General features: G+C 61.8%; 42 protein-coding genes (1 of these 42 cut by a window edge). 19 read left to right on the top strand and 23 right to left on the bottom strand.

The features are described 5' to 3' along the window. The first annotated feature begins 161 nt into the window (after nucleotides 1–161). The 5 genes from ACODSZ_RS08660 (at nucleotide 162) to ACODSZ_RS08640 (ending at nucleotide 6,462) form a co-directional block, all read left to right on the top strand. Nucleotides 162–872 (top strand): response regulator, encoded by a 711-nt coding sequence (locus tag ACODSZ_RS08660; protein ID WP_008325548.1) that lies wholly within the window; start codon nucleotides 162–164, stop codon nucleotides 870–872. Between the two features lie 49 nt (nucleotides 873–921). Beyond that, nucleotides 922–2,508, top strand: a complete 1,587-nt coding sequence (locus ACODSZ_RS08655; protein ID WP_488927406.1) for a sensor histidine kinase — start codon at nucleotides 922–924, stop codon at nucleotides 2,506–2,508. Nucleotide 2,509: 1 nt separating this feature from the next. After that, nucleotides 2,510–2,794, top strand: coding sequence for a DUF4212 domain-containing protein (locus tag ACODSZ_RS08650; RefSeq protein ID WP_034349659.1), 285 nt, complete (start codon nucleotides 2,510–2,512; stop codon nucleotides 2,792–2,794). Beyond that, nucleotides 2,784–4,835 carry a sodium:solute symporter family protein gene (locus tag ACODSZ_RS08645; RefSeq protein WP_175342631.1) on the top strand — a complete coding sequence of 684 codons (2,052 nt, stop codon included), beginning with the start codon at nucleotides 2,784–2,786 and terminating at the stop codon, nucleotides 4,833–4,835. Before ACODSZ_RS08650 ends, ACODSZ_RS08645 begins: the two co-directional genes overlap by 11 nt. Nucleotides 4,836–5,082: 247 nt before the next feature. Further along, complete coding sequence (locus ACODSZ_RS08640; RefSeq protein ID WP_175342630.1) at nucleotides 5,083–6,462, top strand: MFS transporter; 1,380 nt, start codon at nucleotides 5,083–5,085, stop codon at nucleotides 6,460–6,462. Nucleotides 6,463–6,662: 200 nt separating this feature from the next. Here ACODSZ_RS08640 and ACODSZ_RS08635 read toward each other — a convergent pair whose 3' ends face one another. From ACODSZ_RS08635 to ACODSZ_RS08605, 7 genes are all read right to left on the bottom strand, one after another. Beyond that, nucleotides 6,663–8,543, bottom strand: a complete 1,881-nt coding sequence (locus ACODSZ_RS08635; protein ID WP_488927405.1) for a hypothetical protein — start codon at nucleotides 8,541–8,543, stop codon at nucleotides 6,663–6,665. Between the two features lie 295 nt (nucleotides 8,544–8,838). Further along, nucleotides 8,839–9,201 carry a hypothetical protein gene (locus ACODSZ_RS08630; RefSeq protein WP_488927404.1) on the bottom strand — a complete coding sequence of 121 codons (363 nt, stop codon included), beginning with the start codon at nucleotides 9,199–9,201 and terminating at the stop codon, nucleotides 8,839–8,841. After that, nucleotides 9,194–9,994, bottom strand: a complete 801-nt coding sequence (locus ACODSZ_RS08625; RefSeq protein WP_488927462.1) for a DUF3304 domain-containing protein — start codon at nucleotides 9,992–9,994, stop codon at nucleotides 9,194–9,196. Before ACODSZ_RS08625 ends, ACODSZ_RS08630 begins: the two co-directional genes overlap by 8 nt. A 350-nt stretch (nucleotides 9,995–10,344) precedes the next feature. Further along, nucleotides 10,345–11,289: a transglutaminase family protein gene (locus ACODSZ_RS08620; protein ID WP_175342629.1), complete on the bottom strand. Its 945-nt coding sequence runs from the start codon at nucleotides 11,287–11,289 to the stop codon at nucleotides 10,345–10,347. Nucleotide 11,290: 1 nt separating this feature from the next. Next, complete coding sequence (locus ACODSZ_RS08615) at nucleotides 11,291–13,792, bottom strand: circularly permuted type 2 ATP-grasp protein (RefSeq protein WP_488927403.1); 2,502 nt, start codon at nucleotides 13,790–13,792, stop codon at nucleotides 11,291–11,293. A gap of 55 nt (nucleotides 13,793–13,847) precedes the next feature. Next, complete coding sequence (locus ACODSZ_RS08610) at nucleotides 13,848–17,222, bottom strand: transglutaminase family protein (RefSeq protein WP_175342627.1); 3,375 nt, start codon at nucleotides 17,220–17,222, stop codon at nucleotides 13,848–13,850. Between the two features lie 236 nt (nucleotides 17,223–17,458). Next, nucleotides 17,459–18,685, bottom strand: a complete 1,227-nt coding sequence (locus ACODSZ_RS08605; protein ID WP_008325526.1) for a polyhydroxyalkanoate depolymerase — start codon at nucleotides 18,683–18,685, stop codon at nucleotides 17,459–17,461. A gap of 333 nt (nucleotides 18,686–19,018) precedes the next feature. Here ACODSZ_RS08605 and ACODSZ_RS08600 point away from each other — a divergent pair, with 333 nt between their 5' ends. From ACODSZ_RS08600 to ACODSZ_RS08580, 5 genes are all read left to right on the top strand, one after another. After that, nucleotides 19,019–19,675 carry a glutathione S-transferase family protein gene (locus tag ACODSZ_RS08600; RefSeq protein WP_008325524.1) on the top strand — a complete coding sequence of 219 codons (657 nt, stop codon included), beginning with the start codon at nucleotides 19,019–19,021 and terminating at the stop codon, nucleotides 19,673–19,675. A 97-nt stretch (nucleotides 19,676–19,772) separates the two neighbouring features. Then, nucleotides 19,773–20,216, top strand: a complete 444-nt coding sequence (locus tag ACODSZ_RS08595) for a cupin domain-containing protein (protein ID WP_008325522.1) — start codon at nucleotides 19,773–19,775, stop codon at nucleotides 20,214–20,216. A 258-nt stretch (nucleotides 20,217–20,474) separates the two neighbouring features. Further along, nucleotides 20,475–21,902 carry a circularly permuted type 2 ATP-grasp protein gene (locus tag ACODSZ_RS08590; protein WP_008325520.1) on the top strand — a complete coding sequence of 476 codons (1,428 nt, stop codon included), beginning with the start codon at nucleotides 20,475–20,477 and terminating at the stop codon, nucleotides 21,900–21,902. Between the two features lies 1 nt (nucleotide 21,903). Continuing rightward, nucleotides 21,904–22,896: an alpha-E domain-containing protein gene (locus tag ACODSZ_RS08585; RefSeq protein ID WP_008325514.1), complete on the top strand. Its 993-nt coding sequence runs from the start codon at nucleotides 21,904–21,906 to the stop codon at nucleotides 22,894–22,896. Between the two features lie 171 nt (nucleotides 22,897–23,067). After that, complete coding sequence (locus ACODSZ_RS08580) at nucleotides 23,068–23,946, top strand: proteasome-type protease (protein ID WP_034349656.1); 879 nt, start codon at nucleotides 23,068–23,070, stop codon at nucleotides 23,944–23,946. A 187-nt stretch (nucleotides 23,947–24,133) separates the two neighbouring features. Here the strand turns inward: ACODSZ_RS08580 and purM are convergent, their stop codons facing one another. Further along, entirely contained in the window at nucleotides 24,134–25,177 is a 1,044-nt protein-coding gene (gene purM, locus ACODSZ_RS08575) for a phosphoribosylformylglycinamidine cyclo-ligase (protein ID WP_008325512.1), read from the bottom strand. 104 nt (nucleotides 25,178–25,281) lie between these two features. On the opposite strand from purM, the gene ACODSZ_RS08570 reads away from it, so the two are divergent. From ACODSZ_RS08570 to ACODSZ_RS08540, 7 genes are all read left to right on the top strand, one after another. Further along, nucleotides 25,282–26,364, top strand: a complete 1,083-nt coding sequence (locus ACODSZ_RS08570) for an AI-2E family transporter (protein WP_175342626.1) — start codon at nucleotides 25,282–25,284, stop codon at nucleotides 26,362–26,364. Nucleotides 26,365–26,488: 124 nt separating this feature from the next. Further along, nucleotides 26,489–27,205, top strand: a complete 717-nt coding sequence (hda, locus tag ACODSZ_RS08565) for a DnaA regulatory inactivator Hda (protein ID WP_008325510.1) — start codon at nucleotides 26,489–26,491, stop codon at nucleotides 27,203–27,205. Continuing rightward, nucleotides 27,202–27,885: a histidinol-phosphatase gene (locus ACODSZ_RS08560; protein WP_008325509.1), complete on the top strand. Its 684-nt coding sequence runs from the start codon at nucleotides 27,202–27,204 to the stop codon at nucleotides 27,883–27,885. Before hda ends, ACODSZ_RS08560 begins: the two co-directional genes overlap by 4 nt. After that, a complete protein-coding gene (pcnB, locus tag ACODSZ_RS08555) occupies nucleotides 27,882–29,495 on the top strand; it encodes a polynucleotide adenylyltransferase PcnB (protein WP_488927402.1) in 1,614 nt (537 codons plus the stop codon). Before ACODSZ_RS08560 ends, pcnB begins: the two co-directional genes overlap by 4 nt. A 5-nt stretch (nucleotides 29,496–29,500) precedes the next feature. Further along, the gene (gene folK, locus ACODSZ_RS08550) at nucleotides 29,501–29,986 is read left to right on the top strand and encodes a 2-amino-4-hydroxy-6-hydroxymethyldihydropteridine diphosphokinase (RefSeq protein ID WP_488927401.1); all 486 of its coding nucleotides are present in this window, start codon (nucleotides 29,501–29,503) and stop codon (nucleotides 29,984–29,986) included. Nucleotides 29,987–30,295: 309 nt separating this feature from the next. After that, a complete protein-coding gene (locus tag ACODSZ_RS08545) occupies nucleotides 30,296–36,769 on the top strand; it encodes a two-partner secretion domain-containing protein (RefSeq protein ID WP_488927400.1) in 6,474 nt (2,157 codons plus the stop codon). A gap of 6 nt (nucleotides 36,770–36,775) precedes the next feature. After that, nucleotides 36,776–37,195 (top strand): SMI1/KNR4 family protein, encoded by a 420-nt coding sequence (locus ACODSZ_RS08540; RefSeq protein WP_081486008.1) that lies wholly within the window; start codon nucleotides 36,776–36,778, stop codon nucleotides 37,193–37,195. A 205-nt stretch (nucleotides 37,196–37,400) separates the two neighbouring features. Here the strand turns inward: ACODSZ_RS08540 and ACODSZ_RS08535 are convergent, their stop codons facing one another. The 9 genes from ACODSZ_RS08535 to ACODSZ_RS08495 all read right to left on the bottom strand — a co-directional run bounded on the left by ACODSZ_RS08535 (nucleotide 37,401) and on the right by ACODSZ_RS08495 (nucleotide 47,317). Beyond that, entirely contained in the window at nucleotides 37,401–38,663 is a 1,263-nt protein-coding gene (locus tag ACODSZ_RS08535) for an EAL domain-containing response regulator (RefSeq protein ID WP_008325503.1), read from the bottom strand. After that, a complete protein-coding gene (locus tag ACODSZ_RS08530; protein WP_488927399.1) occupies nucleotides 38,641–39,840 on the bottom strand; it encodes a protein-glutamate methylesterase/protein-glutamine glutaminase in 1,200 nt (399 codons plus the stop codon). Before ACODSZ_RS08530 ends, ACODSZ_RS08535 begins: the two co-directional genes overlap by 23 nt. Continuing rightward, entirely contained in the window at nucleotides 39,837–40,730 is an 894-nt protein-coding gene (locus tag ACODSZ_RS08525) for a CheR family methyltransferase (RefSeq protein ID WP_488927398.1), read from the bottom strand. The genes ACODSZ_RS08530 and ACODSZ_RS08525 overlap by 4 nt, the downstream gene beginning before the upstream one ends. 4 nt (nucleotides 40,731–40,734) lie before the next feature. Continuing rightward, a complete protein-coding gene (locus ACODSZ_RS08520) occupies nucleotides 40,735–41,310 on the bottom strand; it encodes a chemotaxis protein CheW (RefSeq protein WP_008325495.1) in 576 nt (191 codons plus the stop codon). Between the two features lie 106 nt (nucleotides 41,311–41,416). Further along, nucleotides 41,417–43,237, bottom strand: coding sequence for a methyl-accepting chemotaxis protein (locus ACODSZ_RS08515; RefSeq protein WP_175344228.1), 1,821 nt, complete (start codon nucleotides 43,235–43,237; stop codon nucleotides 41,417–41,419). Between the two features lie 41 nt (nucleotides 43,238–43,278). Then, entirely contained in the window at nucleotides 43,279–45,483 is a 2,205-nt protein-coding gene (locus tag ACODSZ_RS08510) for a chemotaxis protein CheA (RefSeq protein ID WP_488927397.1), read from the bottom strand. Then, nucleotides 45,480–45,794 (bottom strand): STAS domain-containing protein, encoded by a 315-nt coding sequence (locus ACODSZ_RS08505; RefSeq protein ID WP_175344230.1) that lies wholly within the window; start codon nucleotides 45,792–45,794, stop codon nucleotides 45,480–45,482. The genes ACODSZ_RS08510 and ACODSZ_RS08505 overlap by 4 nt, the downstream gene beginning before the upstream one ends. A 42-nt stretch (nucleotides 45,795–45,836) precedes the next feature. After that, nucleotides 45,837–46,205 (bottom strand): response regulator, encoded by a 369-nt coding sequence (locus tag ACODSZ_RS08500; protein ID WP_008325491.1) that lies wholly within the window; start codon nucleotides 46,203–46,205, stop codon nucleotides 45,837–45,839. 17 nt (nucleotides 46,206–46,222) lie between these two features. Continuing rightward, nucleotides 46,223–47,317, bottom strand: coding sequence for a chemotaxis protein (locus ACODSZ_RS08495; protein WP_488927396.1), 1,095 nt, complete (start codon nucleotides 47,315–47,317; stop codon nucleotides 46,223–46,225). Nucleotides 47,318–48,031: 714 nt separating this feature from the next. Between ACODSZ_RS08495 and panB the strand changes: the two genes are divergently transcribed. Continuing rightward, nucleotides 48,032–48,859: a 3-methyl-2-oxobutanoate hydroxymethyltransferase gene (panB, locus tag ACODSZ_RS08490; RefSeq protein ID WP_008325489.1), complete on the top strand. Its 828-nt coding sequence runs from the start codon at nucleotides 48,032–48,034 to the stop codon at nucleotides 48,857–48,859. Nucleotides 48,860–48,945: 86 nt separating this feature from the next. Here panB and dnaJ read toward each other — a convergent pair whose 3' ends face one another. From dnaJ to ACODSZ_RS08460, 6 genes are all read right to left on the bottom strand, one after another. Further along, a complete protein-coding gene (gene dnaJ, locus ACODSZ_RS08485) occupies nucleotides 48,946–50,082 on the bottom strand; it encodes a molecular chaperone DnaJ (RefSeq protein WP_488927395.1) in 1,137 nt (378 codons plus the stop codon). A gap of 257 nt (nucleotides 50,083–50,339) precedes the next feature. Beyond that, entirely contained in the window at nucleotides 50,340–52,283 is a 1,944-nt protein-coding gene (dnaK, locus tag ACODSZ_RS08480; protein WP_175344233.1) for a molecular chaperone DnaK, read from the bottom strand. A 155-nt stretch (nucleotides 52,284–52,438) separates the two neighbouring features. Beyond that, a complete protein-coding gene (gene grpE / locus ACODSZ_RS08475; protein WP_488927394.1) occupies nucleotides 52,439–53,002 on the bottom strand; it encodes a nucleotide exchange factor GrpE in 564 nt (187 codons plus the stop codon). A gap of 588 nt (nucleotides 53,003–53,590) precedes the next feature. Next, the gene (gene hemH / locus ACODSZ_RS08470) at nucleotides 53,591–54,700 is read right to left on the bottom strand and encodes a ferrochelatase (protein WP_488927393.1); all 1,110 of its coding nucleotides are present in this window, start codon (nucleotides 54,698–54,700) and stop codon (nucleotides 53,591–53,593) included. A 47-nt stretch (nucleotides 54,701–54,747) separates the two neighbouring features. Then, nucleotides 54,748–56,394 (bottom strand): DNA repair protein RecN, encoded by a 1,647-nt coding sequence (gene recN, locus ACODSZ_RS08465; RefSeq protein WP_241822427.1) that lies wholly within the window; start codon nucleotides 56,392–56,394, stop codon nucleotides 54,748–54,750. Nucleotides 56,395–56,473: 79 nt separating this feature from the next. Continuing rightward, nucleotides 56,474–57,391 carry an NAD kinase gene (locus tag ACODSZ_RS08460; protein ID WP_008325482.1) on the bottom strand — a complete coding sequence of 306 codons (918 nt, stop codon included), beginning with the start codon at nucleotides 57,389–57,391 and terminating at the stop codon, nucleotides 56,474–56,476. A gap of 36 nt (nucleotides 57,392–57,427) precedes the next feature. Here ACODSZ_RS08460 and ACODSZ_RS08455 point away from each other — a divergent pair, with 36 nt between their 5' ends. After that, on the top strand, nucleotides 57,428–57,671 hold the beginning of the coding sequence (locus ACODSZ_RS08455; RefSeq protein ID WP_488927392.1) for an HAD family hydrolase. The gene runs 485 nt beyond the window's last position; 244 of the gene's 729 nt are visible here — the first part of the coding sequence; it begins with the start codon at nucleotides 57,428–57,430; its stop codon lies beyond the right edge, outside the window.

The following is a 57,671-nucleotide window of genomic DNA, read 5'->3' as shown; positions in this document are numbered from 1 at the left end:
TACACTTAAAGGCAACAAGATGACCTCCGTCAAGGACAGGCTGCCTCAGGATATCCCTGATTTGCATTGAGATTGCAATTAGTGGAATATGAATGAAAAGCCAGCACAATAATTCAACCATCCGAGACATTTCAGCCGGGCCGCCCCGCTGACCGATTCCTATGCGCATCCTCCTTGCTGAAGACGACAGCGTACTGGCCGACGGCCTGACCCGTTCCCTGCGCCATTCCGGCTATGCAGCCGACTGTGTCAAGAACGGGGTGGAAGCTGATTCGGCCCTGTCCACCCAGGATTTCGACCTGCTGATCCTGGACCTGGGCCTGCCCAAGATGTCCGGTCTGGAAGTACTGCGCCGCCTGCGCGCGCGCAATTCGCGCCTGCCGGTGCTGATCCTGACGGCGGCGGACTCGGTGGAACAGCGCGTCCAGGGACTCGATCTCGGTGCCGATGATTACATGGCCAAGCCCTTCGCCCTCTCCGAACTGGAAGCGCGGGTGCGCGCCCTGACCCGGCGCGGTGCCGGTGGTGGTCCGACCGTCATCCGGCATGGACCGCTGTCCTTCGACCAGGTCGGCCGCATCGCCTACATCGGCGAGCAGATGCTGGAGCTGTCGGCACGGGAACTGGGCCTGCTGGAAGTATTATTGCAACGTACGGGTCGCCTGGTCTCCAAGGAACAGCTGGTGGACCACCTGTGCGAATGGGGAGAGGAAGTCAGCAACAATGCCATCGAGGTCTATGTCCATCGTCTGCGCAAGAAAATCGAGGTCGGCGGCGTACGCATCGCCACCGTGCGCGGACTCGGCTATTGCCTGGAAAAGCTGCCCGAGACCGGTGCCGCACCGCTGGCAGTCTCCAGCGGCGCGGCTTGACGGCGCGCCCTCCGCGGCACTGGCCCCGACAGCCGCGCGCTGAGAACCGATGACCGCGCGCGATCCCTCCCCTGCTGCTGCCTCATCTGCCGAGCCGGCACAGGAGGCGCCTGCCGCCCCAGCCCCCCGCAAGAAACGCCGCGCCGCCCTGGCCACGCAGCCGGTCGAACGCATCCAGCGTTCGCTCTTCGGCGAGATCCTTGACTGGATGCTGGCGCCGCTGCTGCTGCTGTGGCCGATGAGCATCGCCATCACCTATCTGATTGCACAGTCGATCGCCAACCAGCCCTTCGACCGCGCCCTGGAAGACAGCGTGACCGTGCTCGCGCAGCAGGTCTCGGAAGTCAATGGCAAGGTGGTGGCGAGATTGCCGGTGTCGGCGCGCGACCTGCTGCGCGCCGATGACATCGACAACATCTACTACAAGGTCACCGGCCCCAACGGCGAATATGTGGAGGGCGACGTCGACATGCCCCAGCCGCCTGGAGAAGATGAACGCGCCACACTGGGCACGGTGCAGTTCCGCAATGACATCCTGCACGGCAGCGACGTGCGCATCGCCACCCTGCAAGTAGACCTGCGCCGCAGCCCGGCCCAGCGCGCCGCCCAGCACGAGCCGCGCCTGGCCACGGTGCAGGTCGGCGAGACGCTGGAAAAGCGCGCCCAGCTCGCCAATGAAATCATCAAGGGCGTGATCCTGCCGCAGTTCGTGATCCTGCCGGTGGCGCTGGCGCTGGTGTGGTTCGCGCTCTCGCGCGGGCTGTCTCCGCTGTCGGAATTGCAGCAACGCATCCGCGCACGCCGCCCCGATGATCTCTCGCCCATCGATTCCGGCCAGGTCCCCGAAGAAATCTCGCCCCTGGTGCGCTCGCTCAACGACATGCTGGCGCGGCTGTCGCAGACCATCGCCATCCAGAAGCGCTTCATCGCCGATGCTGCGCACCAGATGAAAACCCCGCTGGCCGGTATGCGCATGCAGTCCGAACTGGCGCTGCGCCAGGAGGACCAGGACGACGTGCGCCGCTCGCTGGAGCAACTGGCCAAGAGTTCGGAAACCGCCACCCGCCTGGTCAATCAGCTGCTCTCCCTGGCACGTGCCGAAAACCAGCAATCACAATCCGGTGGCATGTTGCCGCTGGAACTCAACGAACTGGCGCGCAGCGTGGTGCAGGACTGGGTGCCGATGTCCTTCACCCAGCGCATCGATCTGGGTTTCGAGCAGCCCGATCACCCCATCCTCATCACCGGCAATGCGGTGATGCTGCGCGAACTATTGTCCAACCTGCTGGACAATGCCCTGCATTACACACCGCACGATGGCAATGGCCGGGTCACGGTGCGCGCCCGTACCGACGAGGGCGGTGGCCTGGCCATCCTCGAAGTGGAAGACAACGGTCCCGGCATCCCGGCCGCCGAACGCACCAACGTCTTCGAGCGCTTCTATCGCATCCTCGGCACGCCCAGCACCGGCAGCGGCCTGGGCCTGGCCATCGTGCGCGAGATTGCGCAGCAGCACGAGGCCGCAGTCGAGCTCACGCACAATCCGCGCAGTACCGATCCCCGCTACCCGGGCAGCCTGTTTCGCGTGTGCTTTCGCATGATGCCGCACACGCCCTTCTTCGACGACATCACCTGACATGGACCACGGCGCCCCTCCCAACGACCCCGGCAACCAATGGCACCGCACTCGCCGCATGACGGCCTGGCTGCTGGCACTGTGGTTCCTGGCCACGTTCTTCTTCATCTATTTCGCGCGCGAGCTGGATCAGGTACACCTGTTCGGCTGGCCGATCTCCTTCTACATGGCCGCGCAGGGCATGATGCTGGTCTACCTGGCCATCGTGGTGATCTACCTGCGCCGCATGCGCCGCATCGAACAACTGGTCAGACGTGAACAAGGTGAGCCCTGGCATGGAGAGTAACAAGGATTTCTTCCGGCGCCTGTGCCGTTACTACGGCCTCTACACGCTGGGCTTCATCATCTTCCTGTGCGTACTGGCCATCCTGGAGCACGAAGGCATGCCGCGCTCATGGATCGGCTATCTGTTCCTGTTCGTCACCATCGGCCTGTATGCCGGCATCGGTGTGGTCTGCCGCACCTCCGACGTGCCCGAATACTATGTCGCCGGACGACGCGTGCCGCCGCTGTTCAACGGCATGGCCACCGCCGCCGACTGGATCTCGGCGGCGACCTTCATCAGCCTGGCCGGCGGCCTCTACCTGCAGGGCTTCGACGGCCTGGCCTACATCATCGGCTGGACCGGCGGCTACTGCCTGGTGGCCTTGCTGATCGCACCCTACCTGCGCAAGTTCGGGCAATACACCATCGCCGATTTCCTCGCCGCGCGCTATCCAGGCAAACCCGGCAGCCACGGTGTGAACGTGATCCGCATCCTGGCGGTGGCAGCAACCATCCTGATCTCCTTCACCTATGTGGTCGCGCAGATCTATGGCGTGGGCCTGATCACCTCGCGCTTTACCGGCATCGACTTTTCCATCGGCATCTTCCTCGGACTGGCCAGCATCCTGGTGTGCTCCTTCCTCGGTGGCATGCGCGCCATCACCTGGACCCAGGTGGCGCAATACATCATCATCCTGTTGGCCTACCTGATCCCGGTGATCTGGCTGTCGGCCAAGCATGCCACCGTACCGGTACCGCCGGTGGCCTATGGCGCGGTGCTGCCCAAGCTCTCGGCGCTGGAACACCGGCTGGAGAGTGATCCCAAGGAACAGGAAGTGCGTCAGATCTTCCAGGCGCAGGCCGATGACTACGACCGCCGCCTGAAGCACCTGCCGCAATCCTGGCTTGACGGCCGCGTGGAAGCGCAGAACCACGCCGCTCAGGTGCGCCGCAATACGCACGCCTCGCTGGCCGACATCAAGGCCGCCAGCCGGGCGCTGTCGGCCTATCCCAAGTCGCCCGAGGAAGCCGAACGCAAATGGACCGAGGCGCGTGCGGCCAATCTGGCGCGAGCGCAACCACCGGTGTCGCAGACCGAACCCTTCCCCGGGCGCGACCAGCAAAGCTCGGACATCAAGCGCAACAACTTCCTGGCGCTGGTGTTCTGCCTGATGCTGGGCACCGCCGCCTTGCCGCACATCCTCATGCGCTACTACACCACGCCCACCGTGGCGGGGGCGCGCAGTTCGGTATTCTGGACGCTGTTCTTCATCATGCTGATCTACCTCACCGTGCCGGCGCTGACGGTACTGGTGAAATACGACATCTACACCTCGCTGGTGGGCAGCAGCTACAGCCATTTGCCGGACTGGGTGTATTACTGGGCCAACATGGACAAGCTCAATCCGCTGGTCTCCATCCATGATCTCAACCACGACGGACTGGTGCAGCTGGGCGAGATTTCCATGGATGGCGACATCATCGTGCTGGCCATGCCGGAGATCGCCGGGCTGCCGTATTTCGTTTCCGGACTGGTGGCCGCAGGTGGCCTGGCCGCGGCGCTGTCGACGGCGGACGGACTGCTGCTGACCATCTCCAATGCCCTCTCGCACGACGTCTATTACAAGGTGGTCGACCCCAGCGCCTCCACACAGAAGCGCGTGACCATCTCCAAGCTGCTCTTGCTGGTGGTGGCCTTGCTGGCGGCCTATGCGGCCTCGCTCAAACCGGGCGACATCCTCTCCATGGTCGGCGCAGCCTTTTCGCTGGCAGCCTCCACGCTGTTCCCGGCACTGGTGCTGGGGGTCTTCTGGAAACGCGCCAACCAGCCCGGAGCGATTGCCGGCATCGTCTGCGGCTTCCTCATGTGCGTGTATTACATGCTGCATACCAATCCCTCCTTCGGCGGCAGCGTGGCCGGGCAGTGGTTCCATATCGCACCGATCTCGGCAGGCATCTTCGGCGTGCCGGTCGGCATCGCCGCCATGGTCATCGTCAGCCTGCTCACGCCGCCGCCGGATGAAGCCACCATCGCGCTGATCGATCATATCCGCACGCCCTGAGCAGAACCGGCTGAGGCCGGCGCGCATGCTGCGCTCCGGTTTTGGACAATTTCCTTCATCCAAGCTTCTCCCCCTGCCTGCCGCGGTCCGGCCGGCGGGGGCCTTTGTGCTTTCCTTCACAAAACACGATTTTGTTCGCCTACCGCACAGATGCGCAATGACCGAACACATTCGTTCGGCATTGTTTTATACTTTTCGCACAAAAAAACAAAACAGCCGTACCCCCCAACAATCAGAAGAGAGAGACATGAGACCGCAAACCCCTGCCCTGGACGTCCAGGCTTTCATCAACCGCGAGCCCTTCTCGCGTTATCAATGGCTGATCTTTGCGCTGTGCTTCTTCGTCGTCCTGCTGGACGGCTTCGACACGGCTGCCATCGGCTTCATCGCCCCGTCGCTGCTCAAGGACTGGGGCATCGCCAAGCCGGACCTGGCGCCGGTACTCAGTGCCGCCCTGTTCGGCCTGGCCGCCGGTGCGCTGACCTCGGGTCCCTTGGCCGACCGCTATGGCCGTCGCAAGATCTTGCTGCTGTCGGTACTGGTGATGGGCACCGCCTGCATGGGCTCGGCCTTCGCCGGCAACCTGCAGGAGCTGACCATCCTGCGCTTCCTGACCGGCCTCGGCCTGGGCGCGGCCATGCCCAATGCCGTCACGCTCACCAGTGAGTACAGCCCGGCGGCCCGCCGCGCCATGCTGACCAATGCCATGTTCTGCGGCTTCCCGCTGGGAGCGGCGCTGGGCGGCTTCCTGGCCGCGTGGATGATCCCGCTGTGGGGCTGGCGCAGCGTGTTGATGCTGGGTGGTGCCGCTCCCCTGCTGCTGTTGCTGGTGATGCTGCCCAGCCTGCCGGAGTCGGTGCGCCACATGGTGGCCAAGGGTTACCCGGCCGGGCGCATCGCTGCGGTCCTGCGTCGCATCTCCTCCTCTGCGGCCAATGTCAGTCGTTTCACCCTGACCGAGACCGGCCCGCAGGGCGACGTCGCCAATGGCAAGAGCGGCATCGCCATGCTGTTCGAACCGCGTTACCTGATCGGCACCTGCATGCTGTGGCTGGCCTACTTCATGGGGCTGGTGATCTTCTATGCGCTGGTGAACTGGATGCCGGTGCTGTTCAAGGATGCCGGCCTGGCCCCCAGGACGGCCACGCTCATTGCTGCACTGTTCCCGCTGGGCGGCGTGGGGGCCATCCTGGCCGGCTGGCTGATGGACCGCTACAACGCCAACCGGGTCATCGCCATCGGCTTTGCCGCCACCGCCGTGGCCGTGTTTGCCATCGGCCAGGCGGCGGGCAATGTGGGTGTACTGACGGTGGTAGTCTTCGTCGCCGGCAGTCTGATGAATACCGCGCAATCGTCCCTGCCGGCGCTGGCCGCCGCTTACTACCCGACCCGTGGTCGTGCCACCGGCGTGGCGTGGATGCTGGGCGTGGGCCGCTTTGGCGGCATCGCCGGTTCCTTCCTGGTAGCCGAACTGACGCGCCGTCAACTGGGCTTTGGCGAAGTGTTCGCGGTGGTGGCCACGGCTGCATTGGTCTCGACCGTGGCGCTGCTGGTCAAGCAGGCTTCGGACCGCAACCGTCCTGACGGCGGCAAGCCGCTGATGGTCGCCGATGCCGGAGCGCACTGACCTGCCAGCCTGAAATGAAATGGCCACTGATCTCGCGATCAGTGGCCATTCTTTTTGCGTACTCATGTGACACCATAACCGTTCTACCGTGGGCTGGCACCAAAAGGAGGAAGTCATCCTGGCGGTGAATATTGCGATGATGTCAGGCTGGAAGAAGAGCGTTTCTGCGTGCCGAGCATAGCCCACACGTAACTTGCCTGCTATTGACTTGCCTGGCTCATGCGCGGCATTTGCATCGTATCCTGCATCTGTTTGATGCGGGCGGCATTGGCATCGTCTTGCTTGCGGGTTTCATCTTCTTCCTTGGCATCGGTCACGCCGAAGGCATCGGTCGCACGCGTCTGGAAATAAAGCGTCGAAGACAGCAAGTGATCGTGCCAACTGGTCAACATCGTGTCGTGCACCAGCAGATCGAACAGCGCCATGACATCGTCCGGCAGTGTTGTCTTGCCGCTGGAGGCTGCGATCCAGGCGTCACCCAACAGGAACTCTTCGGGGCTCATCAGGGGGCGGGCGGGGCGGTAAGTCGGCGGCATTCCAGGCGGACTCATTCCCTTTGCCCGCCAGGGGGCTTCACGTTCATCCATCAATTTTTGCCATTGGCTCTTGCGGCGTGGCTCATCATCGATCCGCTTTTGCTCTTGTGCGCGCATCTCGACGATTTTTTTGGACTCGGAATCAAGCCGTTCCCACACGCTGACGAAAGGACGATGCGCTTCATAAATCGTCTTTTGCATCGTACTCTGATCGTCCTGTTGCGCCTTGAATAAGGCACCTGTGGCTCGCCCGTAGCGCTCCTGATCGAATGGCTTTGCGGCTCGTGCTGCCTCGAACTCCGCCTGCGCGATCTCGACGCGTTTCTGTTTGGCGCGTTGCGCCGCCTTCACTTCATCGGCGTGACTGGTCACCGACGCGCGAAACTCCGGCGATTGATATCGCACCGCCAGCCATTGAATAAACACCTTCATGTGCGCGGCAAAATCAAGACCTTGCGTACGCGGAACGATCTTCCGGTACGCAGCTATCAGGTCCATCATCTGGTAATTGGATTTGCCGTCGTTGATGGGGGCTGCCAACGAGAATTTCCTGAAACTTTCTGGTTTGAATCTGGCAAGATCTTCCATCCTGTCGAGCATCACGCCCGCCATCAGTGCTTCGTTGAGCATATCGCGCAAAGCTACCCGCTGCAGTTCTGCGCGAAATCCCATCGAGCCATCAGGCGCACCACACGTGATGTCTTCGCTGGTACCCGGATAGAGAAACTGCTCGCCACGGGTTTTCTCGAGACTATCGAGCCGCTGGTAAAAACGCAGTTCATGGGCGGCGGCAAAATGCACGCATTTCTTGACGGCTGGCGGCACACCTAGCGGACGGTCGCCGAAGTTTTGCTTGACCATGCCCACCAAGGGCAGAAAACCGATCAGCTTGTTTTCTTCGATCAGTGACGATACAGCATCGAACATGCCGAGAAACTTGATGTCGATGGCGTCGCCCTCGATGGCCAGATCTTCTGCATTGGCGCGCTTGTATTTGCGCGCCAGTTCATTGACGAACGCACGTGCGATGACTGCGCCGCGATCCGCCCCAAATACGGAAACTTGAATCCGTTGCACCTTTGGGATCTGCGCCTTGGCATCCTTCCAGGCAGCCTCGAACTGATCAAGTGCGGCAGTCAGCCTGGCATCCACCCCTGTTCCAAACACGGTTGAGGCGGCTCTGCTGTCTCTCACCAAGGGAATGGAGTCCACGATCAGATCGGAAAAGACCGTTTTTGCCACAGCCCAGCCAGCCTTCAACGGATTTTTCCTGGCGTCATACAGCAGGCCGCGCACCGATGCCTTGCCACGCATGACCCACTCGTTTCCCTCGGCCAGGCGCAAGACATTACGAATGTTTTCGGGTGCCTCCTTGATATCCTTGATGATGTCCTTGTAGGCTTTTACCACTGGTCTGAACGACATTTCCGACAATGAATCCTTCAGCGCCTTGGTTCCGATCTTGGTCGGAGAAGCCAGCTTTGCGACACCATCCAGCTTGTCTACGCCTGTGGCCTCCTTGGCGGTGGACTTTGCTTTGTCCATCACCGCCTTGCCGGCGTTTGCCGCGACCTTCAATGCGCCGGAGACAATGGCGTTACTTGCTGCATCATCATTCAGGGGCGTACCTAGGGCCTGTTCACATTCAATCTGTGAGATGCGTTGCCCCCAGAAGGCGTGGTGGCAAGGCGCGCGTCAGGGCTGGTGGTGGTGCCACCAGCCCTGACGTGCAACGCGGCCAGCGCGCCTTCTGGGGGCAACCCTCCGGGAGAGGCCGCCAAGCGTCGCCTGCCGTTGTTGCAGCTCCTTGCCGTGGCACCACCACGGCGCGTCGCTGCGCCTAGGCAGCCAACGCTTGGCGACCTCTCGCACTCACAGATTGAATGTGAACAGGCCCTAGTCCGGAATAGTAAAAGGGGTACCAGAATTCATTCGGCGTATTTTTTCTTCGCCTATCATTGTTATCACGATAAGCCTCCCATAAGCGGGAAATGTTCGAGTAGCGGGAACTGGTTGGATCATCCAAATCTTTGGAACGTCCGAAACCATCAAAAAAGAATCCCATGTGAATATCGCACTGACAAGTGAGCTTTTCAGCCTTTCGCGTTGCTGCAATATGTGCCGCCATTCCAAGAACGACCTTGGGCGGAGTCTTATCCGCGGGACTGATAGCGCCATCATCCGAGGTCTGGACTTCAGCCATTGCTTTCCCCGGTTTTGGCATGTTTAAATTTATTAGCTTTTATTTCACGTCGCGTTTCCGCTGAAAGCGTCTCTAACTCACGTCCGAATTCGCCGGGCTTTCCTTTTGTAGACTTAATGATTTGCTGCACCACCGGATGCTGATCAAAATCCTTGTTAACAAAGAGGGAGTAATAAACATACTGCTCCAAATCGCCATTATCAGTCAGACGATACTTTTTCCATCCTTCGGCGGCGACGCGAGCCGTGCGGCGAAAGACAGCGAACTCATCAAGTTTCCCCTGAGGATTCATGAGATCTTTATGTTTCTGCATGAGGCGATAATCGACCTCTGCGAAATCAATACGCGAACCTCTCAAATCCGTTCGGAACTCAAATTCGATGTGATCATCCGGATAAAAATGCAGCCCTAATATTCTGGTGCCGGCTCCTCCTTCGACTTTGGTGGGAGGTAGATGCACCTCCGTTTTTTTCTCTATGTATTTAATCGGAGCGTATAAGTCCTTAATTGCTTCATCAGCGTCATACACCCGCCAGTCAACGGTAAATTCTGTTCCTTTCAACGAGTAACAACAACTAAGACGGCCCTCTCCGGAACCGGGCGGCAAATCTCCACCGCCGCTGGCCCTGTTGCCGTATTTGTCCGTGATGACAAAACGGCTCAAGTTATATGGCGTGTAATTAAACCCCTCAACACTCAAGCCCTTATAGGTCGGTTCCGATGAAAAGGCATCACAGCCGGCCAATGAGACAAGCAGCGCGAGACACAGCGAGACGAGACCTGCTTTTTTCATGCTTTTTCCTTGAAACCAAGTTGGTGTGCCGTTCAGCTCGTGCCGCCGACGGCGATCCCTGGAGGACGTATATTTTTTCTGATGTTGCCCGAGATTGAACATGTCGATGCGCCTTGACGGGCGTTTTGACGATGCGTGATGCGGATTGTTCCCACAGTGCAGGAATTCATGGTGCGCGGCATGAAGGCTGCGCGAGGCGCGCAAGGCTGGCTGGAGCGCGGGAACGCGAGAGAATCTAGAACCCATTTCATAAATAGGCGTGAGATGCGTTCTGCCCAGAAGAGCAGAGAGGCATTCCACGGAAATCCGTGACGGGCCATTTTTCTTGGGTTCGAAAAGAACGACGCGGCTCAGATCGACAGCTGCAAACCCTGCGCTTCCTCCCCTGGCAACACCGTCACGGCCACCTGCATGCTCTGCTGCCCCCCACCGATGAGCACGCCGCGCAAGGGCGAGATGTCGAGGAAATCGCGTCCCCAGCCCAGCGTGATGTGACTGGTATCGGGGAAGACGCCATTGGTCGGGTCGGCATCGATCCACGTCCCTTCGCCACCGTCCGCACCGGGGCAATACACCGAGACCCACGCATGCGAGGCATCGGCACCGATCAGGCGCGGCTGCCCGGGCGGCGGTTCGGTCAGCAGATAACCGCTGACGTAGCGCGCGGCCAGTCCCATGGAACGCAGGCAGGACAGCATCAGATGCGCAAAATCCTGGCACACGCCACGGCGATTGACGAAGACTTCGGTCACCGGTGTGGAGACGGTGGTCGCTGCCGGATCGAAAGCGAATTCCTCATGGATGCGCATCATCAATGCGCGCACCCCCTCCACCACCGACAGGCCGGGACTGAAGCACTCGGCCGCATAGCGGATGAACTCGCGCTTGATGCGCACGTGCGAGGATTCGAACAGGAAATTGGACGCCTCCAGCATGCCCGGCGCCATCAGGCGCCCGCCGTGATAGGCCATCACCGTGACGGCTTCTTCCCACGGCATGCCCGGCTGCGGCTGGGCACGCGGCGTGAGCGCAACCCAGGAATCGGCCTGCACATCCAGGCTGGTGTGATCGGTATCGAGCGAGAAAGCCTTGATGACATTGCCGAAATTGTCCTCGTAGCTGCGCACCAGTTGCGGCCCCGGCAGGATGTTGACGGTGTGCGAGAGACACTGCTGCCACGGCAGTTCGCGCGGCGTCAGGTGCAGTACCTGATGCGACAGCCGCACCGGCAGCGAATACTGGTAAGTGGTCTGGTGATGGATGCGGTAGACGTAGCGTTGGTGCCGGGCAGTCATCTCATACCCCCTGGCTGACCGGTGCGGTCAGCGGCGTGAAGTAATGGCGCGAGAGATCGTCGGAGAGCATGTAGCCACCGCTGACGGCATCGCGCATCAATTGCGTCAGGCGTGCATTGGCCTGCGCGACATGGGGATGATCGTGCGCAAACTCGTTGAGGTTCATCGCTTCGAGCTGGGTGGACAGATGCGAGGGAATGGTCATGCTCAGCAAACCCAGCTGCTGCGCAATCTCGCGCATGTATTGCTGCAGCATGCGGAACTGGTAGGCCATGCCATGCGGATTGCTCACGTCGAACACCAGCAGGTGCAGCACCGGCAGCCACTCCGGCGTGCGCCGATAACGCACGCGATAGGTGACGATGCTGCTGGCCGCCTCCAGCAACCACGAGAGCGCGGCGGTCTGGCGCTGCGGCGGCAGGCGCAGGAAGTTGTCCAACAGCGCAGCCATGTTGGCCATGCGTTCGATGTGACGGCCCACCATCAGGAACTGCCAGCCGGCATCGCGCGTCATGTCGTCCAGCGCATGACCGGCCAGGCCCGAGCAGGCATCGATCACGTTGCCCAGCACGTGCTGCGCGGCGGCGGGCGTATTGATGCGTTCCTGCACCATGGCCGGCATTTTGGTCAGCGCGTGCCAGTTGTCCAGAGAAAGATGTTCGCGCACCTGATAGGCGGCATTGGCGAGCTGGCGCAATTGCGTGGCCACGCTCACCGGTGCGGACGGATCGACCACCGCAGCCTGCAGACTCTGCTGCAGGCCGGTGATGGTCGGGCGCGGTTCGGATTTGGGCATCTGCACACCCAACTGACTGCAGATCCACGACACGCTGCCCAGCATGCCGCGACTCTCGGTCTGGCCATCCATCGTGTATTGCAGCGTGGTGCGCAAGAGGCGCGAGAGATTCTTCACGCGCTCCGAATAGCGCCCCATCCAGAACAGGTTCTCGCCCGAGTGCGAGGAGACGTCGACCGTGCCCCTGATGACCGTGACGTTTTCTGCACCATGACGCTCATCGGCCATGGAGGCGTCGGGCCGCTCCTCTTCGCGCAGTACCCACACATCCTTGCTGGTGCCGCCCTGCTGCATCGAGACCACATCGCGCCGCTGGCGCGGCGCCACGCGCGTGAGACCGCCCGGCATGACCTGATACCCCCCCTGACCATCGGCTACCGCAAAGACGCGCAGACTGATGGTGCGGTTCATCAGGCGATAGTCACCACTGCGCGACATCACCGGTGCCTGCGACAGCCGTACCCATTCCTGGGCGGCATAGGCATGCGGCTGCAATTGCAGGCTTTCGATCAGACGACGACGCGCCGCCCCCGTGACGGTATGCCCGAAGACCGGCTGCATGCGCATCGAAGAAAATGCCGGCACGATCACTAGCTCATCGAGATGCGCCAGTGTGTAATCGAGCGCCGGTTTCTCGCCACACCACCACGACGCCACCGAGGGCAGCAGCAGCGATTCGCCATACAGGCGTTCGTTGATGGCCGGCAGGAAACCGTGCAGCGCCGTCGACTCCAGCACGCCACTGCCCAGCGAATTGGCGATGACCACATTGCCCAGCCGTGCGGCCTGCGTCAGGCCCGGCACACCGAGAGCGGAATCGGCGCGCAGTTCCAGCGGATCACAATAGTCATCGTCCATGCGGCGCAGGATGGCGTGCACGCGGCGCAAACCGTTGAGCGTCTTCAGGAACACCTGGTCGCTGCGCACCGTCAGGTCCACCCCTTCCACCAGCGGGAAGCCCAGCGTATGGGCAAGGAAGGCGTGTTCGGAATAGGTTTCGTTGTAGGGGCCCGGCGTGAGCAGCACGATCAGCGGCACCTCGCCCTGGGCCGGTGCCAGGCGCGTCAACATCGCGCGCAGGGTATGGAAGTAGCGGTGCGGCGACTCCACGTGCATGTCGCGCAGCGCCTCGGGCATGGCGCGCGCCATGATCTGGCGGTTCTGCAGCGCATAGCCGGTACCGGACGGACCCTGCGTGCGGTCCGACACCACCCACCAGGTACCATCGCCCGAGCGCGCCAGATCGATCGCATAGGCATGCAGATGCACGCCGCCCGGTGGCTGCCAGCCGTGGCAGGGCATCAGGTAGCCGTGCTGGCCGAACACCAGCGCGGGCGGCAACAGACCTTCGGCGATCAGGGTCTGGGGGCCGTAGATGTCGGCGAGCAGGCCATTCATCAGACGCGCCCGCTGGGCCACGGCGCGCTCCAGGAAATCCCATTCCTCGGAGGACACCAGGTGCGGCAGCAGATCCAGCTCCCAGGGGCGGTTGGCGCCCTTGGGGTCGGCATAGACGTTGTAGGTCACGCCATCGGAGGCGATGGCGTCGCGTACCTCGTTGGCGCGCCGGCGCAGCATCTCCGGCGAGAGGTTTTCAAGCTGGTCGATCAGCGTTCGCCAGTGCGGGCGCAGGCGGCCGTCGGCGGCCAGCATCTCGTCATAACGATCGCTGGCGACCGGATAGCTTTCCAGTAGACGCTGGGGCATAAGTCAGTGAGTGGCCGGGCTGCGCGCCGCGCCTGCAACGGCGCCCGGCTCAGTTTTAGAAGTAGCGTAAGTCTAACGTAAAAGGAAACTCGATAGACGCCCGCGCCGGGGTGAGCTGCCATTTTCCCGGGGTATGGTTCATGCGGAAATAGCGCGCCAGGCGGCGGCTTTCCGCCTCGAAGGCATTGACCGGGAAGGTTTCGTAATTGCGACCGCCCGGATGCACCACATGATATTGGCAACCGCCCAGGCTGCGGCCATTCCACGTATCGATCAGGTCGAAGGTCAGCGGCGAATCCACCGGGATGGTCGGATGCAGCGCCGACGGCGGCTGCCAGGCCCGATAACGTACACCGGAGACGAACTGCCCGACGGTACCGGTCGGCTGCAGCGGCACCGGAACGCCATTGCAGGTCAGCACGTAACGGTCGGAGGCCATGCCGGTGATCTTGACCTGCAGGCGTTCCAGCGAGGAATCCACATAGCGCGCCGTGCCGCCACCGCTGTTTTCCTCGCCCAGCACGTGCCAGGGTTCGAGCGCAGTGCGCAATTCGACCTGCATGCCCTTGACGGCATAGTCGCCGATCTTGGGGCAGCGGAATTCCATGTGCGGCGCGAACCATTCGGCCCGCATGGGATAGCCGGCCTCGTTCATGTCGGCCATCACGTCGGCAAAATCCTGCTCGATGAAGTGCGGCAGCAGGAAGCGGTCATGCAGTTCCGTGCCCCAGCGCACCAGGCGCGCCGGCTTGTAGGGCTCCTTCCAGAAGCGCGCCACCAGACCACGCAGCAGCAGTTGCTGGGTCAGGCTCATGCGCGCATGCGGCGGCATTTCGAAGGCGCGCAGCTCCAGGAGGCCCAGGCGGCCGGTGGCGCTGTCGGGGGAATACATCTTGTCGATGCAGAACTCGGCGCGGTGGGTGTTGCCGGTCACGTCGATCAAGAGATTGCGCAGCAGGCGGTCCACCAGCCAGGGCGGGCATTCCCCTTTGGCGACCTGCTTGTCCATCTCGCTGAAGGCCAGTTCGATTTCCACCGTCGAATCGTTGCGCGCCTCATCGATGCGCGGCGCCTGCGAGGTCGGACCGATGAACATGCCCGAGAACAGGTAGGACAACGAAGGATGATTGTGCCAGTAGGAGATCAGGCTGCGCAGCAGATCGGGGCGTCGCAGGAAAGGTGAATCACTGGTCGTGATGCCGCCCAGGACCATGTGATTGCCGCCCCCGGTGCCGGAATGATGGCCATCGAGCATGAACTTTTCTGTCGTCAGGCGCGAGGCCCGTGCGGCCTCATACAGGTGGGTGGTCTGCTCGACCAGTTCGCTCCAGTTGTTGGCCGGCTGGATGTTGACCTCGATCACGCCCGGGTCGGGCGTGACGCTGAACTTGCGCAGACGCGGATCGTGCGGCGGCTCGTAGCCTTCCAGCAGGACCGGCTGCTTGAGCTCCTCGGCCACGGCCTCGATGGCGGCCACCAGTTCCAGATAATGCTCCAGCTGCGCCAGCGGCGGCATGAAGAGGTAGAACACGCCATTGCGTACCTCGGCACACAGCGCGGTGCGGGTCAGCCAGTTGGCTGATTCGAAGGGGGCGGGCACGGTCTGGGTAGCGGTGCTGGCCGCCGTAGTGGCTGCACTGCTGCGGCCTTCGCCAGTGATGGCAGCGGCCGCGCTGGCAGCCTTGTCCGGGCGCGCCGCCGGTTCCTGCGGACTGCCCAGCTGGCGGCGGATCTCGGCGCTGCTGGGCAAGGGGCGGAAGTTCTGGGTGGGATCGGCCGGATGGACGGCGGGATACTCGCCCTCCTTGACCCAGGGCAGCGAATCCAGCGGCAGGCGATAACCCAGGGGAGAGTCGCCCGGATACAGGTAGCAGCGCTCACTGCGCAGGAACCACGCACCGCTCTGCCAGCCGAGTCCATCGTCGCGACGCGCCAGCGGCAGCACATGGCCGACCGCACTTTGCAGGCCCTGCGTGAAAACCTTCATCAGGCGCTCGCGCTCCTGCTTGTCATCCACGCGCGAATCGAATGGATCGACGTTGCCCGGCAGGCGGCGCTCGCGCCACATGTAGTAGAACACGTCTTCATAAGCCGGGAAGACGTTCTTGCCATCCACCTGCAAACGCTGCGCCACGCGATGCAGGAAATGGCTGGTGACGATCTTGTCGATCACGTTCGGCCGGGTCTCGTCACCGATCAGGGCTGGATTGAGCCAGATCGGTTCACCGTCGCGGCGCCAGTAGCAATTGAGCGCCCAGCGCGGCAACTGCTCGCCCGGATACCACTTGCCCTGGCCGAAATGCGGCAGACCCTGCGCGGCGTACTTGTTGCGCATGCGGTGATACAGCTCGGCCGCCAGCGGCTTCTTGGTCGGGCCCATGGCGGCGGTGTTCCACTCCGGCTCGTCCGGGTGGTCCAGCGAGACGAAGGTCGGTTCGCCGCCCATGGTCAGGCGCACGTCATTGGCCTGCAGGTCAGCATCGATGGCATGGCCCAGTTTCTCGATGGCGGCCCATTGTTCTTCGGTATAGGGCTTGGTCACGCGTGGCGCTTCCCAGATGCGCCGGACCGACATCAGGTGCTCGAACTCCACCTCGCAGGGATCGACCAGGCCGCTGACCGGCGCAGCCGAGGCCGGCTCGGGTGTGCAGGACAAGGGGATGTGGCCTTCCCCGGCGAACAGGCCCGAAGTCGGGTCCAGCCCGACCCAGCCGGCACCGGGCAGATAGACCTCGCACCAGGCGTGCAGGTCGGTGAAGTCGGCCTCGGGACCGGAGGGACCATCCAGCGATTTCTGGTCGGCGGTCAGCTGGATCAGGTAGCCGGAGACGAAGCGCGCGGCCAGGCCCAGGTGGCGCAGCAACTGCACCAGCAACCAGGAGGAGTCACGGCAGGAGCCGGACTTCAGGGTCAGCGTTTCTTCCGGCGTCTGCACGCCGGGTTCCATGCGGATGGTGTAGCCGATGTGATTGGCCAGCTTCTGGTTCAAGGCCACCAGGAAATTGGCGCTGCCCACCTTCTCGCGTGGAACGCTCTTGAGGAATTGCTCGAACAACGGCGACAACGGCAGTTTCTGGCGATAGGGCAACAGCTCGTTCTGCAGGTCCTCGGCATACTCGAAAGGGAACTGCTCGGCGTAAGGTTCGAGGAAGAAATCGAAGGGATTGATGACCGACATCTCGGCCACCAGATCCACCTCGATCTTGAATTCGGTGGTCTTCTCGGGGAACACCAGGCGTGCCAGGTAGTTCGATTCCGGGTCCTGCTGCCAGTTGATGAAATGCGGCTCGGGCAGCACGCGCAGCGAATAGCTCAGGATGCGGGTACGACTGTGCGGGGCGGGACGCAAGCGGACGACTTGCGGACCCAGGTTGATGGCACGGTCGTACTTGTAAGAGGTGACATGGTTCAGGGCCACGTGGATCGACATGGAATTCCTTTACGACAAGCAAATGGTCAAGCGCGGGGCTTGGTTGTTGGCGATATGCGGAGCAGTTCTCCTGCATACCTTGTTTTTCTTACCGCCTGATTACTTTCCTGATGACTATCCTGTTGGAGCTACCTCGTTGTGAGTGTATGTGAGAGTGTTAGTGCCGGGCGAAGAAAAACTTAATCTTTCGATCCTGAAAACTAAGTTTTTCGCACGTCCTGACAAGCACTGCAAGTTCACCGGTGATTCATGTTAATGAAATCCCGCAGCCGCGGATAGATCTCGTTGTCCCAACGTCGTCCGTTGAAGACACCGTAATGCCCCACCGCCGTCTGAACATGGTGCAGACGCCTGTAGGGCCGGATGCTGCTGCACATTTCCTGTGCGGCCACGGTCTGGCCGACCGCACAGATATCGTCCTTCTCGCCCTCGATGGTGAATAGCGCGGTGCGACGGATGGCGCGCGGGTCGACCACGCGTTCGCGGTAGGTCAGCTTGCCCAGCGGCAGCGCATGTTCCTGGAACACCGTGCGGACCGTTTCCAGATAGAACTCCGCCGGCAGGTCGGCCATGGCGAAATACTCTTCGTAGAAATCCCTGATCTGTGCCGCCTGCGCCTGCTCGCCCTCGACCAGATGATGATAGAGCTTGCGGAAAGCCTCGATGTGGCGGTTCAGGTTCATGTTCATGAAGGCGCCCAGCTGCACGAAGCCCGGATAGACACGCCGCCCGGCCCCGACATGGCGCGCCGGAACGGTGCTGATCATGTTCTTTTCGAACCAGCTGATCGGCTTGCTCTTGGCCAGCGCGTTGACCGCGGTCGGATTGACCCGGGTATCGAGCGGCCCGGCCATCAGGGTCAGGGTGCGCGGCTGCGCGGGGTGATTGTCCTCGGCCATGATCGAGGTGGCAGTCAGTGCGGCCACCGTGGGCTGGCACACGGCCAGCAGATGCGCGCCGGGACCGAGCACCGCGAGAAAATCGATGACATGGGAAACGTATTCATCCAGACCAAAGCGACCATGCTCCAGGGCAACATCGCGCGCATTGCGCCAGTCGGTGATGTAGACATCATGGTCACGCAGGAGCGTCCTGACGGTCCCGCGCAGCAGCGTGGCGAAGTGGCCCGACATCGGCGCCACCACCAGCACCTTGGGTTGGGCATCCGAGGTTTCCTTGCGGAAACGCAGCAGGCCACAGAAGGGCGTGGCGCTGATTTCCTCCTCGTGCACCGCAATTGTGCGCCCACCATCGACCACCTCGACGATGTCGAAGGGCGGGCGTGCATGGGTCAACTGGGTGCGCGCAAAGACCTCGCAGGCCGAGGCCATCTTGCGCAGGGCCGGATTGACCGGCATGCCGGGCCAGGTCGCTCCCAGCAGGGGCGCCATCATGCGGGCACAGGCCCGCAGCGGATCGGTGGCGTCGGCGTAGTTCTGGTAGAGCTGATAGGTATTGATCATGAAGCGCCGCCCTCGGTTGTCTCTTTTTGGTGTCCGCTCGCCCCGCCATCGATGCAATTGTCGTGCCATTGATGGTGACGCAAGCCCCGCGCGGACGGCATTTGTGCAATGCCGGATGCGCCAGATGGCTGCGCACATCACCTCGCGCACGCTCGATCGACTTTTCCCGCGAGCTGGCACAAGCCTTGCAAGTAGCGGTAGGCGGTCCGCTCCGGTGGCCCGTGTCCGCCCCGAGCGCAGACGGTGCGGACGATGAAGATGATGAACAAGACACCGCCGCTCACGCGGCCGCGTGCCCAAAGTCAACCTGCACAAAACAGATAAGGGACTGACATGCCTAAGACGACTTTGCGCATCACCAGCAAGAACTACTCCTCGTGGTCCCTGCGCGGCTGGCTCATGGCCAGGTTCGCCGGGCTCTCTTTCGAGGAAGACATCGTACCGCCGGACGATCCGTCGGCACGGGCAGAGATCCTGCTGCTGTCTTCCTCCATCCTGGTACCCAGCCTGCACCATGGCGACGTACTGGTATGGGATACGCTGGCCATTGCCGAATATCTCAACGAAATCCGCCCCGGTGCAAAGCTGCTGCCGGCCGACCTCGCCGCCCGTGCGCATTGCCGCTCGGTATGCGGTGAAATGCACTCGGGCTTCTCGGCCCTGCGCGCAGCGCTGCCGATGAATCTCAAGGGCCACTTCCCCAACTTCAAGGTGTGGTCCCGCGCCGAAGCCGACATCGTGCGCATCACCACCATCTGGAAGGAATGCCTGGCCAAGTATGGCGGCCCCTTCCTGTTCGGCGAACAGCGCACCATGGCCGATGCCATGTACGCGCCCGTGGTGACGCGCTTCATGACCTATGACGTCAAGCTCGATCCGATCTGCACCGCCTATGCCAAGCGCATCATGGCCATGCCGGAGATGCAGGAATGGATCGCGGCAGCCAAAAAGGAACCGGAGGATATCGACGAACTGGACGTGGAATTCTAGGGCGCAGAAGCATCAGCACCAATGAGCAAAGGCAGCAAAGTCGCGCCCGTTTTTTGTCGCAGGCCCATGGCGGGAGACCGCAGAAAGGATGGATGTGATGAATACCGTAGCTGATCCAAGCGTACTGGCGCAAAACACCTTCTCGCATGTGAGCGAGGGCGACACGCCCTATGAAACCGGCGGTCTGCGCGACTTCTTCCTGTATCGCGACCTGGGCATTGCCGCCGCTACCGGCGGCCAGGTGGTGGCCCAGCTGGTCAAGGCCAACATGGCGCCCCAGACGGGTACCGGGTGGCACCGACACGAAGCCAACTTCCATATCGTCATCATGTTGAAAGGCTGGGCGCGCTTCATGTATGAAACCGAGGTCACGCTGGTCAAGGCGGGCGATTGCGTGCACCAGCGACCGGGCATCGTGCACTTCCTGTTCGACTATTCGCCCGACATGGAATATCTCGAAATCGTTAGTCCGGCCGACTTCAAGACCATCGATATGCCGGCCCCCTGCGCGGTTCCCGCAGCCACGCCATGGAATAACTGAAGCCGCTGCGGGTCTGCGTTTGATGGCAGCAGACCCGCACGGGCGAGGAGCAAAAGCATGCAATTTTCCTCTGTCAAAAATTTCAAGCCTCTGTTAGTCTTTCTTCATGCACGCTGGCTCTGGCGTGCAGGTGCAGTTCCTTAGCGCCATCGCTTCATGCCGTACCCACGCTTTAGTTTTGCCGTACCCACCGCCTCTGTTTTCGTTACAACCCACTTAGAAAGATTCCCGCTCCCCACGGGAACACGAAGCAAATCTATGGCACATTTTTTTGATGAGATGTATTCAGGAGGCGCCGGCAGCGAAGCAGGTCAAGTGCGTCAGCACTATGCAGAATTCGCCAGCTGGCTTTCCGCGCAATCGCCGGAAATCATCGCCCGCAAACGTGCCGAATCCGACCTGATCTTCCGCCGCGTCGGCATTACCTTTGCCGTCTATGGAAACGATGCCGGCACCGAGCGCCTGATCCCCTTCGACATCATCCCGCGCATCATCCACAAGGCCGAATGGGCCAAACTGGAAGCGGGACTGGTCCAGCGCGTCAAGGCGCTCAACATGTTCATCCACGACATCTACCACGAGCAGAAGATCGTCAAGGCCGGCATCATCCCGCCCGAGCAGATCTTCCAGAACGCCCAGTACCGGCGCGAGATGCAGGATGTGAACGTGGTCAACGACATCTACGCCCACATCGCGGGTGTCGATATCGTGCGCGCGGGCGAAGGTGAATTCTACGTCCTGGAAGACAATCTGCGCGTGCCGTCCGGGGTCTCCTACATGCTGGAGAACCGCAAGATGATGATGCGGCTCTTCCCCGACCTCTTCAAGCGCCACAAGATCGCGCCGGTCGATCACTATCCCGACCTGCTGCTGGACAACCTGCGTTCGGTGGCCCCGGCCGGGGTGACCGATCCGACCGTGGTGGTGATGACTCCCGGCATGTACAACTCGGCCTACTTCGAGCATGCCTTCCTGGCCCAGCAGATGGGGGTGGAACTGGTGGAGGGGCAGGATCTGTTCGTCAAGGACAACGTGGTCTACATGCGCACCACGCGCGGCCCCAAGCGGGTCGACGTGATCTATCGCCGCATCGACGACGACTTCCTCGATCCGCTGGCCTTCCGTCCCGATTCGGCCCTCGGTGTGCCGGGCCTGCTGCAGGCCTATCGCGCCGGCAAGGTGACGCTGACCAATGCCATCGGTACCGGCGTGGCCGACGACAAGTCGATCTATCCGTATGTGCCGGACATGGTGCGCTTCTATCTGACCGAAGAACCCATCCTCAACAACGTACCGACTTACCAGTGCCGCAAGAAGGAAGATCTCTCCTACACCCTGGCCAATCTGGAAAAGCTGGTGGTCAAGGAAGTGCACGGTGCTGGTGGCTACGGGATGCTGGTCGGCCCGGCCTCCACCAAACAGGAAATCGAGGACTTCCGCGCGCGCATCATCGCCAAACCCGATGGCTACATCGCCCAGCCCACGCTGGCCCTGTCGGTGTGCCCGACCTATGTGGAGTCCGGCATTGCGCCGCGCCACCTGGATCTGCGTCCCTTCGTCTTGTCGGGCAAGCAGATCACCATGGTCAAGGGCGGCTTGACGCGCGTGGCCTTGAAGGAAGGCTCGCTGGTGGTGAATTCGTCGCAAGGCGGCGGCACCAAGGACACCTGGATTCTGGAGAAATAAGATGCTCAGCCGTACCGCCGATCACCTCTTCTGGATGGCCCGCTACACCGAGCGCGCCGAGAACACCGCCCGCATGCTGGACGTGCACGTACAGACCGCGCTGCTGCCGCAATCGGTGGATGACGCCGAGCAGGGCTGGCGTGCCGTGCTGGGCATCTCGGAACTGCTCTATGGCTACAACCAGAAATACGACAAGCTCACGCAAAAGGATGTCATCGACTTCATGGTGCGTGACCCCAACAATCCGTCCTCGATCGCCTCCTGCCTGCGCCAGGCGCGCGAGAATGCGCGCGCCGTGCGCGGCGCGCTGACCACCGAAGCCTGGGAGATCCAGAACGCCACCTGGATCAAGATGCAGTCCTACCTGCAAACCAATGCGCTGGAACAGAACCCCAGCGACTTCTTCGAATGGGTCAAGCATCGTTCGCATCTCTCGCGCGGTGTCACCATCGGCACCATGCTGGAGGACGAGGCCTTCCACTTCATCCGCCTGGGCACCTTCCTGGAACGTGCCGACAATACGGCGCGCATCATCGATGTCAAGTTCCACGGCACCAAGGAAGCGCAGTCGCAGAAGCTCAATGGCCAGTCGCAGTCGCAAAGCCAGGCCGCCCGCGATGAAGCAGGACAGCTGGACTTCTACTACTGGGCGGCGATCCTGCGTTCGGTGTCGGGCTTCGAGATCTACCGCAAGGTCTACCGCGACGTCATCACGCCTGAACGGGTGGCCGAGCTGCTGATCCTGCGCGCGGACATGCCGCGTTCGCTCTTGGCCTGCATGGGCAACGTGATCTCCAACCTGCACCATGTGCGCAACGATGTCTCGGCCGATACCGAGCGCTTTGCCGGCAAGCTCCACGCCGACCTGAAGTTCGCCCGCATCGAGGAAATCCTTGAGGCCGGATTGCACGATACGCTCACCGAGTTCCTGGAGCGCATCTTCGAGCTGGGCAATCGCATCAGCCGCGATTTTCTTGTTCCTTTGGCAGCGTAAGCCGCTCCGGCTGTGCCTGGCGCGCAAGAAAGAAGCACAGCCGCTGTCATCTTTTCGGGAAACAGGCCGTTACTGTAGGTACGTCACGACAGATGCCCCCGGCGCGCACGCTCTGGCGCCGGGCCTTACGGTAAAATCCGGCTTTCCGTTTCCACGTATCACGTTGCCATCATGACCTACTGCGTAGCCATGCGCCTCAACAGCGGCCTGGTGTTCCTGTCCGATTCGCGCACCAATGCGGGAGTGGACCACATCGGGACCTTCCGCAAGATGAGTGTTTACGAAAATCCGGGCGACCGCGTGATGGTCTTGATGACCGCCGGCAACCTGTCGATTTCGCAATCCATCCGCCAGATGCTCACCGAGCGCACCAATGCCGAGGGACGCAGCATCTGGACCGCCACCACCATGTACGAAGCCGCGCAGATCCTGGGCGACGCCATTCGCGCCGTGCATGACCGCGAAGCCGCCGAGCTGAGCAAGTTCGGTATCGATTTCAACGTCAGCATCATCTTTGGCGGACAGATCCGTGGCGAGCGTTGCCGCCTGTTCCAGATGTATTCCGCAGGCAACTTCATCGAATCGCACGATGAGAACACCTACTTCCAGATCGGCGAATCCAAGTACGGCAAGCCCATCATCGACCGCGTGGTCACCCCCCAGACCTCGCTGGACGAGGCGGCCAAGTGTGCGCTCATCTCCATGGATTCGACCTTGAAGTCCAACATCTCGGTGGGCCTGCCGCTGGACCTGCTCGTCTACGAAAGCGAAGACCTGGCCGTGACGCGCTTCGTCACCATCGATGAGCAGAACCAGTATTTCCAGATGATCCGGCGCAGCTGGGGTTCGCAATTGAAGCGCGTCTTCGAGGCCATCGACGATCCGGTCTGGGATGCCCCACCGGAAGACACCCTCAATGTGCTCTCGACGGCCACCGACATCAGCGAGCCGGTGCGCGTGCCGCCGCCGAATGGCGTGGCGAGGGGACTGCAGGCGGTGCCGCGGCAGATCCTGGCCGAACAGGATGGGGATGTCGGGCAGGCGAGCTGAACTGTTAGATTTTTCTTTTTGGAAACTTAGTTTTTGTTTTGACAAAACTAAGTTAAAACCAAGTTTTCATCTGGCGGGAAATGTTCTGCCGGAAATAAAAAAGGCTGCATTCCGAAGAATGCAGCCTTTTAAACTTTGTAAATCCTTAAAAGGATTTACATGATTTGCATGGCTTTGCCTGTCCGGCTTAGCGCACGATGGTCTGCGCTTCGCCTTCGGCGCGGGCGCGGATGGTACCGATGCGGTAGACGGTTTCACCAGCGGCCTTCAGGTGAGCTTCAGCAGCGTCAGCGTTTTCCCGGGAGACGATCACGGTCATGCCGATGCCACAGTTGAAGACGCGGTGCATTTCCGCATCGGCCACGCCACCGTGCTGCTGCAGCCAGGTGAACAGCGGCGGCATGGTCCAGGACTTGGCATCCAGTTCAGCGGTCAGGTGATCCTGCAGCACGCGCGGGATGTTCTCGACCAGGCCGCCACCGGTGATGTGGACCATGCCCTTGACTTCCAGCTTCTCCATCAGCGACAGCAGCGGCTTGACGTAGATGCGGGTCGGGGCCATCAGTACATCGGCCAGCTTGCGGCCGTGGAAATCGGCGTCCAGGTCCGGCTTGGCCACCTCCAGGATCTTGCGCACCAGCGAATAACCGTTGGAATGCGCACCCGACGAGGCCAGGCCCAGCACCACGTCGCCCGGGGCAATCTTGGTGCCGTCGATGATCTTGGACTTTTCCACCGCGCCCACGGCAAATCCTGCCAGATCGTATTCACCATCGGGGTACATGCTGGGCATTTCAGCGGTTTCACCGCCGATCAGGGCGCAGCCGGCCTGTTCGCAACCGGCGGCGATGCCCTTGATGACATCGGTGGCCGAGGGCACGTCCAGCTTGCCGCAGGCAAAGTAATCCAGGAAGAACAGCGGCTCGGCGCCCTGCACCAGGATGTCGTTGACGCTCATGGCCACCAGGTCGATACCGACCGTATCGTGACGATTGAGGTGGAAGGCCAGCTTGAGCTTGGTGCCCACGCCGTCGGTACCGGAGACCAGCACCGGCTCCTTGTACTTCTTGCTGATCTCGAACAGGGCACCGAACCCGCCAATGCCGCCCAGCACGCCTTCGCGGGTGGTGCGCTTGGCGAACGGCTTGATCGCTTCGACCAGGGCGTCACCGGCATCGATATCGACGCCAGCGTCACGGTAGGAGAGGGAGACATTGGAAGGTGAAGTCATGATGAAATATTGCCAGTGAAGACGGTAAAATAGGGGATTCAGGGGCGAAGCCGCCCTGCCAAGCCGTGATTTTAACAAAACCGACACTCCCGAACTCCGAATCCATGCCTTTTTCTTTATCCGAAGAGCAAAAACAGAACCTGGCGTGGCTCATTGTCGGCATTTTGCTATTGACGCTGCTGGTGGCGCTGGGGCCGATGCTGTCCCCCTTTGTTGCCGCCGGCATCATCGGTTATGCGCTCAACCCCGGCGTGGACTGGATCGCCAGCCGTCGCATCGGTCCGGTCCGCATCCCGCGTTTCGTGGGCGTGACGATCATGGTGTTGCTGCTGATCCTGGCCGGCCTGGCCCTGGTGCTGATCGTGGTACCGCTGGTGCTGCGCCAGATCCCGCTGCTGCAGGCCCAGATACCGCCGCTGCTGGACAAGTTGAATGCCTTCCTCTCGCCGCGCCTGCACCAGCTGGGTATCGACGTGCGACTGGACCTGGCCGGCATCAAGGCCTTGCTCACGCAACAGATCAGCACCAGCGGCGACGAGCTGTGGAGTTCGGTGCTGGCCTCGGCCAAGGTAGGCGGCACGGCGCTGCTGGCCTGGCTGGCCAATCTGCTGTTCGTGCCGATGGTGCTGTTTTACCTGCTGCAGGACTGGCATCCCTTCCAGAAACGCCTGCAGATCCTGATCCCGCGCCGCTGGGCCGGTCGCGTCAACACCATGGCGACCGAGGTCGACAGTCTGCTGGGACAGTACCTGCGTGGACAATTGCTGGTGATGCTGGTGCTGGCGGTCTATTATTCGGTTGCGCTCAGCGTCGCCGGATTCGACAGCGCCCTTCCCGTGGGCGTGTTGACGGGCCTGCTGGTGTTCATCCCCTACGTGGGTTTTGGTCTCGGGCTGGTGCTGGCGATACTGGCGGCCATCCTGCAATTCGATGGTGCCATCGGCCTGTTGTGGGTAGCCCTGATTTATGGCGTGGGACAGGTGCTGGAAAGCTTCATCCTCACGCCCAAGCTGGTGGGCGAGCGTATCGGCCTGCATCCGCTGGTGGTGATTTTCGCCTTGCTGGCCTTCGGCCAGTTGTTCGGCTTCGTCGGCGTGCTGCTGGCGCTGCCGGCCTCGGCCATTGTCTCGGTGATCGCCATCCATGTGCGGCGCGAGTATCTGGCCAGCAATTTTTACAACCGTTGAAGAGTCTATGATTGATCACAGCCCCCCCTGCCCTTGCAGGACGCTGCGCAGGCCCGGGCGCTTGGCGCCGTCCTGCATTAACTGGCTGCCATACCCTGACAGCCGCCGTAGCTGATACACGCCGATGAAACAGATTCCGCTCGATTTGAGCGCGGACCAGCCGCAAAGCTTCGACAGCTTCGTGACCGGCCGCAATGCAGAACTGCTGGAGCGCTTGAAGCTGCTGGCCACGGCCGGCGCGGAGCAATCCGCCCAGCGCGGCAGCGCCAGCACCGACCGCTTCATCTACCTCTGGGCCGAAGCCGGTGCCGGCAAGACCCACCTGCTGCATGCCCTGGCCACCAAGGCCGGACAGGAAGGCCAGCGCGCACGCCTGATCGGTGCCGACTCTCCCGACGCCGCCTTCGACTATCACCCGCAGACCAGTCACTACCTGCTCGACGATGTCGATCAGCTGTTCGAGGAACAGCAGATCGCTGCCTTCAACCTGTTCAACCAGATCCGCGAACAGGGCGGCTGCATGGTCTGCACCGGCACCCTGCCACCGACCCGCCTGGAGTTGCGCGAAGACCTGCGCACCCGGCTCGGCTGGGGCCTGATCTACCAGGTGCATGACCTGTCGGACGACGAGAAGATCGCCGCCCTGCTGCAGATCACCCTGGACCGCGGCCTGGAGATTCCTCCCGCCGTGATGATGTACATGCTCACCCACTACCGACGCGACATGCCCTCGCTGTCGCGCATGCTCGACGCGCTGGACCGCTACTCGCTGGCCACCAAGCGCGCCATCACCCTGCCCTTGCTACGCGAACTGTTACAACAGGAATCCGGAGAACAATGAACCTCGCCCTTTTCGATCTCGACCATACCCTGCTGCCGCTCGACTCCGACCACGAGTGGGGCGAATTCATGGCGCGCATCGGCGCCGTGGATGCCGACAGCTTCCGCAAGGCCAATGACGAATGGTTCGCCCATTATCAGAACGGCACGCTCGATCCGGTGGCCTACCTGGAGTTTGCGCTGGGCAACCTGTCGCGCTTCACGCGCACACAGCTCGACGAGATGCACCTGCAATTCATGGACGAAGTGGTCAAGCCCGCCATCCTGCCGCAAGCCGTGGCCCTGGTGAAGAAGCATCTCGACGCCGGTGACCTGGTGGCCATCGTCACCGCCACCAACCACTTCGTGACCAAGCCCATCGCCTCGCACTTCGGCGTGGAACACCTGATCGCCGCCCTGCCCATGCTCGATGAAAAGGGCAACCTCACCGGCAAGCTCGACGGTACGCCTACCTTCGGCCCGGGCAAGATCGTGCATACCGAAGCCTGGCTGGAACGCCTGGGCTTCAAGCTGGCCCAGTTCGAGCGCAGCTACTTCTACAGCGATTCGCAGAACGACATTCCGCTGCTCGAACGCGTAACCGATCCCATCGCCACCAACCCCAACGACAAGCTGCTGGCGCATGCTCAGGCACGCGGCTGGCCGGTGCTGAACCTCTTCGCCGACGGCCACGCGCAATGATCAAGAAACTGATTCGCTCCATTCTGGGCCGGGGCAAGACCGCCGCTGCCGAGGGCACCGAGCCTCCCAAGAAATCGCGCGCCAAGGCGAGTGCCAACGGGGGAAAGATCGAGCCCGATGTGCTCGGCCCCAAGCAGCACGGCATTGATCCGGCGCTGGTTTCGCCCAATGCGGTGCGTGTGACGCAGACCCTGCAGGAAGCCGGCTACAAGGCCTTCATCGTCGGCGGTGCGGTACGTGACCTGCTCCTGGGCATCAAGCCCAAGGACTTTGATGTGGCCACCAATGCCACGCCGGAACAGGTCAAGCAACTGTTTCGCCGCGCCTTCATCATCGGCCGCCGCTTCCAGATCGTGCATGTGATGTTTGGTCAGGAACTGATCGAAGTCACCACCTTCCGTGGTGCCTCGGCCGAAGCGGCGCCCAAGGATGAGCACGGCCGCGTACTGCGCGACAACACCTTCGGCGAGCAGCATGAGGATGCCACCCGGCGCGATTTCACCATCAACGCGATGTACTACGATCCGGCCAGCCAGGCGGTGCTGGATTATCACGGCGGCATCGCCGACATCCGCGACAAGAAACTGCGCATCATCGGCGAACCGGAAGCGCGCTACCGCGAAGACCCGGTGCGCATGTTGCGCGTGGTGCGCTTCGCGGCCAAGCTCAAGTTCACCATCGACCCGGCCAGCAGCGCGCCAATCCGCGTGATGGCCCCGCTGATCGACAACGTACCCGCAGCGCGTGTCTTCGATGAAATGTTGAAGCTGCTCATGAGCGGCCATACCCTGGCCTGCCTGCAGCAGTTGCGCAAGGAGGGTCTGCATCACGGCCTGCTGCCGCTCTTGGATGTGGTGCTGGAACAGCCGCTGGGGGAGAAGTTCGTCAGCCTGGCGCTGGCCAATACCGATGCCCGCGTCAAGGAAGGCAAGGGGGTCTCGCCGGGCTTCCTGTTCGCTTCGCTGCTGTGGCATCAGGTGCTGGAGAAATGGCGTGCCTACCAGGCTGCCGGTGAGTATCCGATCCCCGCGCTGCATCTGGCCGCCGATGACGTGCTCGATGCGCAAACCGAGAAGCTGGCACTGCAACGCAAGATCGCCTCCGACATGCGCGACATTTGGGCCATGCAGCCGCGCTTTGAACGTCGCGTCGGCAAGGCGCCCTACAAGCTGTTGGAACATCTGCGCCTGCGCGCCGGTTTCGATTTCCTGCTGCTGCGCTGCCAGTCCGGTGAACTCGATGCCGAACTCGGCGAATGGTGGGAAGCCTTCATCGCCGGCAACGGTGCCGAGCGTGAAGAACTGATCGCCCGCAAGCCGGCCGATGCCGCCGGCGGCGGTGCCGGCCCCAAGAAGCGCAAGCGCCGAGGCGGACGTAGCCGCAGCAAGTCTGGCGCCGACCTGGGCGGCAACGACAGCGGTATCGAGCAGGAGAGCACGCCGCCCGCAGAGACCCGCACACCCGCCCTCAAGGAAACGGCCGAGAGCGCCGCTGAACCGGCCGACGCCGGGACCGCCGAAGCTCCCAAGCGCCGTCGCCGTCGTCGCAGCAGTAGTGGCGCTGGTGGTAGCGGCGCGGGTGGTGACAGTACGCCTGCGGGCGACGACTGAGCCGCGTGGCGTCCTCTTTCACGCGGGCCTGGATCGGTATCGGTGGCAACCTGGGCGATGCCCGCGCCACCGTCGAAGAGGCGCTCGCCCACCTGGCCCGGCTGCCGCAGTCGCAACTGCTGCGCAGCTCCTCGCTCTATCGCACCGCCCCCATCGATTCCAGCGGCGATGACTACGTCAACGCCGTGGCGTTGCTCAGTACCTCACTCACGGCGCTGGATCTGCTGCACGCCCTGCAGGCCATCGAACTGCAGCACGGACGTGAACGCCCCTATCGCAATGCCCCCCGCACGCTGGATCTGGATGTGTTGATGTACGGAGATGCACGCCTGCAGGAAGAGGCACTGATCGTCCCGCATCCGCGTATGACGCAGCGCGCCTTCGTGCTGGTGCCCATGCTGGAGATCGATACGGACGTGGTGATCCCGGGACAGGGACCGGCCCGCGATTTTCTCGATGCGATCAGGAACCAGGCCATTAGCCGGCTATGACTTGCTTGCCGCGACAGGAAAATTGCATTCCTGCCCGATGGGCTCCCCTCCTGCGCTGACGTACAAGCAAGCCCAACAGGCCGGGAAAGCCCGGTCGTCATCGATTCACAACCGATAGGCATCTCATCAAAATCATCTTGCAGCTTCGCAATGAATTGATATTCGAAAGCGATCGAATTGCTTGAAACCTGGGTTCTTTAGTTTCCAGCAAATGAGACATTTCTGATTTTTAGCGCCGATACAAAAAAATAGACTGCTGCTCCGATCGTCTTGCCCTTTCGCAAGGCGGGTATCACGGAGGAGAGTCCTTTGAACCGGCTGCGCTACAAACTGATCTTCAACCGTCATCGCGGCATGGTGATGGCAGTGGCAGAAACCGCGTCTGTCATCAGTGCCAAGAGGAGAGGAACGGCCCGAGCCGCAATGGTGCCGCTCACGCTGCAGCCATGGCGCACCGCGCGCATTGCACTGTGCGTGGCACTGGCATGGCAGAGCCTGTCGCATGCGCAGATCCTGGTCGACCGCAACGCCCCGCGCGAACAGCAGCCGTTGGTGGTCAAGGCGGCCAATGGCGTGCCGGTAGTCAACATCCGGCAGCCCAACGCAAGAGGACTCTCGGTCAACAGCTATCGGCGCTTCGATGTCGATGAGCGGGGCGCCATCCTCAACAACGCGGGCGGATCGAGCAAGACCGAACTGGGCGGCTACATCGCCGGCAATCCCTGGATGCCCCAGGGTGGCGCGCAGGTCATTCTCAACCAGATCAACTCATCGGACCCGAGCTACCTGCGTGGTTTCATCGAGGTCGCCGGCAACCGGGCGCAGGTGATCATCGCCAACCCCTCCGGCATCACCTGTGCCGGTTGCGGCTTCATCAATGCGCAGCGTGCCACCATGACCACGGGGACGCCGGTCATCCGACAGGGCAACCTGGAGAGCTATCGTGTTGGCGGCGGCGTCATCAGCTTTGAAGGATCCGGCCTGCGAGCCGGTGACACGACATATGCGGAGGTGATCGCCCGAGCGGTCCGTGTTCATGCTGCCTTGCGCGCCGGGGAGCTCCGGCTCACCACCGGTCTCAATACGGTCAGCGCCGATCACGCGCAGGTCACGCCGGAGAGCTCATCCGGCCGCGCACCGTCGATGCGCGCCATCGACGTTGCCAGACTGGGCGGCATGTATGCCGGCCACATCTACCTGACCGCCACCGAGCATGGTGTGGGCGTGCACAACGGCGGCACCTTGGCAGCTACCGAAGGAGAGCTGGTCGTCACGGCGGCGGGCCGTCTGGAAAACACCGGGACCATCGCTGCTGGCCGGGATGTGCAGATACGCAGTGCGGGCGTGCTGCGCGTGACGGCCAAAGGTATCCACAATCACGCGGGTGCATCGCTGCTTGGCGGCGATGTCTCGCTCTCGGCCGGTGCGGGGCAGGACTTCATCAACCGGGGCCTGATCGATGGCGTCACTACGCGCATTCAGGCCGGCACGCTCTATAACCTTGGCGCCGGACGCCTCTACGGTGACCGTATTGCACTTGCTGCGGAGGTGCTGCACAACGCCTCGGAAACCATCGATGGCGTGCTGCGGGCCCCGGTCATCGCGGCACGTGAGCGTCTGGATATCGGGACCAGGGTGCTCCACAACAGCGAGAAGGCGCTGCTGTATTCAGCCGAGGACATGTCCATTGGCGGCGCCATCGGCAGCGACCATCGTGCGAGCGGACGCGCGCGCGAAGTCAACAATACCAGTGCGACTGTCAATGCGGATGGTGCACTCACCATTGCAGCCGATGCGATCAACAATCGCAATGCGCATTTCGAGATCGCCGACGAGAGCAAGCCAGGACGCAGGATCATCAACTACCGGCTGGTGGGATCTTCCGATTTCATCTCGGGAGAGCACGCGCGCATCGTCCACAAGGATAATGGCCAGATCATCGCTGCCGAGAACTGGCGAGCCATGGGCGATGAAGACAACTTCCGCCTGCTTTTACCCTCGGCGCAATCCCCCTTTGATGGACAAATGTTCGGTCAATGGATCATCTACGACGGCACCGAGCAGATCCAGCGGACTATCGTCACCCGCAGCGCACCCGGCATGATCACCTCCGGCGGCAGGATGAATCTGGCCGCCGGGGTGGTCAACAACTACGCCAGTCAGTTCATCGCCGGGGGCACCCTGGCCGGTGACAACGTCAATGGCACCGCCATCCGCAATACCGGTCCGCTGGGCAGGCAGATCGTTACCTCGGTGGGCACGGCGGTAAAAACCTACATCAAGAGTCATCGCTTCAAGGCCGATGACCGTCGTTATGAGAGCGCACCCTACGCCTCTCAAACGATAGAAACCCGATTCCCACTTGATGTGAGCGCCACGCACGAGGTGGGCAGCACGCGCGACCTGAGCCTGCCGGCCAATGCCTTGTACCAGATCAATCAGAGCAGCGTGACGGCGCCACTGGTGCAGACCGATCCGCGCTTCATCGGTGAGCGGAATTGGTTGTCTTCTGACTTTCTCGTTCGCGCGTATCAGGATCGCGCGGGTCCCGCCCCGGGTTACCAGCGTTTCGGCGATGGATTCTACGAACAACAACTGATCCAGCGCCAGATCCAGGAGGCCACCGGCCAGCGCTATCTGAGCGGTTTCAGCAACAACGAGGCGCAATATCTGGCGCTGATGCAAGCCGGGCTGCAGCAGGCGCAGACCCAGCGTTATGCCTTGGGCATTGCGCTCTCCAAAGCACAGATCGCCCAGCTCAAGACCGACATCGTCTGGCTGGTACAACGCAAGGTAACGCTGGCCGATGGCAGTGAGCAGGAAGTGCTGGTGCCGCAAGTCTATCTGCAGCCGTCGAATCTGCGTGTCAGTGGCCGACAGACCCTGATCGCCGGTAATGAGGTGGTGCTACAGAGCGTGCAGGACATCATTAATCGGGGCGGCACCATTGCCGCGCGTGGGGGCGTGACGCTGCGCGCAGACAACGTCCGCAATCTCGGCGGCAGTATCGATGGGGGCGATGTCCGAGTCGCAGCCACCACCGATACCGAAAATGCCGGTGGCGTCATCAGTGCCAATGACAAGCTGACCTTGAGTGCAGGCCGCGATGTGGTGATCCGCAGTACCAGCGTCACCACCGCCAATGCCACCACCACGGGCAGCAACATCGATCAGGTAGCCAGCGTCAGCGGCAAGGACGTGGTGCTTCTGGCCGGCCGCGATCTGCAAGCCGATGCTGGCGTCATTGCCGCCAGCGGCGACGCCACGCTCTCGGCAGGAAGGGATGTGCGTCTTGGTGTGATCCAGGAGTATTTCCGGCAGGAGATCCGCTGGGCCGATGACAAGGGCGGCAGCAACTGGGTCAGCCGCTTGACCGGTCCAAACTTCGTGGACCGCGCCAATGGTGCACACGGCACCAATGAGGTTGGTGTCAATCGCGCCGTGGTGAGCGGCAGCAAGGAGGTCGCCACGCAGGTCAGCGGCAACAGCATCCGCATCCAGGCGGGTCAGGATGTGACGAGCAAGGGCGCGCAGGTAGTCGCTGAAGGCGCGCTGCAAGTCGAGGCCGGACGTGACATGCGCATCGGCACCGCCAACGTCTCGGCCAGTGCACGTGACCAGGGGCAGCGCAGCAGCAGCGGGATCCTGACAGCCACGACGGTGCGCACCGATGACGCCAGCAGCACCAGCCGGGAGGCAGGCAGTATCTTCTCCGGGGATACCGTTCTTGGGCGCTCCGGGAACGATGTGAATGTTAAAGGCAGCCAGATCGTTTCTACGCAGGGGACGAAGCTTGTGGCAGGCGGGGATGTGAACATTGTTGCCGCAAGCGAGAGCAGCAGCCAGCGCAACTTCCGTCAGGAGACCAAGAGTGGCGTGATGGGAGCGGGCATCGGCGTGACGGTGGGTAGCCGCATGCAGAGCCGCGATGTGGATCGCAATAGCGAGACTGCGTCGGCATCGACCATTGGCAGCGTGCAAGGCGATGTGGGCATCGTGGCGGGCAATCGTTATACGCAGGTCGGTAGTGATGTGCTGGCACCAGGTGGCGACATCGACATCGTGGCCCGGACGGTCAGCATACTCGCTGCACAGCAGAGCAGCCGCACCGTGACCGAGGACAAGTTCCGTCAACAAGGGGTGACGGTGGCGGTGACCAGTCCGGTGTTGTCGGCGGTGCAGACGGTGCAGCAGATGGCGGAGGCGGCCAGTAAAACCAGGAATGGCCGGGTACAGGCGCTGGCTGCTGCAACGGCGGGCATGTCGGTCTACAGCGCCGTAGGTGACATGCAGAAGGGTGCTGCCGAGGGTTCGGCCAACGTCGGTATCAGCGCGACGATTGGCAGCAGCCAGAACGGCAGTCGTACCGAACAGAACACGGTGATGCAACGCGGCTCTACCGTTGTTTCCGGTGGCGACATGAGCATCAGCGCCAAGGGGGACGGCGCTAACAGCAACATCACCATTGCAGGCAGTGACATCAATGCCAAGGGCAATCTGGCGCTCAAGGCGGACAACGATATCAATCTCATCGCTGCTCAAAACACGGATGAACAGCATGGTGATCGGTCGTCGTCGTCGTGGGGAGTTGGCGTTACTGCGCAGTTTGGTACCAAAATCCAGTTTGGTGTTACCGCCAACGCAGCGGGTAGCCGTGGCAATAGTGATGGCAAAGATGTGTCCAACGTCACGACGCAGGTGCGTGCGGGCGGGCAGGTCAAGATTGAATCTGGGCGCGATACCAATCTGATTGGGGCAGCCGTCTCAGGTGAACAGGTGGCGGCGAATGTGGGCCGTGATTTGAACATCGCCAGCGTGCAGGACACCAGTAGCTTCAAGAGTCGTGATCAGAGCATTGGCGGCAGTGCGACCATCGGCTATGGCTCTGGAGGCAGCTTCAATGCAAGCCGCAGTCGTGTGGATGCGGACTACGCGAATGTAGGCCAGCAGGCAGGGATTACGGCCGGCAATGGTGGATTCCAGGTCAACGTTAAAGGTAATACGGATCTGAAAGGCGCGCAGATTGCCAGTACCGATCAAGCCGTCGAGCAGGGCAAGAACAGCCTGACCACAGGAACCATCACCAGCAGAGATATCCAGAACCGAAGCCAATACTCGGCAGAGAGTCAGAGTGTTAGTGCAGGAATGTCCGGCGGCAAGCCAGGCGGCGGGCTGGGCTTGGGCAGTGCATCTGGAAGCGAGACGAGTGTTACGCGCAGTGGTGTTTCTGGTGCTGGGGTGACGATTACCGATGCACAGGCGCAGCAGGCGAAGACCAGCCAGAGTCCGGATCAGGCTGTGGCCTCATTGGATACGTCAGTGCGCACTGGCAAGGACAGCAGCAACAGCCTTGCTAAGAACTGGGATGGTAATCAACTGCGTGAGGATGTAGAGGCGCAGGCCAAGATTACGCAGGCGTTTGGACAGCAGGCTTCCAAGTTGATCGGAGACTATGCTGAGCAACAGCAGAAGAAGGCGGAAGACTTGCGCAAGCAGGCCAGTGCAGCAACTGATCCCGTCGTGGCAGCCCAGCTCAATGATCAGGCCAGCGCGCTGGAAACCAAGTGGGGGCCAGACGGGAGCATGCGGACTCTCGCGCACACTGTTGTGGGTGGGCTGACCGGTGGTCTCGCCGGTGCAACTGGTGCGGGAGCGGGTACTTTAGCCGCACCTAAGGTGGCTTCGGCCTTGAATCAGGCTGGTGTTGATGCTGATCTGGCGAAAGCGTTGACGGCGCTGTCGAGTACCTTGGTGGGCGCGGCTGTGGGTGGGACGCCGGGAGGGGCTGCGGCTTATAACGAGGTCGTCAATAATTTCCTCAAGCATGCTGATGCTGCCGCGCTCAAGAAGGAAATTGAGGCTTGCAGCAAGAAGAACGGTCGTTGTAGCGACGGAGACGTCACCTCAATCTTTAAAAAATACAAGGAGATCTCTGACCAGAATATCGCCGCAGTGCAAAGTTGCATCATTTCAGGGGATGTAGCGTGCGTCCAAAAAAATCTGGCTGAAGCGGCGAATGTCAACGAAGTAAAGGTATTGCCATTCGGCTATACAAAACTTGAAGATACGCTGATCGGGCGTCAAGCGAATGTGATCAGTTATGGTTCCGTGATGGGCAACGCGTCTCTGATGGGAACGGATGTTGATCAGGCGAAGGAGGTTGCGACCTTCAGGACGAATAACTGTGGTGGACTGAGCGCGGCTGCCTGTGATGGACTGGTAAAGCAGGCGATAAACTACCGTCTTGTCCGGATGGCAGCGTTGTCTGCTGTCGCGGCTACTACTCCAGCCCTGGTGGGTGAGGCAAGGAAGCTTGTCTTGCCAAAGGAAAAGCTACCGGCGGTAACGCCTGATCGTGATCGATTTACTGCGGATCAGGATTTGCCGAATGTATATTCCAGGCAGGAAGTAGCAAAGAGATATTTCGGGCAAGAAAGGCAATACTGGAGTGCTGAGCCAGTAGAAGTCGCTGGAAATTTTGTATATCGACGCGACGACCTTATCGACCCTAATCGGGTGGATAGCCAAACCGGAAAAACCAATCTAGAACTAATGCAGGCTGGCAGAGCCCCGATTGGGAAGGATGGGAACCCCGTCAATCTACATCATATGTTGCAAAATCAGGATGGTCCCATTGCAGAAGTTATGCAGACGTTCCATCAGGAAAACTACTCTGCTATACACATAAATGCCGGCTCGGGAATCCCATCTGGCATTAATCGCAGTGTATTCAATACGTGGCGGCGTAATTATTGGAAGAGCCGGGCGAACGATTTTAAGTGAGATGAAATGGATAATAAATTGGTTGAGGCAGTAGACGCTTTGATAAATGCATCAGCGGGTGAACGGATTAGATTGCTGGAGCCTGATGATGAATTGATTGATAACTATGAGTCGAAAATTGGAATTACCTTTGGCGACGAATATCGTTATTTTTTAAAGAACGCGAGCACCATTTTTTTTGGGAACATTGAGCCGTTAGTTCTTTCTCCTGATATCAATAGCAGGGGAGACTTGCTGCGAGCGGTAAAAGTTGCAAGGCAGTTGGGAGTTCCTTCAAACTGGCTCCCCATATGTGAGGATAACGGTGATTATTACTGCCTGGATCAAACGGGTAAGATCAGATTTTGGAGTGGAAATGGAGTGAGTTCGGAGAGCTGGCCGACGCTTGCAGATTGGATAAACGATGTATGGATTGATGGGAACTAAGCTTAGAATCTCGGAGATACATTTTCAGTCGATTCATCATAGCCTAATCCTGAGCGCACACTTTTCAGATGAGATGTTGACCTGCACCCCAAAATTAGTACGACAATGATGCAAAGTCTGCCTCAAACGGAATCAGCATCAAGAACCGGCGACGTACCGAAAACAGATTATTTCCACGCTCAATTCAACAGTCCAACAACGAATCTCAAGTCACACCACCGCTAACACTCCCCTTTCCCAGCGGCCGCAATTCGCCGAGCCGGCGATGATGTCCCTTCAACCATAACGGCAATTCATTGGCCGGCATGGGCTTGCCGATCAGATAGCCCTGCCCCAGGCTGCAACCGAAGTCCTGCAGCAGGCGCCAGTCTTCCATGGTCTCCACGCCTTCGGCCACCGTCACCAGCTCCAGCCGTTGCGCCATGTCCAGCGCGGATTGCAGAATCACGCGCAGGTTCTTGCGGTCATGTGCACCATGCACGAAGGAGCGGTCAATCTTCAGTTCCGTGAAGGGGATACGCGCCAACTGCTGCATCGATGAGAAGCCGGTGCCGTAATCGTCAATCGACAGACCAAATCCCTTCAGGCGCAAGCGCGCCAGCATGCCCAGTGAATTACCCTTGTGCGCCACCACCGAACTCTCGGTGATTTCCAGCACCACGTTTTCGGCCGGCAGCGCGTGCTTGTCCACCAGCTCCAGAATACGATGCAGGAAATCCGGCTGTTCCAGCGACAGCGGCGAGAGATTCACCGCTACCTTGATCGCCAGGCCGCGGCTGTGCCAGACGGCAGCCTGGGCCATGGCCTGGTCCATCATGCTGATGGTGAGATCGTGAATCAGGCCGCATTGCTCTGCCAGCGGAATGAATCGGTCCGGCGGCACCATGCCGCGTTCCGGATGCACCCAGCGCGCCAGCGCTTCCACGCCTTTGAGGATGCCTGTCTGCACATCTACCTTGGGCTGGAAATACGGCAGCACCTGACCACCGCCGATGGCCACGCCCAGATCGCTCTCACACATGGAAGGCTGGGGATCGGCATCGGCAAGAGCGTCGCCACCGTGGGGCCGGAAAGATCGCAGCGCTGCATGCAGCTGGCCTTGATTGAGCGGCTTCTGCAATACGCCGATCAGGTTCATGCCCAGCGCGTGGATCATGGTCTCCACCGACAACAGCAGCGAGGTCTCTCGACTGGAGGCGACGATCAGAGGAATGTCGATACCCTTTTGCTGCAAGTGCTGGATCAGTTCAATGCCATCCATGCCCGGCATCTCCAGGTCGATCACGACCAGGCCCGGCGGCAGTTTCAACAGCGCCAGCAGGTCCAGCGCCTCGTTGCCGTTGCCGGCCTCGTAGATCAGATCGACGCCCAGCGCCTGCAGCAGCGACACGCTGTGCTGGCGCTGCAGGGCACTGTCGTCGACGACCAGTGCGGATTCGATCAGCTCATTGAGATTCTCTGGAGGCATATTGTTCTATCACTGCGGAGATATGATCGAGCGGGAGGACGTCACGGACGCCGCCCATGTGTATCGCTTCTTTCGGCATGCCGAAGACCACGCTGCTGGCCTCGTCCTGAGCATAGGTGGCGGCGCCGCAATCGGCCATCTCCCGCATCCCTCTTGCTCCATCGTCCCCCATGCCGGTCATGATGATGCCCACTGCATTGCTGCCCGCGGCCTTGGCCAGCGAGCGGAACAGCACATCCACCGAAGGCTTGTGCCGGCTCACCAGCGGACCATCCAATGTTTCCACATAGTACTGCAGACCATCGCGCCGCACGACCAGATGTCGACCGCCGGGAGCGATCAGCACCCGCCCCGGCAGAACCAGATCGTGATGCTCGGCTTCCTTGACCTCGGCACCGGAAATGCGGTGCAGGCGGTCGGCGAAACTGCGCGTGAAACGCTGCGGCATGTGCTGCACTACCACCACGCCCGGACAACGGTGGTCCAGGCGGCCCAGTACCCGCTCCAGCGCCTGCGGCCCTCCGGTGGAGGCACCGATGGCAACGATGCGCGCAGTCGGTGGACGATAACCATCCTCCCTTCCCGGCGCGGCCAGTACCGCATCGGCCGTATGACGCTGCAGGACCGCAGACCAGCCCTCATCATGCAGTATTTCTCGTGATGTTGCTTTGACCGGGCGCAGCCGGAGCGCGGAGGCCATGGCACCGGTACTGCCGGGCAATGCGCCCGCCGCTCCCCTGGTGCCGGGGCCGGCCAGCGCTGCGGCCCGGATGGCACTGGCCAGTTCGACCACCGCTTCACGAAGGAAATCGCGCACACCCAGTTGCGGACGGGCAATCACCGAGACTGCGCCGGCGGCCAGCGCCTCGGCAGTGATATGGCCCGCACCAGCGGCACGCGCACTGCACATGATGACCGGCGTGGGCCGCGTGGCCATGATTTGACGCAGGAAGGTGATGCCATCCATGCGCGGCATCTCAACATCGAGCAGGATCACGTCGGGCCACTCCTGCTGCATCTTGCGCAGGGCAAAGACCGGATCGGGTGCGGTACCGATGACGCGGATATCGTCAGTCTGCGCCAGCAGTTGCTGCACCAGCTGGCGCACCACCGAAGAATCATCGATGACCATCACGCGAATGATGGAGTCTGCCCCCGATGCAGACGGCCCACTCATTGCGGCCTCCGATAAATCGAGGGGGAGTGCATCAGCAGGTCCAGTTCCATGCCGTGCAGCGATTCGGAATGGCCCACCACCAGGTAGCCGCCAGGGCGCAGGCGGGCGATCACGTCGCGCAAGACCTGCAGCTTGGTATCGCAATCGAAATAGATGATGACGTTGCGCAGGAAAATCAGGTCGTACAGTCCATCCTCGTGTTCATGCAGCGCGGTCAGATTGCGCCGGGCAAATTCGACCTTGGCACGCAGGCCGGCCTGCACCAGGAAATGCCCCTCGTACTCACCAGTGCCGAGCAGGCAATAGCGGCGCAGATACAGACGTGGAATATTCTCGCCCCGCGCCATCGGATAAAGGGCGCGGCGGGCAAAGCGCAAGACGCGGGTGCTGATATCGGAAGCAAATACCGACCAGCTGCCGGGGGGCCGGTGATGGTCCAGCAACATGGCCAGAGAATAGGCTTCTTCACCGGTAGCGCTGGCAGCGCTCCAGACGCGCAGGCTCTTGTGGTCACGCCACTGCGGCAACAGCTCCTGGGTCAGGAAATCGAAATGACTCTGTTCACGGAAGAAATAGGTTTCATTGGTGGTGATGAGATCAATGGCGCGCTGGCGTTCCTCGGCGCCGTCCGCCGCGCTGATGAGACGATGATACTGCGCCAGTCCGCACAGGCCGAGTTCATGCAGACGATGACTGAGGCGGCTTTGCAGCAGCGCCTTCTTGGACAAGGGCAAATGCAGGCCGATGTGCTGCTTGAACAATTGCTGGAACAGCAGCATGTCCTCATCGCTGACCTCGGCATCGGCAGCGCTGGCGACAGAAACGGTCTGGCCCGCACCCCGATCGTGTACGGCGTCGCGCCTGCCTGCCAGGTTGCCGGTGCTGGCCATGGACCTACTCCTGTTGCGTTTGCGCCGGCAGCACCGGCCCGCCACCCAGGGCATCCTCGGCGCTCATTCCCAGGAGGCTGGCCAGTTCATCCACCGACAATACGCGCTGCACGTCCAGCACGACGATGAAACGCTCATTGACGTTGATCATCCCTTCGATGAAATCGGCGCGGATGCCCGCTCCAAAGGACGGACGCGGTTCGATGCTGTCAACGCCGATGCTCAGCACGGCGCTGACAGCATCGACCATCACGCCCAGCAACAGCATCTGCTCGTCCTGGATCAGTTCCATGATGATGACGCAGGTACGCTTGGCCACCACCGTGGGCGCGCGACCAAAGCGCACCGACAGATCGATGACCGGCACCACCGAACCGCGCAGGTTGATGACGCCGCGCAGGAACTCGGGCATCAGCGGCACTTCGGTCAGACCGCCGAATTCGATGATCTCGCGAATGCTGGCAATGGGCATGGCGAAGCTCTCGGTTCCGACCAGGAAGGTCAGGAACTGGCGGCTTTCGATGACTTCTTCCTGCTGCCGCTTGCGGGCGGATTCGCCATTCAACGATACGCTGGGCATGGCCTGCTCTCCTTGCTGCCGCGCTCATCCCACGGCCAATTGATGCGTACGCGGCCCGCAGGCGGCGCGGTGAAACGGGACTGGATCAACGCCATGATCTGTCCTCTCAGAAACGCTTGAACGAAGATTCATCCACGCCCGGCGCATCCTCATCCACATCCAGCATGGACAGACGCCGTGCGCTCTCGCGCTTGTCCTGGGCGGCATGCCGGGCAGGCTTGCGGCGACTGCCATCCGCCCCCGACTGTGGTGCGCCACTGGCACGTACCGCCGGCTTCTGCAACTCGTCCACACGGAAGAAACGCATCAGATCCTGCAGATGGATGGCCTGGGCACTCATCTCTTCCGAGGTTGCCGACAATTCCTCCGAGGCCGATGCGGTCATCTGCGTAGTCTGTGCCATCTGGTGCACGGCATTGTTGATCTGTTCCAGCCCGGTCGATTGTTCCGCCGACGCCGCAGCGATTTCCTGCACCAGGTCAGCGGTCTTGCGGATCGATGGCACCATCTGGTTGAGCAGGCCGCCCGCCTTTTCGGCCAGGCCCACGCTGTTCTCGGCCACCGCAATGATTTCCTGTGCGGCACTCTGCGAGCGCTCGGCCAGCTTGCGCACTTCGGCCGCCACCACGGCAAAGCCCTTGCCGTGTTCACCGGCGCGCGCGGCTTCGATGGCCGCGTTCAGTGCCAGCAGGTTGGTCTGGTAGGCGATGTCATCGATGATGCCGATCTTGCTGGCAATCTGCTTCATCGCCGCCACGGTCTCGCGCACCGCCTGCCCCCCCTCGGTGGCGGCGCTTGCCGAGAGGCTGGCAATACCATCGGTGGTCCTGGCATTGTCGGCATTCTGGGCGATGGTGGCGGTGATCTCTTCCACCGAGGCGCTGGTTTCCTCGACGTTGGCGGCCTGCTGCGAAGCGTTGTGCGAGAGCGCCTGGGAGGACGAGGAAATCTCTTCCGAGGCCGAGGCCAAAGCACTGGCGGTGCCGCTGACATCGCCGATGACGTCGGTCCATTTGTTGACCATCTGTTGGGTGCTGTAGAGCACGCTGACCCGGTCGTTCTTGCGCAGCGGCACACTCACCGTCAGATCACCTTCGGCCACGCGGCGCAATACGCTCATGGCATCGCGCGGCTCGCCACCGATCTGCGAGCGGATGGTGCGATAGGCAAACCCGAGACAGGCAAACAGCACCACCACGGAGGCGCTCAGCAGCCAGAATATCTTCTGTTCCAGTTCGACGTAGTCGCGACCGGCCTTGAGCACGCGGGCCTGGGTGCGTTCGTCGACCTGGCGCAGGAAGTCATTGATCGGTGTCATCACGCGACCGAACAGCGCACGGTAGGTCTGGTCGAACACCAACTCCTGCGCCATGGCCTGGTTGGGTGCGCCGACCACGGTGAACTTGCCCTGACCATCATCGAACTCGCCCTTGACCGCATGGAAGGCGGTAATCTCGATACGCGAGAGCTGATCGGCCAGTTTCAGGGCCTCCTGCATCTTGGCCAGTTCGTCTTCGGTAAAGCCGGCACGCTTCATCAGTTCACTCAGCGGCACCGCCTGGGCACCCGCCTCCACCGGCAGTTTGCGGGCACTGACCAGATCCCAGTTGAAGCGATCATAGTTGGAGGGCCGCGCACGCTTGCCGTTGCGGATGTCGAGGATCATGTAGTACCGGTCCTCGTCATTGGGATCGCCCGTGGTCACGTAGGCGCGCGCGAACTTGGTCATGTCCTCGGTGGTACGTCGCAGTTCATTGGCCAGCGCTGCCGATTCATAGCGCGATTGGTGCGCATGTTCGAGCGCCGCATTGGCCTGGCGCAAGGTACTGGTGAGACTGATCACCACCGCCACCAGGATGGACAGGACTAAACACAGCCAGATGAAGATCTGCTTGATGCTCATCCTGTTGGTCATCGATTCTTGCATGCTCGCTTCCCCTCGTGGTGCGGGCGTCCGATCGGCGCCCGTCATGGCGCCGACGCCACGCTGCTTTCGGCGTAGGCCGCCGTATTGCCTTGTTCCTGTTGCTGGGTATGCTGCACCAGGTGCGCGATATCCAGGATCAATGCGACCCGGCCATCGCCCAGGATGGTCGATCCGGACAGCCCCTTGACCTTGCCGAACAAGCGGCCCAGCGGCTTGATCACCGCCTGGCACTCGCCCAGCAATCCGTCGACCAGCAGGCCGGCGCGCAATTGTCCGTACTGGACGATCACCAGGCTCTTGCGTCCCCTGCCCTGGTCACGCGCAGGCAGGTCAAACAGTTCGCGCAGCGGGACGAACGGCAAGGGCTCACCGCGTACAGAGACGATGTGGCTGCCGCTCTGCCGGGGTGGCATGTCGATGCACTCCACCACCATATCCAGCGGGATGACGAAGACCGCATTGCCCACCACCACCTGGAAGCCCGAGATGATGGCCAGCGTCAGCGGCAGGCGGATGCGCACCACGGTGCCACGGCCTGGTTCGGTATCGATGCCCACCTCACCCTGCAGGGCATCGATGTTACGCTTGACCACGTCCATGCCCACGCCCCGTCCCGAGAGCTCAGTGACCTGCTGCGCGGTGGAAAATCCGGGCTCGAAGACGAAGCGGAAGATCTCGCCATCACTGAGCTCGGCATCGGGCGCGGCCAGTCCCTGGGCGATGGCTTTTTCCAGGATACGCGCGCGATCCATGCCTCGACCATCGTCCATCACCTCCACCAGCACGCTGCCCGATTCGTGCATGGCATTGAGCCGCAGGGATGCCTTGGCCGGCTTGCCGGCAGCAATACGCTCGGCGGCCGGCTCGATGCCGTGATCGATGGCATTGCGCACGATGTGCATCAGCGGATCGGCCAGGCGCTCCACCATGGATTTGTCCAGCTCGGTCTCGGAGCCGGTCATGGTCAGCTCGATGTCCTTGTCGAGATCGCGGGCGATGTCGCGCACGATGCGCGGGAAGCGCTGGAATACTTCATTGATCTGCACCATGCGCAACGTCAGCGCGGCATCGCGGATCTGTTCCATCAGGCTGTCGATGGCCTGGGTGGCCTCCTCGAACTGGCTGTCCTTGCGACGCCGTGCGATCAGGCGTGCACTGGCACCGGCGATGACCAGCTCGCCCACCAGGTCGATCAACTGGTCCAGCTTGGAGACCTCGATCTTGATGAACTTCTGTTCCTGCGCGCGCCGCTCCTCCAGTGGGCGAGGCCGCGCGCTCGCGTCGGTGGCCGCCGGCACCACGGCGGCGACCGCTTCCTCCAGGGTGACGGCTCCCAGGCAACGCCATTGGACTTCATTGAACAATGACAGACTGCGCCACTGGCCGGCCAGGCGGGCCGCGTCCTCGCGGGCCAGGCGTTGCAGTACCGCGGCATACGCGCACAGGGGACTGTGCGGAGGCAGGATGTCGATACGGCTGTCATCGCGCACGAATTCAAACACATCCTCCAGCGTTTGCCGGGTGGAATCGGAGACCAGGCAGATTTCCACGCCGAGATAACAGCTCTCGGCATCCATAGCGGCGGCCGCAGGCATGCCCGCCTCCACCGGCAGGATGGCGACGATGCGCCCCAGCGAACGCAGGTAGTGCAGGAAAGACAGCGGATCGAGCCCATCGCGCAAGACGTTCTCGTTGAACTGCAGCGACAGGTGCCAGTAAGGATAATCGGCCGCCGCCTGCAAGGCGGCATCCATGCTTGCCTCGTCGGTGGCGAGCAGGTCGGCAGCAGGACTGCCGGCAAGGCGCTGCCCGACCAAGGTCGGCTGACCAGAGACCAGCTCCCGCGATGCAATGGCCGATTGCGCCACCTCGTCCAGTTCGGCCAGCAGCGTGGCACGACGTTCGGCGTTGGGCTCCTCGGCCTCCTGATTGCGTTCGATGGCATCGACCAGTTCACCGATGTAATCGCCACACTGCAGCAGCAAGGACATCATGTACGCGTTCAGCGGCAGGCGCTCTTCGCGCACCAGGTCCAGCACATGCTCCACCTGGTGGGTGAACTGCACAATGCTGTCGAAAGCAAACAGGCCGGCCGAGCCCTTGATGGTATGGGCGGCCCGGAAGATGGCATTGATGCTGTCGCGGCTCGGACCTTCCATTTCGATCTGCAGCAAGGCGGCTTCCATGGCCACCAGCAGTTCGCGGGCTTCCTGGACGACGGCATCGCGTGCGGAATCCTTCTTCATTCGGCCTCCACGGCGGGACTGAAGCGCTCATGCAGTTGCAGCAGGTCCAGTGCGGCCAGCACGGCCGGACTGTAGGCACCGATCTCCAGCTGGCGACCAATGTTGGCCAGCTCGCGGCGCAACAGCAGCAGTAATTGGATGCCGGCGGTATCGAGCTCGTCCACACCGGACAGATCCAGCACCACGTGGGTCTGCGCAAGTGTCAGCGCGTGCAGCAATTCCGGCTTGCGTTCGGCTGCCTGGAAAATGGTCAGGCCACCACTCAGCGTGAGCAGCAGCCGGTCCTCTTGCACGGAATACGTCAGCGGCATTTTCGGGGTCTCGGTTGGGTCTTCAACGGTCCTCTGGATCGCTCAGGGTTGCACCAGCTTGGCCACTGCATCGAGCAGCACCGGCGGCAGGAAGGGCTTGTGGACCCAGGCCCGGATGCCGGCGGCCTTGCCTTCCTGCTTGCGCACCTCGCTGCTTTCGGTGGTCAGCATGATGACGGGGGTGAATTTGTAGGCCGGCATCTGCTTCATCTCGCGTACGAAGGACAGGCCATCCAGGTTGGGCATGTTGAGGTCGGAGATGACCAGATTGAACTTGCGGCCATCCAGTTTCTTCAGCGCTTCAAGGCCGTCGGCGGCTTCTTCGACCTGGTAGCCGGCGCTCTTGAGGGCGGCCGTGATGGTCTGCCGCAGGCTGAAGGAATCGTCAACGATCAATATGCTCTTTTCCATCTCGGTTCCTCGTTGTCTCAGAAAAAATCCACCTGCGACGGTGGCACGGGATGGCCCTGCTGGCCGGCATGAATCTGGCGCTGTTCCTGGGTGGTGTAGGTCTTTTCGAGCTCGGCCAGCCACTGCTGCGGCGAGGGCAGCGCCTGCGCTTCGATGGCCGCGCTGCGCAGACGCAGGATGTCCTGCTGCACGTGATCCAGGATCTGGCTGATGCGGTCCTGGAATTGCAGGTGGACCAGGATGTCACATACTTCGCGATCCACTTCGCGGCCTTCGTCCTCCAGCGCCTCCACGGTGGTGGTGAGCTTCATGGCCGAATGGCGGAAGTCGGCAATGATCTGGTCAATCACGGCGCGCGAATTCTCAGCGACACCGTCGGTACTGGCGGCGGCGTCCCCGTTGGCGCCAATGGCCGCCATGATCTGCTGGCGCGCGCTCTTGGCGCGGGCGGCGATCTGGCGGCTGTTCTCGGCCGAGCGCTCGGCCAGTTCCTGCCAACTCTGCTCGTCGCTGAGCAGATCGGTCACGCCGGTCTGCCCGGCCAGTTGCTCATTTTGCTGGGCCAGGCGGCGAATCTCGTCATTGGCCGCCATGAGGCTGTCGAACTTGGTCACCAGCAGCTGACGCGAGGCCAGCATGCCTTCCAGCGCCGAGGCAATACTGCCCAATTGTTCAGCCGCATGATGCACGGTCTGCAGGATCTCGCCATTTGCGCCGTGTCTGGCGGGGTCCAGTGCGCCGCCAAGGCGCTCGTGGATGCCGACGAAGCGGGCGGTCAAACCGTCGATGGCCGATTGCGTCTGTGCCCGCGCCAGTTGCACATTGCCCTGCCACACCGGCAGTACTTCGCGCAGCAGTGCGGCCAGCGAGGCCTGTCCATCCACAGGTGCGGACGGCACCGGCGACAAGGTCGGTGCTGCGGCGGCCTGCGCCAGCGGCGGCTGCGGGGGCGCCACCGGCACCGCCGCCGGGGCGGGCAGGCAAGTCAGGTAGAAGGCACCGCCGATCAGCAGGCCTACCAGCGCCCCCAGCCACCAGTGCTGGGCCAGCATCATCAACAGCAGCAGATTCACCAGGCACAGCACCGGCAAGATATTGCGAAGCGATTTCACAGCCACGTTTTCCTGTTGGTTGTTGTCAGCTCGGGGCAAACCGTAGGGCCACGGTGCACGTACCCTGCCCCTGACGGTGTTTACGGCAGGAACTGGCGCTTCTTTTGACAGGCCCTCCTGCCAGGCCAGGCATGGACGGAGACAAAGGCGATTGAGCGCCTCCGCCCCGAGGACAACCCGGCACCAATGCACCTCGCGACAGGTTCCAGCCTGCGCGCACCGACCCACAGCCTATTGTGCTGGCTGAGCGGGTCTGGCCTTGCGTGGAATAAAGGCCGAATTCCGCTTGAGTTGTCTGCACCACCTGAGCATGGACAGGATATTGCATTGAATCAACAAAAGCCAAAGCGGGCATGAGCGCCGGCCGCAGTGAAATCAACTACAATGCCGCACCCGACGTGCCGGGCGAAGGAAGGCATGGCACTGGAAAGCGGCCGCCGCATCGCCATCGACTGCCCGGTCGCAACTGGCAAGCGCTCACTGACCGCCCGTCTGGCCGCACTGTGGAGCGCGCGGGATCCGCATGGAGGAAACCCTGTCCCAGGATTGCCTGCAATCGCTGTCGGAATGCTACAGTCATTTTTTCTATCACTACGAAGAGGCGTCGGTGCCGACCATCAACACCGAGCATCTGGATCCGCTTCACAAGGATGCAGCACATCCAGGAAATGCACGGCAAGCGCGCCTTTCTCAATCACGGAGGTTGAATTCTTCATGGCAGGCTATCTTCAGGAATCGGGCGCTACGCGCGCCAAGCCGGTGACCACCCACACCCTGCAGGCGATGCGCGCCAAGGGCGACAAGATCAGCATGCTGACCTGTTATGACGCCAGCTTCGCCACGCTCATGGAGCGCGCCGGGCTGGAAACGGTGTTGATCGGCGACTCCCTGGGCATGGTCTGCCAGGGTCACGATTCGACCCTGCCGGTGACCATTCAGGACGTGGCCTACCACACGGCGGCGGTGGCGCGCGGCAGCCGTACCATGCTGATCATCGCCGACCTGCCCTTCGGCACCTACCCGACCCGCGAGGAGGCCTTCCGCAATGCCGCGCTGCTGATGCAGGCGGGCGCGCAGATGATCAAGCTCGAAGGCGGCGTGTGGCTGGCCGATACCGTCAAGTTCCTCACCGAGCGCGGTATTCCGGTGTGCGCCCACATCGGCCTGACGCCGCAGTCGGTGCACCAGCTGGGGGGCTTCAAGGTGCAGGGCAAGACCAGCGATGGCGCCACCCAACTGCATGCCGATGCGCTGGCGGTGCAGCAGGCGGGCGCTTCTCTGGTGGTGATCGAAGCGGTACCGGCCACGCTGGGCAAGGAAGTGACCGACCGGCTCAGCATTCCTACCATCGGCATTGGCGCCGGCCCCGACTGCTCGGGCCAGGTACTGGTGATGCACGACATGCTGGGCGTTTTCCCGGGCCACAAGAGCCGCTTCGTACGCAACTTCATGGAAGGGGCCAGTGGCATCGAGGAGGCGGTGCGCCGCTATGTGGCGGCGGTCAAGGATGGCAGCTTCCCGGCGCAGGAGCATTGTTTCTGAGTACCTGAGCTCGAGCGATGGACGAGAAAAAGGCCAGCGAAAATCACGCTGGCCTTTTGCTTTGCTGCTGATGCTGATGTCACAACTTACTCGAAGAATTCCTTGACCTTGTCCTTCCAGGTCTTGGTCTGCGGGCTGTGCTTGGCGCCGCCTTCAGTGGTGAGCTGCTCGAACTCGCGCAGCAGTTCCTTCTGGCGTTCGGTCAGCTTGACCGGGGTTTCCACCACGACGTGGCAGAACAGGTCGCCCGCATAACCGGAGCGCACACCCTTGATGCCCTTGCCGCGCAGGCGGAAGGTCTTGCCGCTCTGGGTGCCTTCGGGAATGGAGAAGGAGGCCTTGCCGTTCAAGGTCGGGGCTTCGATCTCGCCACCCAGTGCCGCCTTGGCGAAGGAAATCGGCATCTCGCAATGCAGGTCGTCGCCATCGCGCTGGAACACGTCATGCGGCTTGATGTGGATTTCCACATACAGGTCGCCCGGAGGACCGCCGTTGACACCCGGCTCGCCATTGCCCGAGGAACGGATGCGCATGCCATCGTCGATACCTTCAGGGATCTTGACCTCCAGCGTCTTGTTGCGCTTGATGCGGCCGGCGCCAGCGCAGGTGGTGCAGGGTTCCGGAATGATCTTGCCGCTGCCGTGGCACTTCGGGCAGGTCTGCTGGATGCTGAAGAAACCTTGCTGCATGCGCACCTGGCCATGACCGCCGCAGGTGGTACAAGTGACCGGCGAAGTGCCGGGCTTGGCGCCACTGCCGTGGCAGGTATCGCACTGGTCCCAGGAGGGCACGCGGATGGTGGTGTCGAAACCGTGGGCGGCTTGCTCCAGGGTGATTTCCAGGTTGTAGCGCAGGTCCGCGCCGCGATAGACCTGCGGGCCGGAACTGCGACCGCGGCCACCGCCGCCGCCGCCGCCGCCAAAGATATCACCGAAGATGTCGCCGAAGGCATCGGCAAAGCCACCCGCACCGGCACCGCCGCCTGCTCCCATGTTGGGATCGACGCCGGCATGGCCGTAGCGGTCATAGGCCTCGCGCTTCTGCGGGTCCGACAGCATCTCGTAGGCTTCCTTGACCTCCTTGAACTTGTCTTCCGCGCCCTTGCTGTCCGGGTTGCGGTCAGGATGGTACTTCATCGCCAGCTTGCGATAAGCCTTCTTGATCTCGTCGTCGCTGGCGTTCTTCGCCAGTCCGAGCACTTCGTAAAAATCGCGTTTTGCCATGTTGTATAACCCACCTTGTTATTGTGTTCCGTCGCTGCTGCGATGGCCTGCATCTGCATCTGCGGCCGCGCACGCACGACCGGAAACCAACAATGTGAAAAAGCCGAGTTCAGCTTTTGACTGCGGACTCGGCGTACCGGCCTGGCCGAAAAAACAACCCGGCCGGGTGGATGCTTCTCAAAAATCCGCCCGGGCTGCGGTAAACCGCACCCGGGCGCGAGCGCTGACCTCAGGGGAAACGAGGCGTCAGTCCCGGATTACTTCACTTCCTTGAAGTCGGCGTCGACCACGTTGTCGTCCTTGGGTGCGGCACCACCGGCAGCGCCGGCCTGTGCACCTGCGGCGCCCGCAGCACCACCGGCAGCGGCGGCTTGAGCCTGCTGGTCGGCGTACATCTTCTCGCCCAGCTTCTGGGCCGCAGTCGACAGGGCTTCGGTCTTGGCATCGATGGTGGCCTTGTCGTCACCCTTCAAGGCTTCTTCCAGTGCCTTGATGGCGGACTCGATGACTTCCTTCTCGCCACCTTCGAGCTTGTCGCCGTATTCGCCCAGTGCCTTCTTGGTCGAGTGCACCAGCGCATCGCCCTGGTTGCGGGTTTCGGCCAGTTCCTTCAGGCGCTTGTCTTCCTCGGCGTTGGCTTCGGCGTCGCGCACCATCTTTTCGATCTCTTCTTCATTCAAGCCCGAGTTGGCCTTGATGGTGATCTTGTTTTCCTTGCCGGTGGCCTTGTCCTTGGCGCCCACGTGCAGGATGCCGTTGGCGTCGATGTCGAAGGTCACTTCGATCTGCGGGGTGCCGCGCGGTGCCGGCGGGATGCCTTCCAGGTTGAATTCGCCCAGAGCCTTGTTGCCCACGGCCATTTCGCGCTCGCCCTGGTAGACCTTGATGGTTACGGCCGGCTGGTTGTCGTCGGCAGTGGAGAACACCTGGCTGAACTTGGTCGGGATGGTGGTGTTCTTCTTGATCATCTTGGTCATGACGCCGCCCATGGTTTCGATACCCAGCGAGAGCGGGGTCACGTCCAGCAGCAGCACGTCCTTGCGGTCGCCCGAGAGGACCGAACCCTGGATCGCGGCGCCCACGGCCACGGCTTCGTCGGGGTTCACGTCACGGCGCGGATCCTTGCCGAAGAATTCCTTGACCTTCTCGATGACCTTGGGCATGCGGGTCATGCCGCCGACCAGGATCACGTCGTCGATGTCGGAGACCTTCACGCCGGCATCCTTGATGGCGGTACGGCAGGGCTCGATGGTCTTGGAAATCAGTTCCTCGACCAGCGACTCCAGCTTGGCGCGGGTGATCTTCAGGTTCAGGTGGACCGGTGCGCCATTGGCCATGGCGATGTAGGGCTCGTTGATCTCGGTCTGTTGCGAGGACGACAGCTCGATCTTGGCGCGTTCGGCCGAGGCCTTGATGCGCTGCAGGGCGATGGCGTCCTTGGACAGGTCCAGGCCGTTGATCTTCTTGAATTCCTCGATGATGTAGTCGATCAGACGCTGGTCGAAGTCTTCGCCACCCAGGAAGGTGTCACCGTTGGTGGAGAGCACTTCGAACTGCTTTTCGCCATCGACGTCGGCGATTTCGATGATGGACACGTCGAAGGTACCGCCGCCCAGGTCATACACGGCGATCTTGCGGTCACCCTTTTCAGCCTTGTCCAGGCCGAAGGCCAGCGCGGCTGCGGTCGGCTCGTTGATGATGCGCTTGACGTCCAGGCCGGCGATGCGGCCGGCATCCTTGGTGGCCTGGCGCTGGGCGTCGTTGAAGTAGGCCGGGACCGTGATGACGGCTTCGGTGACTTCTTCGCCCAGGTAGTCTTCGGCGGTCTTTTTCATCTTGCGCAGCACTTCAGCAGAGATCTGCGGGGGTGCCAGCTTCTTGTCACGCACGCCGATCCAGGCGTCGCCGTTGTCGGCGGCCACGATCTGGTAGGGCATCAGGTTGATGTCCTTCTGCACTTCCTTCTCGGTGAACTTGCGACCGATCAGGCGCTTGGCGGCATAGATGGTGTTCTTGGGGTTGGTGACGGCCTGGCGCTTGGCGGGAGCGCCGACCAGGATTTCGCCGTCTTCCTGATACGCAATGATGGAAGGCGTGGTACGCGCGCCTTCGGAGTTCTCGATCACCTTGGGCTGGTTGCCTTCCATGACGGAAACGCAAGAGTTGGTGGTGCCCAGGTCAATACCAATGATTTTTCCCATGATTTTTCCTTCGTTCTTTCAGCCCTGGATGTCGGGCTACAGGTGTTTTGAATGGTTTGAATATGTGGAGGAAAGCCGGACTTTCAAGCGCCGAAACCACCGGGACAAGCAAAAATGATGCCTTTTGCGCTTGCCCTCTTGCGGCGCCGGTCCGCTTACTTTCCCTGGGCCACCGTCACCAGCGCCGGACGCAGCAGACGGTCGGAAATCATATAGCCTTTTTGCAGCACGGCCACCACGGTATTGGCTTCCTGCTCGGCCGGCACGGCCGAGACGGCCTGGTGCTTCATCGGGTCCAGCTTGTCGCCGGCCTGGGGGCTCACTTCCTGCAGCTTGTTCTTCTCGAAGGCCGAAGTCAGTTGCTTGAGGGTCATGTCCACGCCTTCCTTGAGCGATTCCAGCGAGGCGTTTTCGATCTTCAGGGCCATTTCCAGGCTGTCCTTGACCGCCAGCAGCGATTCGGCAAAGCCTTCGATGGCGAACTTGTGGGCCTTGGCGATGTCTTCCTGGGCACGACGGCGGATGTTCTCGCCTTCGGCACGGGCACGCAGGAAGGCGTCCTGCATCTCGGCAGCGCGGGCTTCGGCTGCCGCCAGCTTGTCTTCCAGCGTGGGCTCGGCAGCGGGAGCGGCCTGCTCGGCAGCAGGGGCCGCAGCGGCCTCAACAGCCGGGTTGTCTTGCTGGACGGATGGGGACTCCTGTTTTTCCATGTCTTGCATTCCTGAATTACCTCCAACAAATCAATGAGTTACGTGCGTGCGGCGGTCCGATGCAGGGCGCCGTCCACGATGGGATGCGGCACAAGTAAGGTATCTCCCTGCTTTTTCAAGGGCTTTTTGGCACTTTCCGGCGACTTTTTGCCTATTTCTGCGATTTCAAGAAGAAAAATGTTACGCGTGCTTACAGAAATTACGGACTCTGACTTCAAGTTAATTCGAGCCCGACCTAAACTGAATTCGAGTTCTCGCCCGCTGGGGCCAACTCGTTCGACGGCTTTACCACTTCCCCTCTCTTGTCGCGCCAACAAGGTGTCATCATGAAACTGCCACTGATTGCGGCCACCATTCTCGTCGCCCTGTACAGCCTGCTCGCTACCGCCTGGATCAGCTATACCCATCTGGTGGGTGAATACACGCTCTGAACGACTGCGCCAGCCCGGTTTTTTTCTTGTATGAACAATTTGGCCCGCCGCTACCCGGCAGGCTCATTGCCGGACAGGCAACAAAAGGCGTTCAGCCCGCTATTCTAGCAGGCTGACGTGATCAGGCCGCCGTTGCGCGCAGGCCGATATGAAGCTTCGTGAAAAATCAGCGATCCGCGCCGAGCGCCCTGGCGCGCTCGGCGGCAATGCGCTGCTGGTGCGCCAGCTCCTCGCGGGCGGCGGCGTTGCTCATGGTCGGCCAGCCGGCCAGATGCTGCTCGACCAGCTCCACCATGCCCTTGATCCAGGCCGGAGATTCATTCAGACAAGGGATGAAGTGAAATTCCTTGCCACCGGCGTGAAGGAAGTCTTCCTTGACCTCCATGGCGATTTCTTCCAGGGTTTCCAGGCAATCGCTGGTGAAACCGGGGCACATCACGTCGATGCGACGCACGCCCTGGCGGCCCAGTTCCTGAGCGGTCGGGGCGGTGTAGGGCTGCAGCCATTCTGCCTTGCCGAAACGCGACTGGAAGGTGACCTGATACTGATCCTCGGCCAGACCCAGCGATTGCGCCAGCAGGCGTGCGGTCTTGTAGCACTCGCAATGATAGGGATCACCCAGCATCAGCGTGCGCTTGGGCACGCCATGGAAGCTCATGAGCAGCTTGTCCGGCCGCCCGTGCAGGTCCCAGTGGTCCAGCACTGACTGGCGCAGCGCCTGGATATACGCATCCTGGTCGTGATAATTACGGATCAGGCGCAGCTCGGGAATGTTGCGCACCTGACGATAGTGATCGAAGACCGCATCGAAGATGGATGCCGTGGTCGTGCCCGAATATTGTGGATAGGCCGGCAGCACCAGAATGCGCGTACAGCCCTGCTCCTTCAACTGGTCCAGCACCTGCGGCAGGGAGGGCGTGCCATAGCGCATCGCATACACCACCTGCAGCTGATGATGTCCGCGCGCAGCCAGCTGCGCGCCCAGCGCCGTAGCCTGGGCCTGGGTATGCACGCGCAACGGAGAGCCTTCCTCGGTCCAGATGCTGGCGTATTTCTCGGCCGACTTGGACGAACGGAACGGCAGGATGATGCCGTTGAGAATGAACCACCACACCGCCCGCGGGATTTCCACCACACGTGGATCCGACAGGAACTGCTTGAGATAGCGCCGCAGCGCGCCAGCGTTGGGCGCGTCGGGTGTACCGAGGTTGACCAGCACCACGGCGGTGGAGGCCGGGCTGCCATGAGTGTAGGGAGGTTCTTTGCGGAAGGGCATGGTCGTTGAGCTTGATGTTCTTGATGTTCTTGTGAGGGCAGCCGCGATCAGGAAGCCAACAGCTCGCGCGCATGCTTGCGCGTAGTGGCCGTGATTTCCAGTCCGCCCAGCATGCGGGCGATTTCTTCCACGCGCGCCTTGGCGTCCAGCCCGTCGATGTCGGAGAGGGTCTTGCCCCCTTCGCTGCGCTTCTTGACCTGGTAGTGCTGGTTGGCCTGGCTGGCCACCTGCGGCAGGTGGGTCACGCACAACACCTGGCGTTCCTGGCCCAGGCGCTTCAAGAGCCGTCCGACCACTTCGGCCACGGCGCCGCCGATGCCGCTGTCGACTTCATCGAAGATCAGGGTCGGCACCGTAGTGGCGGCCGAGGCGATGACCGAGATGGCCAGCGAGATACGCGCCAGCTCACCGCCCGAGGCCACCTTGGCCAGTGCGCGCGGTGCCACGCCGGCGTGACCGGCCACCAGGAATTCGACCTGCTCCAGTCCGTAGGCGGCCGGCTCCACGGCATTGAGCGCGATCTCGAAACGTCCGCCGGCCATCGACAGATCCTGCATCGCCGCCGTGACCGCCTCGCCCAGCGCGGCAGCGGCCTTGGCGCGCGCCCCGGAGAGCTTCTGCGCCAGGGCAAGGTAAGCGTCCTTGAGCTTGTCTTCCTGCGCACGCAGGGCGTCGAGATCGCTGGCGTCGGCCAGTTGCTTCAATTGTTCGGAGAGCTTGCGGTGTTCCTCGGGCAATTCATCGGGCTGGACGTGGAATTTGCGGGCGGTCGAATGGATGGCTTCGAGGCGCTCTTCCACTGCCTGCAACCGTGCCGGATCAAGTTCGACCCGGCCCAGGTAATCATTGAGGGCATAGACCGCTTCCTGCAACTGGATCTGCGCCGGTTCCAGGGCATCGAGCACGGGCTTCAGGGCGGTATCGACATCGACCAGCTTGCTCAGCTTCTGCGTGATCGAGGACAGCTGCGAGAGGATGGGGGACTCCGATTCCGAGATCACCCCCAGCGCTTCCTGCGCGCCGCCGATGAGCGCAGCGGCATGTGAGAGACGGCTGTGCTCGGTGCTGATGTCGGCCCATTCGCCGGGCTTGACGGCCAGCTTGTGCAGCTCGGCCACCTGCCACTCCAGGCGTTCACGCTCCAGCAAGACATTGCGCGCATCCTGTTCGAACTGTTCACGCTGACGCGCCAGGGCGCGCCAGGTCTTGTAGGCGGTGGCCACTTCGCGCGCAGGTTCCAGCAGACCGGCCTGGCTGTCCAGCAACTGGCGCTGGGCATCGGCCTTCATCAGCGACTGGTGCGCATGCTGGCCGTGGATATCCACCAGCATCTCGCCGACTTCGCGCAATTGCGCGGCGGTGGCGGCGCTGCCATTGATGTAGGCCTTGCTGCGGCCGGCATTGTCGATTACCCGGCGCAGCAGCACGCCGTCGTGCTCGCCGGTGAATTCGTGTTCGTCCAGCCAGGCCATGACTTCCGGCGTGGCGGTGAAGTCGGCGCTCACGTCTGCCTTGGCCGCCCCCTCGCGCACCACGCTGGGGTCGCCCCGTCCGCCCATGGCCAGCGCCAGGGCATCGATGAGGATGGATTTGCCGGCGCCGGTTTCGCCGGTGAAGACGGAAAATCCGCGCGCGAATTCGAGCTCGATGGCATCGACAATCACGAAGTCGCGAATCGTTAAGGTACGCAGCATGGTGGTCTCGCAGCGGGTTGGACGAACAGGCCAGGGGTGCCATGCAGACCGGCACACGCCGGCCGGGACAATGGCGCGCTTATTGTAAACGGCCTTCTATCGACGGGTATTCATTCCAGTGCAGCTTCTCGCGCAGGGTGTCGAAATAGCTCCAGCCCTCGGGATGCAGGAAGGTGATCTTGTGCGCCGAGCGGCGGATCACGATGCGGTCGCCATGCAGCACGCTGGTGAGCGACTGCATGTCGAAGTTGGCGCTGACCTCGCGTCCGGCCACAACCTGGATGACGATCTCGCAGGAATCCGACAGGGTGATGGGACGGTTGGACAGCGAATGCGGTGAAATCGGCACCATCACGATGCCATGCAGACTGGGATGCAGAATCGGTCCGCCGGCCGACAGGGCATAGGCCGTGGAACCCGTGGGCGTGGCCACGATGAGACCATCGGAACGCTGGTTGTACATGAAGCGGCCATCGACCTCCACCCGCAGCTCGACCATGCCGGAGGTGGAGCCACGCGCCACCACCACGTCGTTCAGAGCCAGCGCGCGGAAGATCTCGCTACCCTCGCGGTAGACCCTTGCTTCCAGCAGCGAACGCGACTCGGCTTCGACCTTGCCTTCCAGCATGTCGGCCAGAGCCGGTATCATGCGGTCCTGGGCAATATCGGTGATGAAGCCGAGCCGCCCCTGGTTGATGCCGATCAGCGGTACGTTGTACGGAGCCAATTGGCGCGCAATGCCGAGCATGGTGCCGTCGCCGCCGACCACGATGGCCACGTCGGCCTGCTGTCCGATCTGCTCGGGCGTCAGGCTGTCATAGCCTTGCAGGGCGATGTTCTCGGCGGTCTCGGACTCGAAGACCACGGTGTGGCCATGCGACTCCAGGAACACGGCGATGTCCGACAAGATCTGCGCGATGCCGACGGCCTGGAACTTGCCGACGATGGCGACGGTTTTGGGTACGGCTGCCTGAACGGGTAATTTGATGGGCCACATGCTGCGGATTAGACCATAATTTGAGATGACATTGTAATGAAACCAAGCGCTTCCCCCCTGCCCTCCTCGCCTGCGCCCTCCTCCATTGAGGCGGTGCTGTTCGATCTCGACGATACCCTGTGGGCCATCGAACCGGTGCTGGTACGCGCCGAAGGCCTGCTCTACGACTGGCTGCGCGAGCATGCGCCCGCCGTGGTGGCGGCCCATACGATTGCCAGCCTGCGCGAACGCCGCATGGCCTTGATGAAGACCGATCCCATGTATCGCATCGACCTCTGGA

The sequence above is a fragment of the Herbaspirillum sp. FG34 genome, from assembly GCF_057809315.1.
This window is presented reverse-complemented; position numbering and strand designations above follow the sequence as displayed.

What these genes read in the sequence shown, in the direction of transcription:
- ACODSZ_RS08595 (WP_008325522.1), top strand. Translation starts at nt 19,773, where the DNA reads ATGAATACCGTAGCTGATCCAAGCGTACTGGCGCAAAACACCTTCTCG.
- ACODSZ_RS08620 (WP_175342629.1), bottom strand. Translation starts at nt 11,289, where the DNA reads ATGACTGCCCGGCACCAACGCTACGTCTACCGCATCCATCACCAGACC.
- ACODSZ_RS08460 (WP_008325482.1), bottom strand. Translation starts at nt 57,391, where the DNA reads ATGTGGCCCATCAAATTACCCGTTCAGGCAGCCGTACCCAAAACCGTC.
- ACODSZ_RS08580 (WP_034349656.1), top strand. Translation starts at nt 23,068, where the DNA reads ATGACCTACTGCGTAGCCATGCGCCTCAACAGCGGCCTGGTGTTCCTG.
- purM (WP_008325512.1), bottom strand. Translation starts at nt 25,177, where the DNA reads ATGACTTCACCTTCCAATGTCTCCCTCTCCTACCGTGACGCTGGCGTC.
- ACODSZ_RS08635 (WP_488927405.1), bottom strand. Translation starts at nt 8,543, where the DNA reads ATGGACAAAGCAAAGTCCACCGCCAAGGAGGCCACAGGCGTAGACAAG.
- ACODSZ_RS08630 (WP_488927404.1), bottom strand. Translation starts at nt 9,201, where the DNA reads ATGGCTGAAGTCCAGACCTCGGATGATGGCGCTATCAGTCCCGCGGAT.
- hemH (WP_488927393.1), bottom strand. Translation starts at nt 54,700, where the DNA reads ATGCCCTTCCGCAAAGAACCTCCCTACACTCATGGCAGCCCGGCCTCC.
- ACODSZ_RS08610 (WP_175342627.1), bottom strand. Translation starts at nt 17,222, where the DNA reads ATGTCGATCCACGTGGCCCTGAACCATGTCACCTCTTACAAGTACGAC.
- ACODSZ_RS08505 (WP_175344230.1), bottom strand. Translation starts at nt 45,794, where the DNA reads ATGCCGCTGACGTATTCCGTGCAAGAGGACCGGCTGCTGCTCACGCTG.
- ACODSZ_RS08650 (WP_034349659.1), top strand. Translation starts at nt 2,510, where the DNA reads ATGGACCACGGCGCCCCTCCCAACGACCCCGGCAACCAATGGCACCGC.
- ACODSZ_RS08645 (WP_175342631.1), top strand. Translation starts at nt 2,784, where the DNA reads ATGGAGAGTAACAAGGATTTCTTCCGGCGCCTGTGCCGTTACTACGGC.
- ACODSZ_RS08660 (WP_008325548.1), top strand. Translation starts at nt 162, where the DNA reads ATGCGCATCCTCCTTGCTGAAGACGACAGCGTACTGGCCGACGGCCTG.
- panB (WP_008325489.1), top strand. Translation starts at nt 48,032, where the DNA reads ATGGCAGGCTATCTTCAGGAATCGGGCGCTACGCGCGCCAAGCCGGTG.
- ACODSZ_RS08540 (WP_081486008.1), top strand. Translation starts at nt 36,776, where the DNA reads ATGGATAATAAATTGGTTGAGGCAGTAGACGCTTTGATAAATGCATCA.
- dnaJ (WP_488927395.1), bottom strand. Translation starts at nt 50,082, where the DNA reads ATGGCAAAACGCGATTTTTACGAAGTGCTCGGACTGGCGAAGAACGCC.
- ACODSZ_RS08510 (WP_488927397.1), bottom strand. Translation starts at nt 45,483, where the DNA reads ATGAAGAAGGATTCCGCACGCGATGCCGTCGTCCAGGAAGCCCGCGAA.
- ACODSZ_RS08530 (WP_488927399.1), bottom strand. Translation starts at nt 39,840, where the DNA reads ATGAGTGGGCCGTCTGCATCGGGGGCAGACTCCATCATTCGCGTGATG.
- ACODSZ_RS08570 (WP_175342626.1), top strand. Translation starts at nt 25,282, where the DNA reads ATGCCTTTTTCTTTATCCGAAGAGCAAAAACAGAACCTGGCGTGGCTC.
- ACODSZ_RS08520 (WP_008325495.1), bottom strand. Translation starts at nt 41,310, where the DNA reads ATGCCCAGCGTATCGTTGAATGGCGAATCCGCCCGCAAGCGGCAGCAG.
- ACODSZ_RS08640 (WP_175342630.1), top strand. Translation starts at nt 5,083, where the DNA reads ATGAGACCGCAAACCCCTGCCCTGGACGTCCAGGCTTTCATCAACCGC.
- ACODSZ_RS08605 (WP_008325526.1), bottom strand. Translation starts at nt 18,685, where the DNA reads ATGATCAATACCTATCAGCTCTACCAGAACTACGCCGACGCCACCGAT.
- ACODSZ_RS08500 (WP_008325491.1), bottom strand. Translation starts at nt 46,205, where the DNA reads ATGGAAAAGAGCATATTGATCGTTGACGATTCCTTCAGCCTGCGGCAG.
- ACODSZ_RS08655 (WP_488927406.1), top strand. Translation starts at nt 922, where the DNA reads ATGACCGCGCGCGATCCCTCCCCTGCTGCTGCCTCATCTGCCGAGCCG.
- hda (WP_008325510.1), top strand. Translation starts at nt 26,489, where the DNA reads ATGAAACAGATTCCGCTCGATTTGAGCGCGGACCAGCCGCAAAGCTTC.
- ACODSZ_RS08525 (WP_488927398.1), bottom strand. Translation starts at nt 40,730, where the DNA reads ATGGCCAGCACCGGCAACCTGGCAGGCAGGCGCGACGCCGTACACGAT.
- recN (WP_241822427.1), bottom strand. Translation starts at nt 56,394, where the DNA reads ATGCTGCGTACCTTAACGATTCGCGACTTCGTGATTGTCGATGCCATC.
- ACODSZ_RS08590 (WP_008325520.1), top strand. Translation starts at nt 20,475, where the DNA reads ATGGCACATTTTTTTGATGAGATGTATTCAGGAGGCGCCGGCAGCGAA.
- dnaK (WP_175344233.1), bottom strand. Translation starts at nt 52,283, where the DNA reads ATGGGAAAAATCATTGGTATTGACCTGGGCACCACCAACTCTTGCGTT.
- ACODSZ_RS08515 (WP_175344228.1), bottom strand. Translation starts at nt 43,237, where the DNA reads ATGCAAGAATCGATGACCAACAGGATGAGCATCAAGCAGATCTTCATC.
- ACODSZ_RS08600 (WP_008325524.1), top strand. Translation starts at nt 19,019, where the DNA reads ATGCCTAAGACGACTTTGCGCATCACCAGCAAGAACTACTCCTCGTGG.
- pcnB (WP_488927402.1), top strand. Translation starts at nt 27,882, where the DNA reads ATGATCAAGAAACTGATTCGCTCCATTCTGGGCCGGGGCAAGACCGCC.
- ACODSZ_RS08615 (WP_488927403.1), bottom strand. Translation starts at nt 13,792, where the DNA reads ATGCCCCAGCGTCTACTGGAAAGCTATCCGGTCGCCAGCGATCGTTAT.
- grpE (WP_488927394.1), bottom strand. Translation starts at nt 53,002, where the DNA reads ATGCAAGACATGGAAAAACAGGAGTCCCCATCCGTCCAGCAAGACAAC.
- ACODSZ_RS08625 (WP_488927462.1), bottom strand. Translation starts at nt 9,994, where the DNA reads ATGAAAAAAGCAGGTCTCGTCTCGCTGTGTCTCGCGCTGCTTGTCTCA.
- ACODSZ_RS08535 (WP_008325503.1), bottom strand. Translation starts at nt 38,663, where the DNA reads ATGCCTCCAGAGAATCTCAATGAGCTGATCGAATCCGCACTGGTCGTC.
- ACODSZ_RS08585 (WP_008325514.1), top strand. Translation starts at nt 21,904, where the DNA reads ATGCTCAGCCGTACCGCCGATCACCTCTTCTGGATGGCCCGCTACACC.
- ACODSZ_RS08560 (WP_008325509.1), top strand. Translation starts at nt 27,202, where the DNA reads ATGAACCTCGCCCTTTTCGATCTCGACCATACCCTGCTGCCGCTCGAC.